The 42,663-nt window shown below is 75.5% G+C and carries 36 protein-coding genes and 2 pseudogenes; 18 read left to right on the plus strand and 20 right to left on the minus strand.

All coding sequences use genetic code 11. The features are described from left to right. Positions 1-203 precede the first annotated feature (203 nt). The 3 genes from AB0L29_RS33155 to mmuM all read right to left on the minus strand — a co-directional run bounded on the left by AB0L29_RS33155 (position 204) and on the right by mmuM (position 2,535). Positions 204-611: a Rid family hydrolase gene (locus AB0L29_RS33155; protein ID WP_365832654.1), complete on the minus strand. Its 408-nt coding sequence runs from the start codon at positions 609-611 to the stop codon at positions 204-206. A 332-nt stretch (positions 612-943) separates the two neighbouring features. After that, positions 944-1,537 carry a DinB family protein gene (locus AB0L29_RS33160; protein ID WP_365832656.1) on the minus strand — a complete coding sequence of 198 codons (594 nt, stop codon included), beginning with the start codon at positions 1,535-1,537 and terminating at the stop codon, positions 944-946. Between the two features lie 89 nt (positions 1,538-1,626). After that, on the minus strand, positions 1,627-2,535 hold the full coding sequence (mmuM, locus tag AB0L29_RS33165; RefSeq protein ID WP_365832658.1) for a homocysteine S-methyltransferase: 909 nt from the start codon (positions 2,533-2,535) through the stop codon (positions 1,627-1,629). A gap of 222 nt (positions 2,536-2,757) precedes the next feature. Here mmuM and AB0L29_RS33170 point away from each other — a divergent pair, with 222 nt between their 5' ends. Beyond that, the gene (locus AB0L29_RS33170) at positions 2,758-3,579 is read left to right on the plus strand and encodes an isocitrate lyase/phosphoenolpyruvate mutase family protein (RefSeq protein ID WP_365832660.1); all 822 of its coding nucleotides are present in this window, start codon (positions 2,758-2,760) and stop codon (positions 3,577-3,579) included. Here the strand turns inward: AB0L29_RS33170 and AB0L29_RS33175 are convergent. The 7 genes and pseudogenes from AB0L29_RS33175 to AB0L29_RS33205 form a co-directional block, all read right to left on the minus strand. Further along, complete coding sequence (locus AB0L29_RS33175; RefSeq protein WP_365832661.1) at positions 3,539-4,177, minus strand: glycosyltransferase; 639 nt, start codon at positions 4,175-4,177, stop codon at positions 3,539-3,541. The two genes, AB0L29_RS33170 and AB0L29_RS33175, sit on opposite strands and share 41 nt — an antisense overlap. Positions 4,178-4,298: 121 nt before the next feature. After that, positions 4,299-5,066, minus strand: a complete 768-nt coding sequence (locus AB0L29_RS33180) for an alpha/beta hydrolase (protein ID WP_365832663.1) — start codon at positions 5,064-5,066, stop codon at positions 4,299-4,301. A gap of 23 nt (positions 5,067-5,089) precedes the next feature. Beyond that, a pseudogene (locus AB0L29_RS33185) lies at positions 5,090-5,200 on the minus strand (IS5/IS1182 family transposase); the annotation flags it as partial. Between the two features lie 163 nt (positions 5,201-5,363). Then, positions 5,364-6,083 carry an IS6 family transposase gene (locus AB0L29_RS33190; protein WP_365832665.1) on the minus strand — a complete coding sequence of 240 codons (720 nt, stop codon included), beginning with the start codon at positions 6,081-6,083 and terminating at the stop codon, positions 5,364-5,366. A 79-nt stretch (positions 6,084-6,162) separates the two neighbouring features. Then, positions 6,163-6,402: a hypothetical protein gene (locus AB0L29_RS33195; protein ID WP_365832667.1), complete on the minus strand. Its 240-nt coding sequence runs from the start codon at positions 6,400-6,402 to the stop codon at positions 6,163-6,165. Between the two features lie 9 nt (positions 6,403-6,411). After that, a complete protein-coding gene (locus AB0L29_RS33200; RefSeq protein WP_365832669.1) occupies positions 6,412-6,933 on the minus strand; it encodes an RHS repeat-associated core domain-containing protein in 522 nt (173 codons plus the stop codon). A gap of 342 nt (positions 6,934-7,275) precedes the next feature. Then, on the minus strand, positions 7,276-7,845 hold the full coding sequence (locus AB0L29_RS33205) for a TetR-like C-terminal domain-containing protein (protein ID WP_365832671.1): 570 nt from the start codon (positions 7,843-7,845) through the stop codon (positions 7,276-7,278). A 66-nt stretch (positions 7,846-7,911) separates the two neighbouring features. Between AB0L29_RS33205 and AB0L29_RS33210 the strand changes: the two genes are divergently transcribed. The 3 genes from AB0L29_RS33210 to AB0L29_RS33220 all read left to right on the plus strand — a co-directional run bounded on the left by AB0L29_RS33210 (position 7,912) and on the right by AB0L29_RS33220 (position 11,047). Further along, positions 7,912-8,445, plus strand: a complete 534-nt coding sequence (locus AB0L29_RS33210; RefSeq protein ID WP_365832673.1) for a kinase — start codon at positions 7,912-7,914, stop codon at positions 8,443-8,445. 404 nt (positions 8,446-8,849) lie between these two features. Beyond that, positions 8,850-10,538, plus strand: a complete 1,689-nt coding sequence (locus AB0L29_RS33215; protein WP_365832675.1) for a PHP domain-containing protein — start codon at positions 8,850-8,852, stop codon at positions 10,536-10,538. Continuing rightward, on the plus strand, positions 10,535-11,047 hold the full coding sequence (locus tag AB0L29_RS33220; protein ID WP_365832677.1) for a hypothetical protein: 513 nt from the start codon (positions 10,535-10,537) through the stop codon (positions 11,045-11,047). The genes AB0L29_RS33215 and AB0L29_RS33220 overlap by 4 nt, the downstream gene beginning before the upstream one ends. A gap of 208 nt (positions 11,048-11,255) precedes the next feature. Here AB0L29_RS33220 and AB0L29_RS33225 read toward each other — a convergent pair whose 3' ends face one another. Together AB0L29_RS33225 and AB0L29_RS33230 are read right to left on the minus strand one after the other, a co-directional pair. After that, a complete protein-coding gene (locus AB0L29_RS33225) occupies positions 11,256-14,138 on the minus strand; it encodes a glycoside hydrolase family 2 TIM barrel-domain containing protein (protein WP_365832679.1) in 2,883 nt (960 codons plus the stop codon). Between the two features lie 547 nt (positions 14,139-14,685). Next, positions 14,686-15,936 carry an FAD-binding protein gene (locus AB0L29_RS33230; RefSeq protein WP_365832681.1) on the minus strand — a complete coding sequence of 417 codons (1,251 nt, stop codon included), beginning with the start codon at positions 15,934-15,936 and terminating at the stop codon, positions 14,686-14,688. Positions 15,937-16,109: 173 nt separating this feature from the next. Here AB0L29_RS33230 and AB0L29_RS33235 point away from each other — a divergent pair, with 173 nt between their 5' ends. From AB0L29_RS33235 to AB0L29_RS33260, 6 genes are all read left to right on the plus strand, one after another. Further along, complete coding sequence (locus tag AB0L29_RS33235) at positions 16,110-17,117, plus strand: hydroxyacid dehydrogenase (protein WP_365832683.1); 1,008 nt, start codon at positions 16,110-16,112, stop codon at positions 17,115-17,117. 144 nt (positions 17,118-17,261) lie between these two features. Then, complete coding sequence (locus tag AB0L29_RS33240; protein WP_365832685.1) at positions 17,262-18,581, plus strand: radical SAM protein; 1,320 nt, start codon at positions 17,262-17,264, stop codon at positions 18,579-18,581. A gap of 174 nt (positions 18,582-18,755) precedes the next feature. Next, complete coding sequence (locus AB0L29_RS33245; RefSeq protein WP_365832687.1) at positions 18,756-20,264, plus strand: cellulose-binding domain-containing protein; 1,509 nt, start codon at positions 18,756-18,758, stop codon at positions 20,262-20,264. A gap of 262 nt (positions 20,265-20,526) precedes the next feature. After that, on the plus strand, positions 20,527-21,618 hold the full coding sequence (gene rsgA / locus AB0L29_RS33250) for a ribosome small subunit-dependent GTPase A (RefSeq protein WP_365832689.1): 1,092 nt from the start codon (positions 20,527-20,529) through the stop codon (positions 21,616-21,618). 90 nt (positions 21,619-21,708) lie between these two features. Further along, positions 21,709-23,109 (plus strand): AlkA N-terminal domain-containing protein, encoded by a 1,401-nt coding sequence (locus tag AB0L29_RS33255; RefSeq protein ID WP_365832718.1) that lies wholly within the window; start codon positions 21,709-21,711, stop codon positions 23,107-23,109. Further along, complete coding sequence (locus tag AB0L29_RS33260) at positions 23,109-23,609, plus strand: methylated-DNA--[protein]-cysteine S-methyltransferase (protein WP_365832691.1); 501 nt, start codon at positions 23,109-23,111, stop codon at positions 23,607-23,609. Before AB0L29_RS33255 ends, AB0L29_RS33260 begins: the two co-directional genes overlap by 1 nt. 88 nt (positions 23,610-23,697) lie before the next feature. On the opposite strand, the gene AB0L29_RS33265 is transcribed toward AB0L29_RS33260, so the two are convergent. Beyond that, positions 23,698-24,657 carry a MerR family transcriptional regulator gene (locus AB0L29_RS33265; RefSeq protein WP_365832720.1) on the minus strand — a complete coding sequence of 320 codons (960 nt, stop codon included), beginning with the start codon at positions 24,655-24,657 and terminating at the stop codon, positions 23,698-23,700. A 95-nt stretch (positions 24,658-24,752) separates the two neighbouring features. Here AB0L29_RS33265 and AB0L29_RS33270 point away from each other — a divergent pair, with 95 nt between their 5' ends. Continuing rightward, complete coding sequence (locus tag AB0L29_RS33270; protein ID WP_365832692.1) at positions 24,753-26,279, plus strand: alpha/beta fold hydrolase; 1,527 nt, start codon at positions 24,753-24,755, stop codon at positions 26,277-26,279. 34 nt (positions 26,280-26,313) lie between these two features. On the opposite strand, the gene AB0L29_RS33275 is transcribed toward AB0L29_RS33270, so the two are convergent. Further along, the gene (locus AB0L29_RS33275) at positions 26,314-26,796 is read right to left on the minus strand and encodes a DUF456 domain-containing protein (RefSeq protein WP_365832694.1); all 483 of its coding nucleotides are present in this window, start codon (positions 26,794-26,796) and stop codon (positions 26,314-26,316) included. Between the two features lie 649 nt (positions 26,797-27,445). Here AB0L29_RS33275 and AB0L29_RS33280 point away from each other — a divergent pair. Together AB0L29_RS33280 and AB0L29_RS33285 are read left to right on the plus strand one after the other, a co-directional pair. Continuing rightward, positions 27,446-29,122 (plus strand): protein phosphatase 2C domain-containing protein, encoded by a 1,677-nt coding sequence (locus AB0L29_RS33280; RefSeq protein ID WP_365832696.1) that lies wholly within the window; start codon positions 27,446-27,448, stop codon positions 29,120-29,122. Positions 29,123-29,585: 463 nt separating this feature from the next. Beyond that, the gene (locus tag AB0L29_RS33285; protein ID WP_365832698.1) at positions 29,586-30,038 is read left to right on the plus strand and encodes an ATP-binding protein; all 453 of its coding nucleotides are present in this window, start codon (positions 29,586-29,588) and stop codon (positions 30,036-30,038) included. Positions 30,039-30,114: 76 nt separating this feature from the next. On the opposite strand, the gene AB0L29_RS33290 is transcribed toward AB0L29_RS33285, so the two are convergent. Both AB0L29_RS33290 and AB0L29_RS33295 read right to left on the minus strand, forming a co-directional pair. Continuing rightward, complete coding sequence (locus tag AB0L29_RS33290; RefSeq protein WP_365832700.1) at positions 30,115-31,158, minus strand: DUF2637 domain-containing protein; 1,044 nt, start codon at positions 31,156-31,158, stop codon at positions 30,115-30,117. Positions 31,159-31,556: 398 nt separating this feature from the next. Then, positions 31,557-32,411 (minus strand): (2Fe-2S)-binding protein, encoded by an 855-nt coding sequence (locus AB0L29_RS33295; protein WP_365832702.1) that lies wholly within the window; start codon positions 32,409-32,411, stop codon positions 31,557-31,559. 204 nt (positions 32,412-32,615) lie between these two features. Between AB0L29_RS33295 and AB0L29_RS33300 the strand changes: the two genes are divergently transcribed. Then, positions 32,616-33,434, plus strand: a complete 819-nt coding sequence (locus tag AB0L29_RS33300; RefSeq protein ID WP_365832722.1) for a GntR family transcriptional regulator — start codon at positions 32,616-32,618, stop codon at positions 33,432-33,434. 213 nt (positions 33,435-33,647) lie between these two features. On the opposite strand, the gene AB0L29_RS33305 is transcribed toward AB0L29_RS33300, so the two are convergent. Beyond that, positions 33,648-34,406, minus strand: coding sequence for a hypothetical protein (locus AB0L29_RS33305; protein WP_365832704.1), 759 nt, complete (start codon positions 34,404-34,406; stop codon positions 33,648-33,650). A 144-nt stretch (positions 34,407-34,550) separates the two neighbouring features. Beyond that, on the minus strand, positions 34,551-36,266 hold the full coding sequence (locus AB0L29_RS33310) for a PucR family transcriptional regulator ligand-binding domain-containing protein (RefSeq protein WP_365832706.1): 1,716 nt from the start codon (positions 36,264-36,266) through the stop codon (positions 34,551-34,553). Positions 36,267-36,639: 373 nt separating this feature from the next. On the opposite strand from AB0L29_RS33310, the gene AB0L29_RS33315 reads away from it, so the two are divergent. From AB0L29_RS33315 to AB0L29_RS33330, 4 genes are all read left to right on the plus strand, one after another. Beyond that, entirely contained in the window at positions 36,640-37,530 is an 891-nt protein-coding gene (locus AB0L29_RS33315) for an FAD binding domain-containing protein (protein WP_365832708.1), read from the plus strand. After that, entirely contained in the window at positions 37,530-38,105 is a 576-nt protein-coding gene (locus AB0L29_RS33320; protein ID WP_365832710.1) for a (2Fe-2S)-binding protein, read from the plus strand. The genes AB0L29_RS33315 and AB0L29_RS33320 overlap by 1 nt, the downstream gene beginning before the upstream one ends. Positions 38,106-38,107: 2 nt before the next feature. Next, positions 38,108-40,495 carry a molybdopterin cofactor-binding domain-containing protein gene (locus tag AB0L29_RS33325; protein WP_365832712.1) on the plus strand — a complete coding sequence of 796 codons (2,388 nt, stop codon included), beginning with the start codon at positions 38,108-38,110 and terminating at the stop codon, positions 40,493-40,495. 133 nt (positions 40,496-40,628) lie between these two features. After that, positions 40,629-41,780, plus strand: a complete 1,152-nt coding sequence (locus tag AB0L29_RS33330) for an XdhC/CoxI family protein (RefSeq protein ID WP_365832714.1) — start codon at positions 40,629-40,631, stop codon at positions 41,778-41,780. A gap of 340 nt (positions 41,781-42,120) precedes the next feature. On the opposite strand, the gene AB0L29_RS33335 is transcribed toward AB0L29_RS33330, so the two are convergent. Together AB0L29_RS33335 and AB0L29_RS33340 are read right to left on the minus strand one after the other, a co-directional pair. Continuing rightward, positions 42,121-42,495 (minus strand): hypothetical protein, encoded by a 375-nt coding sequence (locus tag AB0L29_RS33335; protein WP_365832716.1) that lies wholly within the window; start codon positions 42,493-42,495, stop codon positions 42,121-42,123. Next, positions 42,492-42,663, minus strand: a pseudogene (locus AB0L29_RS33340) (cytochrome ubiquinol oxidase subunit I); the annotation flags it as partial. The gene AB0L29_RS33335 and the pseudogene AB0L29_RS33340, both read right to left, overlap by 4 nt.

A 42,663-nucleotide genomic window follows, 5' to 3' on the forward strand; every position in this document is an offset into this window, starting at 1 on the left:
GGACGCCGGCCGGGCGCGGCGCGGACCAGCTCGTCCGGGGCGGCGTCCGCGGAGCGGCGACGGTGCGGCAGGGGGCCCGGCCGGCCGGGACCGCGGCGGGCGGGACCCCGGCGCCGGCGGCCGGCCGGTGGCGGGGTCCGGCCGGTGGCGGAGGCCGTCCCCGCCCCTGCCCGGGGGATCCGCCGGCCGCGGGGCCGTCGGGCCTAGGCGGGCCGCACGGCCACCGCGTCCACCTCGAACAGCATCCCCGGCAGCGCGAGGGAGGCGACGCCGCTCAGCGTCTGGGCCGGCAGCCGGTCCCCGAAGCGGGCGTGCAGCGCCTTGCCGAGGACCTCCAGCTTGCCCGGGTCGTGGTCGACGACGAACGTGCCGAGACGGACGACGTGCTCGTAGCCGAGCCCGACCCCCTCCAGCGCCGACCGCAGCCGGTCGAAGGCCAGGTCCACCTGGGCGGCGAAGTCGCCGGGCACCGGGGCGCCGGTGTCGTCGGAGGCGTACTGGCCGGCGATGAAGACGAGTTCGCCGGGGGCCGAGACGGCGTGGCTGTAGCCGAACGGCGTGGGGTCGTGGAGGGTGGCCGGATTGGTGATCGTGCGCGGGTCGCGCGTCATGACCGGTGGCTCCTTTCGCGAGGTACGGCCGCGCCGGGGCGGCACTTCCTGCAACACCCCGCGCCCACCGCCCCATTCCGCGGGACCGCCCCGCCGCCCCCTTCCCCCGCCCTCACCTCACGGGGCGGTGCGCCTGGTCGCAGGTGACGCGAGGGGCGGGACCGTCATCACCCGCTGCCCCTGTCCGGCCACGTCCGCCGAGGCGCTCCTGCGTGACTGCCGTGACTGCCGTGACCGTGTCGTGGTGCTCGTGCCGGTGCGGCTCCCCGCCCGCGCGTACGTTCACCGGCGCGCACCCGTGGGGGAGCCGGCTCCGCAGCGGCCGGACCGGGTCACGTTCTGCGGCCGGCCTCCAGGGCCGCGCGTTCCAGCCGGGCGCGGTGGTTCTCCCACCACGTCGGGTCGCCCGGCGCCATGCTCGTGTTGTCCTTCCTCATCCCCACGGAACCGTCCAGGAGTTCCCGGAGGATGTCGGCGTGCCCGGCGTGCCGCTGGGTGTCGGCGACGACGCGCACCACGGCATGGTGCAGGGTCACCTCGTCCCTGCCGTCGGGCCACCAGGGCACCCTGCCGACCGTGTCCAGGGCCAGCGCGTCGATCGTCGCGTCCGCGTGCGCCCACGCCCGGCGGTACAGCTCCACGATCCGCTCGCGCGGCTCGTCGGCGGTGGCCCACATGTCCGCGTTGGCCTCGGCGCCCTCCGCCAGCCAGGGCAGCGGCTCACCGGACGGCCGTCCGAAGGTGTCGCCGAGATAGCCCAGCTCCACGCCGGCCGCGTGCTTCACCAGGCCCAGGAGATTGGTGCCGGTGGGCGTCGGCGGGCGGCGGACGTCGTACTCCGAGAGCCCTTCGAGCTTCCACAGCAGGGCGTCACGGGCGGACTGGAGGTAGAAGTGAAGGTCGGCCTTGGGACCTGGTGCGGTCATAGGGCCAGTCTGCCGCCCGCACGATCTTTGTCCACCGCTTTTCCGGGCACCCTCTCGGCCGCTCTCCCGTCCCCTTCCGCACCGCCCCGTCATCCCTTCAGCGTCCGGGCGATCGCCGCGATCGTGTCCGGCCCGACCCGGCAGCACCCTCCGATCAGCCGCGCCCCGGCCTCCCGCCACCCCTCGGCCCGCTCGGCGCCGAAGGCGGCACGGCCGTCCCACGCGCGGGCCCGCGCGTCCCAGGACTCGCCGCTGTTGGGGTAGACGACGACGGGCTTTCCGGTGACGCGGGCCGCGATCGCGATCGCGTCGTCCACGTCCCGCGGGGCGCAGCAGTTGACGCCCACGGCGATCACCTCGTCCGCGTCGGCGGCCAGGGCGAAGGCGTCCTCCAGCGGCTGACCGGCGCGCGTCCGGCGGCCGTCGACGGTGTACGACAGCCAGGCCGGGACGCCGAGCCCGCGCACCGCCCGCAGCAGCGCCGCGGCCTCGTCGGCGTCGGGCACGGTCTCCAGGGCGAGGACGTCGGGCCGGGCCGCGGCCAGGACCTCCACACGGGGCCGGTGGAAGCGCTCCAGCGCGTCGACGGTGAGCCCGTAGCGGCCCCGGTACTCGGAACCGTCCGCGAGCATGGCCCCGTACGGGCCGACCGAGGCCGCCACCCACAGCGGACGCGGGGCCCGTGCCCGCCGGGCCGCCTCACGCGCCGCCTCCACACTCAGCGCGAGCAGTTGCGCGGAGCGCTCACGGCTGATGCCGTGCCGTGCGAAACCCTCGAAGGTGGCCTGGTAGCTGGCGGTGATCGCCACGTCCGCGCCCGCCTCGAAGTAGGCGAGGTGCGCCTCGGTGACCGCCTCGGGCCGCTCGGCGAGCAGCCGCGCCGACCACAGCGCGTCGCCCAGGTCGTACCCGGCCGACTCGAGCTGGTTGGACATGCCGCCGTCGAGGACGACCGTCCCGGTGGCGAGGGCCGCGGAGAGGGTGGTGGTGCCGGTCATACCGCCGACGGTAGTCCAGCCCCGCCCCCGTCCGGAGCGGACGCCGGCCGGGACGGTGCCGTGGGGCGGGCCGGCGTCCGCGTCCACCACGCCCGCCCGTACGAGGAGATCACCGGCGACGCGGGCGCGGCCGGGGACGGCGCCGTGGAGGCGGGCGGCCGGGCGTGACCGCCGGCCACACTTCGGCCCGCGCCGAAACGAGGCGCCCCTACCGTGTCCGCCATGGACTCCTTCACCGGCCTGCACCGCGCGGGCGACCCGCTGCTGCTGCCCAACGCCTGGGACCACGCCTGCGCGCGGGCCCTCGCCGCCCGGGGATTCCGGGCGGTCGGCACGACCAGCCTGGGGGTGGCGGCGGCCGCCGGCCTGCCCGACGGGGCGGCCGCGACCCGCGAGCAGACCCTCCGGCTCGCCCTCGTGCTCGGCTCGGAGCCCTTCTGGCTGTCCGTCGACGCGGAGGACGGTTTCAGCGACGACCCGCAGGAGGTGGCCCGGTTCGCGCAGGAGCTGTACGCCGTGGGCGCCGTCGGCATCAACCTGGAGGACGGGCTCGGACCCGCCGGCCGGCACGCCGCGAAGATCGCCGCCGTGAAGGCGGCGGTACCGGGGCTCTTCGTGAACGCGCGCACCGACACGCACTGGCTCGGCGACGGCGACCTCCCCGAGACCCTGCGCCGCCTCGACGCCTACCAGCAGGCGGGCGCCGACGGGGTGTTCGTGCCCGGGCTCACCGACCCGGACCGGATCTCCGCCCTGGTCGGCGCGCTCGACGTCCCCCTCAACGTCCTGTACTCGCCCACCGGCCCGGCCCTCGACCGGCTCACCGACCTCGGCGTGCGCCGCGTCAGCCTCGGCTCGCTGCTGTACCGGCGGGCGCTGGGCGCGGCCCTGGACGCGGTGGCCGACATCCGGTCGGGCCGGCCACCGCGGGGCACGACACCCTCGTACGGCGAGGTACGGGCGCTGAGCGGCGCGGACGGCCCCGGCGCCCCGGGCGGGAAGGTCAGGCCACCGGCGCCATGTCCTCCCGCGCGGCCCTGGTGACCAGGGGCGTCGGGGCCGGAGCCGTGGTGCCCACGACCTTGCGGTAGACCGCCTCGTAGCCGGCGGCCATGGTGTCGGGCTGGAAGCGCTCGATGACGTGGTTGCGGCAGTCGCGGGAGTCCAGGGCGCCCACCGCCTCGATGGCGTCGGGCAGTTCGGCGACGTCGTCGCGGATCAGGCCGGTCACGCCGTCGGCGACGACCTCCGGGGCCGAGCCGCGCCGCAGCGTGACGACGGGCGTGCCGCACACCATCGCCTCGATCATCACCATGCCGAACGGCTCCTCCCACTGCAGCGGGAAGAGCAGGCAGCGGGCCCGGGCCAGCAGCTGCTTCTTGCGCTCGCCGGTCACCCGGCCGAGGAACAGGGCCTCGTACGGCTCCTGCGCGATGACGGAGAGCGGGTCGACCTCCTCCTCGTCCAGCCGCAGCTGCCAGGCGGACAGGATGCGGGTGTCGCGGTGGAAAAGCCCTTGGGGCGTGCCGGGTACGAGGTCACCACCCCGCTCGGACAGGCAGAACGACGATCCCTCGATCAGCGTCACCGAGTCGCCGCCGCCCTGCGTCGCCTCCCCGGCGAACGTCCAGCCCTCGCCCATCGACCACCTTCCCGCCACGACAGCCCAGGAGCACGAACACGGGCACGGCGTCACGAGGCGCGCACGTGAGCACGGAACCCGTGAGAAGACGGTTGATCGGTCATGTTTTATACGACGCAGCTCAACTTTCCTGCAAGTGGCCCCGTGGTCCGGCCACTTGCCCGCCGCCGGGGCCGTCGAGCACCTCGGCGACCCGCCGCGCGAACTCCTGCGGATGCTCCAGGACACCGAGGTGTCCGCCCGGGAACCCGGCGAAGCCGCCGCCGGTGCGCTCGGCCAGGAACACGGCCGTCCGGTGCGGGAGTTCACCGCGCGAGTCGCGCCCGGCGGCCAGGGTCAGACGGCCGGCATGGGCGCGCAGGGCCTCAAGGTCCGGCGTGTAGGCGGTGAACGGGCCCACCACACGGGCCCGGAAGATGTCCAGGGGACTGGCCGGCTCCCCGTCCCCGGGGGCGGGGTGACCCACCTGCCGGAGCAGGAGCCGGCGTTGCCGCTCCCCGTCGGGCAGCACGGCCACGCTCGGCGGCTCGTGCGCGATCACCCGCCCCACCCGGCCCGGGTGCCGCGCGAGCAGGTCCAGGGCCGCGATGCCGCCCGAGCTCATGCCGAGGACGTGGGCCGGCGCGCCGTCGTCGACCACCGCGTCCAGCACCCGCCGCGCGCCCTCGCTCCAGTCGGCCACCCGCTGGTCGGCGACGGGCAGGCCGAGCCGGCCGTGGGCGAGGCCGAGGGGGTCGTACGTCACGACGGTGAACCTCCCGGAGAGGACGTCCGTCATCGGCTCCAGGCCCATGGGATGGCCCGCGCCGCCGGGGACGACCAGCAGGACGGGGCCGCTGCCGGTGACGTCGTAGTGGTCCTCGCGAGGGGCGGGGGACGGGTCGGTCACGGTCCTTCTCCTTGCTGATCGTTTCAGAATGACGTTCGAAGTCGTCGCAAGCAGATGATGCTGCAAGCGAGTTGGAGCAGGCCGAGGTGGAGATCGGCACGTATCTCCTCGTAGCGGGTCCGTAGCCGTTTGAACGGCACTGTCACGCTGGCTGGTGGGGTGGGGTGATCTTCGGATCGGTCGTGCTGGAGGGAAGCCGTCCGTGGAGAACGCGTTGCTGGGTGTTGTCACGTTGTTGGGTGCGTGACTGTCCGATGGTGCACCAAGGCGTGGTGGGCCCGCGGTCAGGGCCGGTGTTCAGGCCGTGGTGGGAGGGTTGGTGGCGCCGGTGACCTGGTCCCAGACGGCGAAGCGGACGGTCATCTCGGCTCGGTGATCGAGGGCGGTCATCATGTGCCGGTGGGGCCAAAGGGGCGGGGAGATGCCGCTGGACGCGGACAGGAACCGCTGGGCTGCGCCGGTACTGCGAAAGCCCTTCATCGCGCGTTCCCGCTGCCGCGTGGGCTGGTGGGAGTTTTCCGCCCGGTTGTTCAGGCCCTTGTGCGAGCGGTGTTCAGCGGAGGGCATGACCTCGCGGTGGGCGGCACCGCAGGAGCGGAGCTTGTCGGTGACCACCACCCGCGGGACCGCACGGGTCTTCTTCGTCAGGCGGCGGAAGAAGCGCCGGGCCGCAGCCCTGTCCCGGCGGCTCTGCGCCAGGATGTCGAGCACGTCGCCGTCGGCGTCCACGGCCCGCCACAGGTACTTCAGCTCTCCGCTGACCTTGATGAACACCTCGTCCAAGTGCCATTCGTCCCCAGGGCGGGGCCGGCGGCGGCACGGTCCGTCGGCGTAGACCTGTCCGAACTTCAGACACCACCGGCGGACCGTCTCATGGGAGACGATGACGCCGCGCTGGAGCATCAGCTCCTCCACCTCGCGGGAGCTGAGCGGGAAGCGGAAGTACCACCACACGCAGCGGGAGATGACCTCGACCGGGTACCGGTGCCCTCCGTACGACGGCGACGCGTTCCCCACGGACGGCTTCCCCCCCAGCACGACCAACCCGAAGATCATCCCACCCCACCGGCCAACGTGACAGCGCCGCCGGAAGTGGTTACCGCGTCCGGTACTTCAAAGCAGCCCCGAAGGCAACGGTCAGGATGACAGCGACACCGCCTACCCAGAGTCCGACGGCAACCCTGTCATTTGCTGCGGCATAAATCGCGATAACGATGGCGAAGACGCTCGCACATAGGCCGACCCGAAGTGCCGCAGCCGCTATAGAACTCCCCAGCTCAGAGTCTGCGTGCGGATCCAGCATCTCGCCGCCGTCCGGAGACATGTTCATGCCCATTGCCTTTCCTTACTTGAGCGTGTCTTCCATCGCCCCCGCAGTCACATTGCTGACAGTGCCAGCAGCGATACCACAGCCAGCCGTGGCGAGAGGGATGAGGTAGGGCATTCCTGCGGCCGTTGCCATGGTCGAAGTACCCGCGACGCAGGCAGCTCCGAAGACTGCGCCAGCCACCATGCCGACCGACTGCGCAATCAAAGCGTCAGGGTCGTTCCGGTTCTGCCATGTCTCATGCAGATCTTTGCCACCGAACACCCCGTCAACGAAATTACCGAATCCCAGGCCGGGCGGGTCAGTGTTGTTGATGGGGTCGCCGCCCGCGTACAGACAGGCGTTCGTCTCCTGCCCTGACGGGTCGGGCTGGGTGAAGCGGCCGGGGTGGGGGTCGTAGGAGCGGTGACCCATCTTGTACAGGCCGGTGGGGCCGTAGGCGTAGGTGTGTGGGTGCGCTTGCCCGCGTCGTCGACCAGGCCGAGGACGTTGCCCGTGGCGTCGGTGAGGTAGTAGGGGGACTTCCCCCCCAGTCGTCATGGAGTTCAAGGTGCCCGCCGGTTCGCGGATGAATCCGGTGTCGACGCCGTTGGCCGTCGTGGAGGCCAGACCGAGTGCGGTGTGGTGGAACCAGGTCGAACCGAGTCTGGTGCGCTCGGAGTTGTCCGTGCCCGCGTGGACCAGGTCGTAGGACTCGCCGCCCGCGGTGATGGCGGCGAGCTGGCTGTGGTCCGTTCAGGTTTCGTTCGTGCGGGCGGTGGTGCTCACGCCTGCCGTCTCGTTGCCGAGCTTGTCGTAGCACCAGCCGGTGGTGGAGCCGTTCTTGCCGGTCAGTTCGCTCGCGTCGTGCTTGCGACGACTTCGAACGTCATTCTGAAATGATCAGTCAGGGGGCCAGTTCTCCAGGGCGACGTGCAGGGCGTCGATCGCCCTGTCCCAGGACGCCTGGACGTCGCGGGAGGCGCCGAAGCCGCCGGCCGCCTCCAGGACGCAGTAGCCGTGGAAGGTGCTGCGCAGCAGGCGTACGGCGTCCGTGAGGTCCGGCTCGGTCAGGCCGTAGGCGCGGAGCATGCCGTAGGTGATCTCGGCGGTGCGGCGCAGGGCGGGGGAGCGGGCGACGACGTACTGGTCGATGCGGATCTGGGTGGCCGCGTACCGCCCCGGCCGCGTCAGCGCGTACTCCCGGTAGGCGCCGGCGAAGGCGGCCAGCGCGTCCTTCCCGGCGCGTCCGGCCACCGCCGCGGCGATCCGGTCGATCAGCTCCCCGCCCGCCAGCAGGGCCAGCCGGGTGCGCAGGTCCTGGAGGTTCCTGACGTGCGCGTACAGGCTCGCGTCCTTCACGCCGAAGCGGCGGGCCAGCGCGGACAGGGTGACGTTCTCGAAGCCGGCCTCGTCGGCGAGGTCGGCGGCGGCCGCGACCAGGCGGTCGGCGGTGAGCCCGGCGCGGGGCATGGCGGACCTCCAGAACCTAGGGCATCTAGGAAGAAGCCTAGTGGAAGAAGGGACTATCGTGCCCGCGTGACGGTGGGCGACGAAGGGACCCGGCTGGTGGTCCTGCGCGGCAACAGCGCCTCGGGGAAGTCCTCGGTCGCGGCCGGGATCCGCGACCGGTTCGGGCGGGGCCTGGCCCTGGTCGGCCAGGACAACCTCCGCCGGATCGTCCTGCGCGAGCGCGACCGGCCCGGGGCGGCGAACATCGGCCTGATCGACACGGTCGCCCGCTACGCCCTGGACGCCGGCTACCACGTCGTCGTCGAGGGCATCCTCCACGCCGGCCACTACGGCGACATGCTCGCCCGGCTGCGCCAGGACCACCGCGGCGGGACGTACGGCTACTACCTGGACGTGCCGTTCGAGGAGACCCTGGCCCGGCACGCCACCAAGCCCGCCATGCCCGGCGTCGGCGAGGCGGAGCTGCGCTCCTGGTACCGGCCGCTGGACCTGCTGCCCGGCGGTGCCGAGACCGTGATCGGGCCCGGCAGCTCCCTCGCCGAGACGGTCGACCGCATCCTGCGGGACACCGGCCTGGCCCGTCCGCCCGGGCGGGACTGACCCCGGCCGGGCGGTGCGGCGGAGGCCCTCGCGCCCGCGGTAGCCCCGCCGGCCGGCGGGGCGCGGCCCCGGTCCGTCGCGGACACCGCCGGGAACGGCCGGGTGCGCCCGTCCTTCTGACCCCGCGTCGGCTCCGGTCGTCCTGGCCCCGCGTCGGGCCCGGTCGTCCTGACTCCGCGTCGGGTCCGGCCGTCCCGTGCCGTTCACGGCCGGGACCGGCCGCCCTGCCCGGAGCGGCCGTCGGGGGAGGGGCGGGAGGCGGGACGAGCGGCCGTGTCCGGGACGCCTGCCGCTCATCCCCGAGGTGTTCGACGTTCATCTTCTGCGTCGATCCTCCTCACGCGCGCCGCACCGGCGCAGCGGAAGGCAGCCGCACGAAGGCAGCGGCGATCAGGAGGCGCACCATGGGACACGGCCACGGGCATCACCACGGGCACGACCACGACCACGACCACGAGGCACCGGCGCTGCCCGCCGCCTTCGACACCTCCGTGCCCGACGAGGCCCTGACCCCCGCCCAGCGCTCACGCCGGTCGCTGCTGCGCCGCGCGGGCCTGCTCGGCGCGGGCCTGGCCGCCGGAAGCGTCCTCGGCCAGGCGGCGCCCGCCGCCGCCACCACCACCGGCGGCCGCCGCGGCGGCTTCCTGTGGCTGGCCGGCGACCACCACATCCACACCCAGTACAGCAGCGACGGCAAGTACCGCGTCGTCGACCAGGTCCGCCAGGGCGCCAGGCACGGCATGGACTGGCTCGTCATCACCGACCACGGCAGCACCACCCACGCCAGGATCGGCGTGGAGAAGGTCAACCCGGACATCCGGCAGGCCCGCTCCGCCCACCGGGACACCCTCGTCTTCCAGGGCCTGGAGTGGAACATCCCGGGCGCCGAACACGGCACCGTCTTCGTGCACCCCGGCAGGAACGAGGTCTCCGTCCTCAAGCAGTTCGAGACCGACTACGACGGCAGCGTCAAGAACGCCTCCGACTCCACCCCCGCCAACGAGGCCCTGGCCGTCGCCGGTCTGGTCTTCCTCCACGACCAGGTCAGGCGGCGCAAGGTCGAGGACGCGCTGATGCTGGCCAACCACCCGGCGCGGCGCGGCGTCGACTCCCCGCACGAGATCCGCGCCTGGCGCGACGCGACGCCCGCGAGCCGGCGGATCGCCGTCGGCTTCGAGGGCGCCCCCGGCCACCAGGCCGCCGGCCTGCCCGCGCCCCTCGGCCCCGGCCGGGCGCGCGGCATCTACGACAACAGCCCCGGCGCCAACTCCTTCCCCGGCTACCCCCTGGAGTCCTACCGCACCTGGGGCGGCTTCGACTGGATGACGGCCACCGTCGGCGGCCTGTGGGACAGCCTCCTCGCCGAGGGCAAGCCCTGGTGGATCACCGCCAACTCCGACTCCCACCAGGTCTACGCCGACACCGCCGTACGCGGCCCCGGCGGCGACTTCACCGCCGACGGCCGCTACGCGGACCCCGTCCACGGCGGGCAGATCGACATCACCCAGGGCGACTACTGGCCCGGCCAGTACAGCCGCACCCACGTCGGCGCCGACGGCTTCTCCTACGCCGCCGTCATGGACGGCATCCGCGCCGGCCGCATCTGGGTCGACCACGGGCAGCTCATCAGCGCCCTCGACGCCCGGGTCACCGGCGGCGGCCGGTGGGCCACGCTCGGCGGCGCGCTGCACGTGAGGAAGGGCACGCACGTCACCCTGACCGTCGACGTGGCGCTCGCCGGCGGCCCCAACTGGGCCGGATTCGTGCCGAAGCTGGCCCGCGTCGACGTCGTCCAGGGCGACGTGACGGGCGAGGCGAGGGACAAGGACACCTTCACCGCCCCCACCGCCAGGGTCGTCGAGTCCTACGAGGTGGACAAGTCGGCCGGCACGGTCCGCCTCACCTACGACCTCGGCCGCGTCGACCGGCCCGTGTACGTCCGGCTGCGCGGCACCGACGGCAACCGCACCGCCGTCGGCGCGATGGGCGCCGCCGTCGACCCGGCCGGCCCGGCCCTCGACGTCGCCGGCGACGCCGACCCGTGGCGCGACCTGTGGTTCTACTCCAACCCCGTGTGGGTCCTGCCGTCGTGACCCCGTACGCCCTCACCGTGCGCGCAAAAGCCCGCGACCTGCGCGCGGCCGACCACCTGCTCCACACGCTGGCCGCCGGACTCGCCCTGCCGCGGGGCGCGTTCGGCTGCACGCACCTGGTGCGCACCGGCCGCCCGCACATCGCCCTCTCCCTCGCCCTGCCGGACGAGCCGCTCGCGCGCGCCGCCCGGGAGCGGCTCACAGGCCTGGGGTACGAGGTGACGCCCGGCGTGCCGGACCGTGCGGGCCGCGCGGTGATCTACCCGGGCGTCACCGCGCTCACCGGCACGCTGACCGTCGCGGACCTGCTGGCACGCTCCGCGATCGACGGCGTGACGGTCCTCGGCTCCCCGCGGGAGCCCGCGCCGCACACCCCGCTGACCACCCGGGACCACGTGCGCCCGCAGTGGCGGGACGGGCGGCTCCTGCTGGCCGCCGTGCCGGCGGCCGGCGGCACCCTCGTCCCCTTCGAGGTCCCCGACCCGACGCCGTGCTGCGCGGACCACTGACGACGGCGCCCCCGGCGGCCCCGGCCCGCGGCCGCGGGATCGGGGCCGCGGGATCGGGCCGCCGGACCGGACGACGGGGCAGGGGCCGCGTGACGGGGCGCGGGACGGCACCGGCCGGATGACGCACCGGCCGGATGACGCACCGGGCGCGGCGCGTGGACGGCTCCGGCCGCCGCGCGGGGGCCCCGCGCGACGGCCGGGCGCAGGCTCACCCGCCCGTGGCGGAGAAGACGAACGAGAACACGGCGGGTTCGGCCCTCAGGAAGTACTTCGGCAGCGGGCCCGGGCCGCAGGACTGCGAGCCGATGCCGTGCTGGCCGTGGTCGAGGTGGACCCACACCGTGTCACCGGGCACCAGGTCGCTTTGGTGCCGGGCCGCGTCCAGCTGCTCGCTCGTCCAGCGCCGGGCGCTGAACCAGAACACCGGGTCGCCCTCGATCCTGAGACCGCCGATCTCCGCCCAGCGCACGTCGGCCCGGGCGCCGTTCTCCTGCGGACGGACGTACGGGGTCTGCAGGGCGTCCACGGTGGACCGCCAGCGGCCGGTCATCGACGCCGCCCTGGTGTCCGGGTAGGCCTCGCCGGGGCCGCCGCCGAACCACCGCACACGGTCGGCGGCCGGCAGCCCGAAGCGGACCCCGAGCCGGGGCAGCGGCACCCTCCAGTCGCCCTGGGGCACCACGGACACCGTCAGCCGCAGCCGCTCGCCGTCGGACGCCCAGCGGTACTCCGTCGCCAGGCCCACCTCGGCGCCGGCGGGCGCCACCCGGGTCCGCACCGTCAGCGCGCCGCCGTCCGGCTCGATCCCGTCGAGGCGGTGGCGCATCCGGTGCAGGCCCAGCCTGCGCCACAGCGGGCCGTAGCGGGTGTCCGGCTGCCAGGCGGCGCCGTCGTCGTTGTCGGTCGGCGCCCGCCACACGTCGAGCCGCAGCCCGCTCACCCCGACACCGCCGATCGCCGTGGGCGCGCCGGTCCGGGCGTCGAAGACGGCCGGGCCGAGCCTGATCCGCCCGCCCCCGGCCACGGGCCGGACCGGCGCGCCCAGGGACGGCACCGGACGGGCGGCCGCACTGACCTGCCCCCACGCCACCGGGTGCCCCTTCGGCGCCCAGGCGGTGTCGGCGGCCAGCACGGCCCGCACGGTCCACTGCGCCTCACCGCCCGGCGCGTGCGCCGGCGGCGGGGGCAGCCTCACGTCGGCCGACTCGCCCGGCGCGAGCGGCGGCACCGCCAGGGCGCCCGACGCGACCGTCTCGCCGTCGGCCTGGTACGCCCACTCGAAGGCCAGCGCGGACAGTCCGGCGAAGTCGTGCTTGTTGGTCACCCGCACGGTCCCGGGGGTGCCGCCGGCGGGACCGGCCCCGATCCGCACCGGCTCGATCACCTTCTTGTACTCGACGAGCCCCGGCGACGGCTGCCGGTCCGGGAAGAGCAGCCCGTCGCAGACGAAGTTGCCGTCGTGCAGTTCCTCGCCGAAGTCGCCGCCGTAGGCGTAGCCGAACCGCGGGTGCCGGACGCCGTGGTCGATCCACTCCCAGACGAACCCGCCCTGGAGCCGCCCGTACTTCTCGAACAGCTCCTGGTAGTCGGCGAGTCCGCCGGGGCCGTTGCCCATGGCGTGCCCGTACTCGCACAGGACGAGGGGCAGTCCGCGCCGCTTGCGGGGGCCGCCGTCCAGGCTCCGGCCGATCCTGTCGACCTCGTCGTGGAAGGCGTACATCCGCGCGTACACGTCCGTGTCGCGGCAGGTGGCGTCGCCTTCGTAGTGGACGAGCCGGGAGGGGTCCCGGTCGTGGATCCACCGGGCCATCGCGGTCAGGCCGCGGCCGGTGCCGGCCTCGTTGCCCAGGGACCAGAACACGACCGACGGGTGGTTCTTGTCGCGCTCGACCATGCGGGCGGCGCGGTCCAGCAGGGCCGGGGTCCAGCGGTCGTCGTCGGCCGGGTTGTCGCGCCAGTCCTGCTCGGTGAAGCCGTGGGTCTCCAGGTCGCACTCGTCGATCACCCACAGGCCGTACTCGTCGCACAGGTCGAGGAAGGCCGGGTGCGGCGGATAGTGGGAGGTGCGCACCGCGTTGACGTTGTGCCGCTTCATCAGCAGCACGTCCGCGCGCATGGTCTCCGGGTCGAGCGCGCGGCCCCGCTCCGGGTGCCACTCGTGCCGGTTGACGCCCTTGAAGAGGACCGCCCTGCCGTTGACCTTGACCAGGCCGTCCTCCAGGACGACCGTGCGGAAGCCGATGCGCAGGGGGACCCGCTCGCCCTCCGTCGCGAGGACACCCTCGTACAGGCGGGGCGTCTCCGCCGTCCACGGCTCGACGGCGACCGTGACCGGCTCGCCGGCGGCGACCTCGACGCCCAGCTCCGGGACGGTCACCCGGCCCCCGGCCCCGGAGTCGACGCGCAGGGTGCCCTCCCCGGTGACGTGGTCGTAGGAGGCATGCACGAAGAAGTCGCCGGCGCAGCCCGCCGGGCGGTGCAGCAGCGTCACGTCGCGGAAGATGCCCGGCAGCCACCACTGGTCCTGGTCCTCCAAGTACGACCCGGCCGACCACTGGTGGACCCGGACCGCGAGCACGTTGCCCGAGGGCTTCAGCAGGTGCCCGACCGCGAACTCGTGCGGCAGCCGCGAGCCCTTGAACTCGCCGAGCTCCGTGCCGTTCAGCCAGACGCGGGCGCAGGACTCGACGCCGTCGAAGCGCAGGACCGCGCCGCCCTCGCCGGGCCAGTCCTCCGGCAGGTCGAAGGCGCGCAGATGGTCGCCGGTCGGGTTCTCCGTCGGCACCCGCGGCGGGTCGACGGGGAAGGGGTAGAGGTGGTTGGTGTAGACCGGGGCTCCGAACGCCCCGTCGCCCTGCAGGACCCAGTGCCCGGGGACCGTGACCTCGGCCCAGTCCCCGGCGTCGAATCCCGGCTCGGCGAACGTGTCGTCCTCGGCGTCGGCGGTCGCCGACAGGCGCAGGCGCCAGCTGCCGTTCAGGGACAGGGACTCGGCGTCCGAGGACGCGTACCAGGCGCGGGGCGGCAGGGTCCCGCTGCCCGGCGAGACGTCCTCGACGTAGTCGGCGGCCGTGCTGTGGCGAAAGGACATCGCTCTCCTAGCTCAGCTGGTTCGGCCCTTGATGCCGGTCCGCGCGATCCCCCGGACCGGCCGGCGCCGGAGGAGGGCGGCGGACACGGAGACGGACACCAGGGGCGGGACGGAAACGGCCCCGGCCGATGACCGGCGGCCACGGGGAGGAGTCCCGGCCGCTGACGGAGGTGGTGGTGGCCGCCGCCGCGAAGAAGTCCGGCGGGCGGGGGACGACGACACGTCCGGTACGCGTCCCGGTGGCCGAGCCCGTCCACGCGCCCCGCCTCCTCCAGGTCTCGGGGAACCCCAGGAAGTACTGCCGGAACGGGAGGCGGGTGAAACCACCGGACGGCCCCGGAACGACCGGACCGCGGCAGGTGCCCACCCGGCCCGGCGGCCACACCGGCGCGAAGCCCGGCACGAAGGTGACGGCGGGCGGGGCCACCGGCGTCGCCAGGACGGCGTGGAAGACCGTGCCGACGTGCCGACGTGCCGGCGCGGCGCAAGGCAAGGCCCCGGCCGGAAAGAGCTTTCGGTGAAGGGCTCGGAAAGGGGCGTGGGGAAGTCAGCCGGCGAGCACGGCCCGCACGAAGGCGTTGGCGAACTTCCCCTCCGCGTCCAGCTCCCGCGCCAGCGCCCGGAAGTCGTCCAGCCGCGGGTACCGGCCCCGCAGCACCTCGGCCGGCACGGCGAACACCTTCCCCCAGTGCGGCCGCGCGTCGAAGGGGTCCAGCGCCGCCTCCAGCCGGCGCACCACCGGCAGCACGGCCCCGGTGTCCTGGACCCAGGTGAAGTGCAGCGCCACGCTGTCCCGCCCGTGGGCCGGGCTCAGCCACTGCTCGTCGGCGGCGACGGTCCGCACCTCGCAGGTCTGCAGCACGGGGGCGACCGCCTCCCGGATCCCGCCGACCGCCTCCAGCGCGGCCACGGCGTGCCGCCGCGGCAGCAGGTACTCCGACTGCAGCTCCGCGCCGCTGCTCGGGGTGAACTCGGCCCGGAAGTGCGGCAGCCGCTCGTGCCACGGCCCCGCGACGCCGAACTGCTCCGTGCAGTTGACCGCGGGCATGCCCGGCACGGGGTGCATCTTCTCGGTGGCGGGGGAGGCCCACGGAAAGTCCGGCAGCGGCTGGTCGGTGCGCCGCTTGAGCCACACCTGCCGGAACCCCGGCTCCCGCCAGTCGGTGAACAGGCTCACGCTGTACGCGGCCGACATCACCGTGTCGAAGGCGCGCGCGGTCAGCCCGGCGGGCGGCAGCTCGGTGAACACGTGCTGCTCGACCTCGAAGGCCGGCTCCAGGTCCAGGGTGAGCGCGGTGACCACCCCGAGCGCGCCGAGGGAGGTCACGGCCCCGCCGAAGCGCTCCTCGTGGCGCCCGACGGTGACCGTGGAACCGTCCGCCGTCACCAGCTCCACCTCACGGACGGCCGACGCCAGCGGGCGGTTGCCGACCCCCGAGCCGTGGGTGCCGGTCGCGACCGAGCCGGCCACCGAGATGTGCGGCAGCGAGGCCATGTTGGGCAGCGCCAGACCGTGCGCGTGCACGCGGCGGGCCAGCTCCGCGTACCGGACCCCGCCGCCCACCCGGACCGTGCGGGCCGCCGTGTCGACCTCCACCTCGCCCGGGAGGGCGGCCAGCGACAGCAGGACGCCCCCGGCGCCCGGCTCGGCTATCCCGTTGAAGGAGTGCCCGCTGCCCAGCACCCGCACCCGCGCGCTGCCCGCCACCAGCTTCCGCAGCGCCTCCGGCGAGCGCGGGCGGTGCAGCCCGGCGGTGTAGGTGATGTTGCCCGCCCAGTTCGTCACGGTCTCGGCCATCCGTCGTCCTTCTCCGAGGTGCCGGGAACCGGCAGGTCCCCGGGGGACCGGGAAGTCCCCGCCGGAACCTACCTCGACGCGCCCGTGGTGTGTCCATTGCTCCGGCCGCCCGGCGGCACCTACCGTGGACAGCGCTTTCCCTCCCTTAGCCGCCGAGCCGGAAGGCCGCCTCCTTGACCGAGCGCCCCCGGGCACTGTTCGCCATGACCGCCCAGAACGTGCCCCTGGTCTTCCCGCCGGAGGTCCTGGCGCGCCTGCGGGAGTCGGTCCGCGTCGACCCCGCCCTGGTCGCGCAGGACCTCACCGATCCCCGGATCCGCCCGACGCTCGGCCGAACCGAGATCCTGATCACGGGCTGGGGCTGCCCCCGCCTGGACGCGGCGGTCCTCGACGCGGCCCCGCGCCTGCGCGCGGTGCTGCACTCGGCGGGCTCGGTCAAGGGCTTCGCCACGCCCGAGCTGGGGCGGCGCGGCATCGCCGTCTCCTCGGCGGCCGACGCCAACGCCCTGCCGGTCGCCGAGTACACCCTCGCCATGATCCTCCTCGCCGGGAAGGACGTCCTGGCCGCCCGCGACCGGCTGCGCGCCGAACGCACCGCCGCCGGCCCGGGCCTCGTCCCCGGCATCGGCAACCACGGCCGCCGCGTCGGCGTCGTCGGCGCCTCCCGCGTCGGCCGCCGCGTCCTCGCCCTCCTGCGCCCCTTCGACCTGCGCCCGGCCCTCACCGACCCCTACGCCGACGAGCGGCAGGCCGCCGCCCTCGGCGTCCCCCTGCTGCCGCTGGACGAGCTGCTGCGCACCTCCTCCGTCGTCACCCTGCACGCTCCCGGGACGCCCGGGACCCGCGGGCTGATCGGCCGCCGCGAGCTGGCCCTGATGCCCGACGGGGCGGTACTGATCAACACCGCGCGCGGTTCCCTGGTGGACACCGCCGCCCTCACCGCCGAACTGCGCACCGGCCGCCTGGCCGCGATCCTCGACGTCACCGACCCCGAGCCGCTCCCCGCCGACTCCCCCCTGTACGACCTGCCGAACGCGTTCGTCACCCCGCACCTCGCCGGCTCCCAGGGCAACGAACTGGCCCGCCTCGGCCGCACGGTCGCCGAGGAGGCCGCCCGGCTCGTGGCCGGGGACGGGCTGGCGCACGCGGTGGACCTCTCGGCGCTGGAGCACATGGCCTGACCCGGCGCGGCCGGTGCCGCCCGGCAGCCCGGCGGACGATGACGTACGTCTCACCGGTCCGGCCTGGGGGGACCCGGTACCGAGTCCGAGCGCGCGGGGGCATACCGTGAGGAGTCGTACGTCCGAACCGGGAGGAGACACGGGATGGGCAGCCGCACCGCGCTGGTCGAGGATCTGATGGAGCGCTTCCCGCACGTGCCGCGGGAGGCCGTCCTCAAGGAGGACCTGCTCCGCGGCGGCGTGGCCTTCGACCCGTCCGCGCTGAGCGACAACGAGGGCGGCGAGGTCAAGCCGAAGTCCTACTTCATCTTCTCCTTCGACCACGGCACCCTGCCCGAGCTGGGCGAGGCGGCCCTCAGGCGCCCGCCCGAGGAGATCGTCCTCACGGGCGGCCCGTACGGCCTGCGCCGGACCGTCGTCTCCGTGCGCGTGAACCCGTCCTCGCCCTACCGCGTCGCCGCCGGCGAGGACGGCGTGCTCGGCCTCTACCTCGACGGCGCGCGCATCGCCGACGTCGGCGTCCCGCCGATGCCCGAGTACTACCGGCACACCCTGTCCAACGGGAAGTCCGTCATGGAGGTCGCCCCGACCATCCAGTGGGGCTACCTGATCTACCTGACCGTCTTCCGGGTCTGCCAGTACTTCGGCGCCAAGGAGGAGTGCCAGTACTGCGACATCAACCACAACTGGCGCCAGCACAAGGCGGCCGGGCGGCCGTACACGGGTGTGAAGGACGTCGAGGAGGTCCTGGAGGCGCTGGAGATCATCGACCGGTACGACACCCAGAAGGCGTCCACCGCCTACACGCTCACCGGCGGCGCGATCACCAAGACGGTCGCGGGCCGCGACGAGGCCGACTTCTACGGCCACTACGCCAAGGCCATCGAGGAGCGCTTCCCCGGCCGCTGGATCGGCAAGGTCGTCGCCCAGGCGCTGCCCAAGGCCGACGTGCAGCGCTTCAAGGACTACGGCGTGCAGATCTACCACCCCAACTTCGAGGTGTGGGACCGCCGCCTGTTCGAGCTGTACTGCCCCGGCAAGGAACGCTACGTCGGACGCGACGAGTGGCACCGCCGCATCCTGGACTCGGCGGACGTCTTCGGCGCCCGCAACGTCATCCCCAACTTCGTCGCGGGCGTGGAGATGGCCGAGCCGTTCGGCTTCACCACCGTCGACGAGGCCATCGCCTCCACCACCGAGGGCCTGCGCTTCTTCATGTCGCACGGCATCACGCCCCGCTTCACCACCTGGTGCCCGGAGCCCACCACCCCGCTCGGCAAGGCCAACCCGCAGGGCGCGCCGCTGGAGTACCACATCCGCCTGCTGGAGGCCTACCGCGCCACCATGGACGACTTCGGCCTGTCCTCGCCGCCCGGCTACGGCCCGCCCGGCCCCGGCCGCGCCGTGTTCTCCGTCAGCTCCTTCATGGACAGCCTCCCGGCGGAGGAGCCCGTCGAGGTGTGACCCCGGCCGGCCCGGGGCCCGGCCGAGGGGAGCGCTCCGCCCCCCGGCCGGGATGTGAATACGGCGCTTGTCAGTCGTGCCGAAGGCGTGAAAAGCTCTTTTCCTGCCGCGAGGTTCCCCCCAACTCCACTGCCACTATGGTGAGTTGACCTCGCTCGTGGATGCAGGAGACCCATGCCCGACCTGCCGACCCCCCAGGACGCCGCCGAGGCCGCGCTGTTCTCCGAGTGCTGGGACGCGGTCCTCTCCTACGCCGACCTGTGCACGTCCGGTTCCACCGCCGCCGCGCAGCTGGCCCGGGAGGCGTTCGCACACGGCGTCCGCGAGGCCCGCGAGGCCGAGGCCGGCACGGCCCGCGGCGCCCGCTCGCCCCGCCTGCCCCGCATCCCCCGGCTGCTGACCGCCGTCCGCACCACCGCGGCGGCCTGGGAGGAACAGGGGCGGGGCCACCGGCTCGACCCCGACCTGCGCCTGTGGCTCGGCTCGGACAGGGCCGCCCGCTACACCGGACCGCCCCTGCAGCGCCCGCTCGCCCTGCGCGCGCTGCGCGACCTGCGGCAGGCCGACGCCGAACTGCTGTGGCTGGCCGAGGTGGAGGCCCTGCCGCTGTCGCTCGCGGCCCGCCGGATCGGCCTGGACCCGGCCACCGCGGCCGACGAACTCGCCCAGGTGCGCGGCCTGTTCCGGGACCGCTGCCACCGCAACCACCTCGACACCCCGATGGACGCCCCGTGCCGCAGCTACGCCAGGCTGCTGGACGCCGTCACCCGCTCACCCGCCGCCGACGCCCCCGACGACCTCTCCCGGCACCTCGCCACCTGCGTGCCGTGCGCCGAGGCCGCCGCCTGCCTCGGGCCGCACGGCGGCGCGCTGCCCGGCGCACTGGCCGGCGGGGTGCTCGGCTGGGGCGGCTTGGCCTACCTGGAGCGCCGCCGCCGCGCCGCCGAGGCGCGCCTGGGCGCAGGCCGCCCGGACACACCGGACGCGGAGGTACCGGACCCGGCGGAGCACAAGGCGCGCGTCGCCCGCAACGGCCTGCTCGTCGCCGCCGTCCTGGTCTCCCTGCTGGCGCTGGCCGTCTCGATGATGCCGTTCGACGGCACCGCCGACGACCCCGGCCTCCGCGCCGACGCCGGCCGCCAGCCGGTGGCCGACCCCGCCGTGCCCCCACCGCCCGCCGGGGCCCCCTCGCCCTCCCGCTCCCCGGACGACCCCCCGGAGCCGTCCGGCCGGGTCCCGAAGAGCACACGGGAGCGGAAGAAACCCGAGCCGGAACCCCAGAACACCACCACCACCGCCGCCTCCGCCTCCGCTACCGCCACCGCCTCCGCCGCTCCCGCCGGGCAGGAGCCCACCGCGGGCGGCGAGCCGTCCTGCCGGGTCGCGTACGACCTCGTCAACCAGTGGCCCGACGGCTTCCAGGCCACCGTCACCGTCACCACCGGCGAACCCCTCGACTCCTGGCGCGTGGCCTGGTCCTTCCCGGACGGCCAGCGGATCGGACAGATGTGGGACGCCACCGCCGCCCAGAACGGCGCCCGCGTCACCGCCGTCGCCGCCGGCTACAACAGGACCGTCCCCGCCGGCGGCCGCCTCGCCTTCGGCTTCCTCGCCTCCTGGCACGGCAGGAACTCCCCGCCCCACGACTTCACCCTCAACGGCCGCCCCTGCGCCAGGGCCTGACCGGCACGGTCCGGAAAAAGAGTTGACGGGCCCGCACGGGAGCGGACTACTGTTGCGGAACATCACGCGGTGGCCGGTGGGCCGCCGCACCGAGCACGAGCGGACGAGGAGGTGTCGACCGATGGCTGTCGCCGCGACGAGCGCTGCCCGCGCACAGGAATCCATCAAGTCCACCTCCGTGGCCGCCGGCTGACCTTCCTTCCTCTTTCCGCGCACGCGGTGCGTGCGCGGCGCCGGGGCCACCCTCGTGAAGGGTCACCCCTTGACTTCCACCCCTGCTTTCCCCGCGCTGGCTCCCTACGGCTGGGACGAGGCCTGGGCCGACGCGTTCACCCCGTACGCCGCCGAGGGGCTGCTGCCCGGACGCGTTGTCCGGGTCGACCGCGGGCAGTGCGACGTCGTCACCGCCGGCGGGACCGTGCGGGCCGACACCGCGTTCGTCACCCCCCACGACCCCCTGCGGGTCGTGTGCACCGGCGACTGGGCCGCCGTCGAACCCGGCGGGAACCCGCGCTACGTCCGCGCGTACCTGCCGCGCCGGACCGCCTTCGTGCGCTCCACCTCCTCCAAGCGGTCCGAGGGGCAGATCCTCGCCGCCAACGTCGACCACGCCGTCGTCGCCGTGTCCCTGGCCGTCGAACTCGACCTCGCCCGCATCGAGCGGTTCCTCGCGCTCGCCTGGGAGTCCGGGGCACAGCCGGTCGTGGTGCTCACCAAGGCCGACCTCGTGCCGGACGCGGTGACCCGCTCGCACCTCGTCCAGGACGTCGAGACCAGCGCGCCGGGCGTGCCGGTGCTGACCGCCAGCGCCGTGGACGGGGAAGGGCTCGACGTGCTCGCCGCGCTCGTCTCCGGCGGAACGGCGGTCCTCCTCGGGCAGTCCGGCGCGGGCAAGTCCACCCTCGCCAACGCGCTCCTCGGCCAGGACGTGATGGACGTCCGGGCCACCCGGGACGCCGACGGCAAGGGCCGTCACACCACGACCACCCGCAACCTCCTCGCCCTGCCCGGCGGGGGCGTGCTCATCGACACCCCCGGACTGCGGGGCGTGGGCCTGTGGGACGCCGGCGGCGGCGTCGGCCAGGTGTTCGCCGAGATCGAGGAGCTGGCCGAGCGGTGCCGCTTCCACGACTGCGCGCACGAGAGCGAACCGGGGTGCGCGGTGCGGGAGGCCGTCGAGAGCGGTGAACTGCCCGAACGGCGGCTGGAGAGCTACCGCAAGCTGCTGCGGGAGAACCAGCGGATCGTCGCCAAGACGGACGCCAGGCTCCGCGCCGAGATCCGCAAGGACTGGAAGCGGAAGGGGGCGATGGGGAAGGCGGCGATGGAGGCCAAGCGGGGCCGCCTGAGGTAGGCGGGCCCCGGGCCGCCCGGCCGCCGGGGCCGCCTCCCTGTCCGATTTCCGCCAGCCCCGTCCCCGGGCACGGCGCAGACTGGACCCGTGATGGACGAGGACCCCAGGTACGAGGCCGTACGCAGCAGGGACGCGCGTTTCGACGGCGAGTTCTTCTTCGCCGTCGAGACGACCGGCATCTACTGCCGTCCCAGCTGCCCGGCGGTCACCCCGAAGCGCCGCAACGTGCGGTTCTTCCCCACGGCCGCCGCCGCGCAGGCGCACGGCTTCCGCGCCTGCCGGCGGTGCCGCCCGGACGCCGTGCCCGGCTCCGCCGCCTGGAACGTCCGCGCCGACGTGGTGGGCCGCGCCATGCGCCTCATCGCCGACGGGGTCGTCGACCGCGAGGGCGTCGCCGGGCTCGCCGCACGGCTCGGCTACAGCCCCCGGCAGGTCCAGCGGCAGCTCACCGCCGAGCTCGGCGCCGGTCCCGTCGCGCTCGCCCGGGCCCAGCGGGCGCACACCGCGCGCGTCCTGCTGCAGACCACCGCGCTGCCCGTCACGGAGATCGCCTTCGCGTCGGGGTTCGCCAGCGTACGGCAGTTCAACGACACGATCCGCGCCGTCTACGCGGCGACCCCGAGCGAGCTGCGCGCGGCCGCCCCCCGCGGCGGCCGGGCGGCCCGACGCGCGGCCGCCCCGACCGCCGGGATCCCGCTGCGGCTCGCCCACCGCGGCCCCTACCAGGCCGAATACGTCTTCGACCTGCTGGAGAGCGAGGCGGTACCCGGCATCGAGGAGGTGAGCGGCCCACCGGGCGCCCGCACCTACCGGCGCACCCTGCGCCTGCCGTACGGCACCGGCATCGCCGCCGTCGGCGAGCGGCCCGGCGCCCCGGGCTCCGGCTCCGGCGCCCACCCGGGCGGCTGGCTCGACGCCCGGCTGCACCTGACCGACCTCCGCGACCTGACCACCGCCGTCCAGCGGCTGCGGCGGCTGTTCGACCTCGACGCCGACCCGTACGCCGTCGACGAGCGCCTCGGCACCGACCCCCGGCTCGCCCCGCTGGTCGCCGCCCGGCCCGGACTGCGCTCGCCGGGCGCCGCCGACCCGGAGGAACGGGCGGTGCGCGCGCTGGTGGGCCGCACGCGGGCCGGACAGCTCGTCCGGCGCTACGGCAAGGTCCTCGACGCCCCCTGCGGCGGTCTCACCCACCTGTTCCCCGAATCCGCCGTCCTCGCCGAGGCCGAGCCCGGCGGCACCCTGGGCGCGCTCGCCGCCGCCCTCGCCGACGGCGCCGTACGCCTGGACCCGGGCGCCGACCGGGACGACGCGCGGGACGCCCTGCTCGCCGTACCCGGCCTGGACGCCCGTACGGTCGCCGAGATCCGCGCCCGCGCCCTCGGCGACCCCGACGTGGCCCCGCCCGGCGCCGACGTCCCCGACAGCTGGCGCCCCTGGCGCTCGTACGCCCTGCACCACCTGCGCGCGGCAGGGGAAGAGGAGTGGTGATGACCCTCTGGACCACCGTCGACAGCCCGCTGGGCCCCCTCCTGCTGACCGCCGACCCGGCCGGTGCGCTCACCTCCGTCTCCGTGCCCGGGCAGAAGGGCGGCCGCACGGTGCGGGAGGACTGGCGGCGCGACCCCGGACCCTTCCGCGAGGCCGCGGAGCAGCTCGCCGCCTACTTCGCCGGGGAGCTGAAGGAGTTCCGGCTGGCGTGGCGCACCGACGGCACCGCCTTCCGCGAGAAGGTGTGGGCCGCCCTGGACTCCGTCCCCTACGGCGCGACGGTGACCTACGGGGAGCTCGCCGCCCGCGTCGGAGCGCCCAGGGCCGCCGTACGGGCCGTCGGCGGCGCCCTCGGCGCCAACCCGCTGCTGATCGTCCGCCCCTGCCACCGGGTGATCGGCGCCGACGGCTCGCTGACCGGGTACGCGGGCGGGCTGGAGCGCAAGGTGCGGCTGCTGCGGCTCGAAGGCGTGCTCCCGGGCATCCCTCCCGAGCGCTGACCGGGCGCTGACCGGGCGCTGCCGGGCGCGCCCGTCCGTTCCCGGCCGCCGCCCGCTCAGACCGCCGCCCGCTCAGACCGCCGCCCGCTCAGGCCGCCGCGGCGGCCTGAGCGGCCAGGGCCGCCAGCAGCCAGTCGTGCGCCGAACCGGGGGTCGGCTCCGGCCGGCCGCCCGGCGGGGTGACCAGCTCGGCCACGAGTTCCCAGTACCGGTCGAGCCGCGGGTCGGCCGCGAGCTGCCCGGCCAGCACACGGCGGAAGTCCGGGGTGTCCCGCGTGCCGTACGCGCTCGCGTACGCGGCCACGAAGCCGTCCAGCGCCTCACCGGGACGCGGCTCGCGGTCCCGGCGCAGCTGGACGCCCGCCAGCTCGTAGGCCTCGGCCAGACCCGTGTACAGCACGGCCGCCCCGCGGGCCCCCGCGCGCCGGTGCGCCTCGGGCTGGGGCCGGACGGCACCCGGGCACGGGCGGGTCGTCAGCGCGTGCAGCCGGGCGAAGGCGAGCACCTGCGCCGGGTCCGGGTCGCCGGGCGGCTGTGGGACCGCCACCTCCAGGAACGCGGCGACCGACCGGGCCGGCATCCTCGGCGGCAGCCAGGCGCGCCAGAAACGCGCCAGCGGGTCCGTGCTCGGCGGGGCCGGCACCGCGCCGACCAGGAGCAGCCGGTCGGCCCGCTCCGCGGGCGGGCAGTCCCGCACCAGCCGCAGCGCCGCCTCGCGCCAGCGCAGCGCCCCGAGCTCGGAGCCGAGTGCGCGCAGCCGCCCGGCGACGGCGTCCTCCAGCGCGCTCCCCGCGTCCGCCCCGCCCCCGCGGTCCTCCTCGTCGAGGATGCGGCGCACCTCGGAAACCGGCAGGTCCAGGGCGCGCAGGGATCGGATCAGACGCAGCCGGTCCAGCGCGCCGGGACCGTAGCGGCGGTGCCCGCCGGCGCTGCGGGAGGCCTCCGGCAGCAGACCGCGGTCGGAGTAGAAGCGGACGGTCTTGACGGTGACGCCCGCGTGCTCGGCGAGCTCGCCGATGCCCCACAGGCCGTCGTGCGACACGGACAGTTGAACCTCCCTCAGGGGGAGTTCCTACGGTACCGGCGAGCGCGGGCCGGGCGCAGGGCCGGCCCGCGGACGACGGCGCGCTCGAGGAGAGGGTCATGACCGCATTCATCCTGGTGTCCGGCGTGTTCACCGGTGCCCACGTCTGGCAGGAGACGGCCGCGCGACTGGCCGCGGCGGGCGCCGAGGCGCACACGGCCGCCCTCACCGGACTCGACGCGTCCCGCCCCGCCACGGGGTCCCGCGTCGACCTGGAGACCCACATCGCGGACGTGGTGGGGACGATCGACGCGGTGGCCGCGGCGGCGCCCGGCCGGGACGTGGTGCTGGTCGGCCACGACTACGGCATCCACCCGGTGCTGGGCGCCGCCGACCGCCGGGCGGAGCGCGTCGCGCGCGTCGTCCACCTCGACGCGGGGATGCCGCGGGACGGCGTCCCGGCCCTGGCCGCGATACCCGACCAGGAACTGCGCGCGCGGCTGGCCGGGTGCGCCGCCCCCGGGAGGACCGACGGGGAGCTGGCGCCGCCCGCGGACCGTGACGCCTGGCAGCGCTGGGGCAGCACCGCCGAGGTGTCCGACGCGGCGCTGGACCGGCTCACCGCCCTCGCCGCGCCGCAGCCGCTGGGCACCCTGCTGCAGCCGCTGCGGCTGACCGGCGCGGCGGCCGCGGTGCCCACCACCGGCGTGCTGTGCACCGGCAACGGAGTGAGCATCGAGATGGTCCAGAAGCTGGTGGACTTCGGCGACCCCGCCCTGCAGGCCCTGGCCGGCCCCTCGGTGACCTTCTTCGAACTGCCCACCGGGCACTGGCCGATGCTGTCCCGCCCCGCCGACCTGGCCGGCGTGCTGCTGCGGGCCGCGGCCGGCGAGGGGCACCGGCTGACACCGGCCGGGCAGGCGGGACCGCCCGCGCACCTGCGGCCGTTCCTGCTGGAGGTTCCCGAGTGCCCGCGCGAACGGCGCGACCACGTCGACCTCCACCTGCCCGGGACCGGGGACCCCCGGCCGGCGGTGGTGTTCGTGCACGGCGGCCCGGTGCCCGCCGGGACCCGGCCCACCCCGCGGGACTGGCCGACCCTGGTGGGATACGCCCGGTACGCGGCCGGGCAGGGGGTGGTGGGCGTGACCCTCGACCACCGTCTGCACGACGTGACCCACTACGGGCGGGCAGCCGCCGACGTGGCCGCCGCGGTGGAGCTGGTGCGGGACCATCCGCGGGTGGACCCCGACCGGGTCGCGCTGTGGTTCTTCTCGGGCGGCGGGCTGCTCGCGGCGGACTGGCTGGCGGCGCCCCCGGCGTGGCTGCGCTGCCTGGCCGCCACCTACCCGATCCTGGCGCCCCTGCCGAACTGGGGGCTGACCGGCCACCGCTTCCGCCCGGCGGACGCGGTGGCCGGGGCGGGCGCCCTGCCCGTCGTGCTCACCCGGGCCGGCCTGGAGACCCCCGAGATCGCCGCCACGGTCGAGGAGTTCCTGGCCGCGGCCGGGCGCTGCGCGGCGGACGTCGAGGTGGTCGACGTGCCGCACGGCCGCCACGGCTTCGAGACCCTCGACCCGACCGACGAGTCGCGCGAGGCCGTGCGCCGCGCGATGCGCTCGGTGCTGGCGCGTCTGACGGCCTGACCCGGCCGCACCCCGGACCGGGGGCGCGGCCGGGTCAGGCGAGGAGCACCGCCCCCAGCCACGCCCCCGCGATCAGCAGGCAGGCGAACAGCTCCACCAGCACGCTCCAGCCGCCCGCGCGCAGCACCGTGCGCACGGCCGCTGCCGCCGCGCCGTGGCGGCCCAGGCGCAGGCGTTCGCAGACGTAGAGGCCGGCCACGAAACCGGGTACCGCACCGGCCACGGGGATCAGGAAGAAACCGAGGACCGCGCCCGTGCCCGCGTACGCCAGCATGCGGCGGGTGGTGCCGGTCGCCCGCAGCCGCCGCGGCGGCAGGGCCCAGCGCGCGGCCTGGGAGAGCAGCAGCGCGGCCGTGGCGCCCACGAGCACCCACCAGGCGGCGGGCCGCGGGTCCCGCAGCGCCCACCACAGGACCGCGGCCCACACCAGCGGTGACCCGGGCACCCTGGGCAGCAGCACTCCGACCAGGCCGAGCAGGATCACCAGACCGACCGGCAGGAGGTCCCACGCTCCCATCTGTCCAGGGTGCCGGAGCGCGGCCCGGCCCGCGAAGCAGCGAACGGCCCCGCGCCCGCGCGGGGCCGGTTCCGCGGCACCCGGCCCCGCGCGTACGCCCGCCGCCCCGCCGGGGCCGTGCCGTCACCCCGTCCGGCTCCTGCCTGGCTCCCGCCCGGTGACGCCGCAGCGGCAGCGCGTCCCGCCGCCCCGGCCCGGACGGCCCGGGACGGGCCGACGCAGGCTCCGGCGGACCGGACACGGGCACCCTCCGGCTCGGGCGGCGCTGAGGGGCTGGGGGAGCGCCTCACCGGGCGGCCCGCTGCGCGGTGGGCAGGCGGCGGCACCGGGACGGCCGGACGGCACCCCCGGCGCCGGGCGCCGCCCCTCCCCGCGGGCCGGACCCGCGGGTGAACGCCCGTGGCGGGACGGGAGACGGCCGCGGCGCGAACCCGCCCCGGCACGCCGTCGCCGTACCGCCCGCCGCCCCGCCGGGGCGGGGGCCGGCCGGGCTCACGACGTGCCCGGCCGGAAGGGGGAGCGGGCCCGGCGGCACCCGTCGCGCGACCGTTTCACGGCTCACCCGGCACGCCGCCCCCGCGCGCGGGGGCGCGGCGGTTTTTCCCGATGCACCGTGTCCATCGGGCCCGCGCGGTGGACAATTGGCGGCATGAGCCAGCAGGGGGGAAGGCCCACCGGTCACGAGGACGACTGGTGGGGGCAGTTGTACGACGACTCCACCGGCGACACGGGCCCGGCGCCCGCGGCCGATTCCCTGGACGACCGTTTCGCGTCGGCCTCCGGGGCACTGGACGACCGCGACCGGCCGGCTCCGGGAGCCGCCCCGGGAGCCGTGGCCGACCGGCCCGCCGCCGGCCCCCACGGCCAGGTTCCGGCACAGCGCGCCGGCACCGACGCCCCGCGCCCGGCCGGTCCCCCGCCGCGCGCCCCCTGGGAGCCACCGCCCCCCGGTCCCGCCGGTCCGGTGACCTTCCCGGCGGACCGGGGCCCGGCGGGGCAGGAGCCGCCAGGGCGAAGTCCGTCGGAGCGCAGCCCAGTTGAGCGCAGCCCAGGTGAGCGGAGGTCACCGATCCGGCGTCCGGCGGGGCAGGCGCCGCCGCGGTACGAGCCCTCGGGGCAGGAGCCGCCCGGGCACGGCGAACCGCCGCCCCGGGACCGTACGGCCGCGGCGACCGGGAGTCCCACGGCCCCGCCGCCCCCCGTCCCGGCGGAACCCCCCGCTCCCACCGTCCCCGCCTCCTGGCTGCCGCCCGGCACCCCGCCGTCGCCCCCGTCGCCCCCCGCGGCCCCGCCCGCCCGCGGCGACGGCCGGGACCGCCCCGTGCCGCCGGCCGGCGCCGTGCCCGCCCGCCCCGCCGCCCCGCCCCGCTCCTACGTCGGCTCCCGCCCGCCCACCTACGACGCCGAACCCACCGCGCTTCCGCCCGCCGACCCCGACCACCTGGACGACCTGGTCGCGGACACCGTGCTCGACGGCGCCCGGTACGGGGCCTGCGCCCTGCGCGCCGCCTCCGTGCGCGGGGACTCGGCGCGCTACCGCGGGGAACCGCGTCGCGACGCGCTGCTCACCGCCCGGTTCGGCACGGGCGAACAGGCGCTGGTGCTGGTCGCGATGGCGACCGGGGCCAGGGCCGCGCCGGGGGCGCACCGCGCGGCCGCCGAGGCCTGCCGGTGGATCGGCCGGGCGGTGGGCCGCAGCCACCCGAGGCTCGTCGAGGACATCAGGGCCGCCCGGCGCGGCGACCTCAAGTCCGGCCTGCACCGCCTCACCGGCCGCACCCTCGGCAGGCTCCGCGCGGGCGCCGTCGAACAGGGCCTGCGGCCGCAGGAGTACCCGGTCACCCTGCGCTGCCTCCTCCTGCCCGCCGACCCCGAGTGCCGTACGCGTGTCTTCTTCGGCGTCGGCGCGGGCGGCCTGTTCCGGCTGCGCGACGACCGGTGGCAGGACATCGAGCCGCAGGTCACCGAGGTCACCGGCGAGCCCGTCGTGGGCTTCGGCTCACCGCCCGCCGAAACCCCCGGGGGCGACCGGCTCACCATGGACCTGGGCATCCCCACGCCGCCCAGCCCGTACGAACCCGCCCCGCAGCCGCCCCCCGAACCCTTCCGCTTCCGCGCCTCCGTCGCCCGCCCCGGCGACGTACTCCTGATGTGCAGCGCGGGCCTCGCCGAGCCGCTGCACGGCGAACCGGAGCTGTGCGCGTACCTGGCGCAGCGGTGGTCCGGGTCCGAACCGCCCGGGCTCGCCGCGTTCCTCGCCGACACCCAGGTGCGGGTCAAGGGGTACGCGGACGACCGTACGGCGGCCGCCGTGTGGGAGGCCTGACCCCGCGGGCGTTCCGGGAAGGGCGTGCGCGACCGTCGAAGTTCGGCCAACTTGACCGCCCGTCACGGACGGTACCCGGCAGCTGCGGTCCTTCTCCGAGCCCGCCGGGACCGGCGGACCGGCCCCGGCGGGCGGGCCGGTTCCCGGCGGACGGGATCCGGCCCCGCACGCAGGGGTCCGCAGGAGCGCGGCCCTCCGGAGCCGTCCGCCGTCCCGTGGACCACCGCCGCCTCCGGCACCAGGAGTACCCGCTCGCCCCGGCCGGTGGCGCCACCCCCCGCCGTACCCCCGCCCGGGCCGCGAGCGCCGTACGGGTGGCCGAACACCCGGTCGTCGGGGATCCGACATGACTGCCGGATGCCCGATCGGGCAAGGATCCCCGTGAACGTGTTCGAGCAGGAGGGGAACCGACATCGGCACGCAGGCGGGGGTCATGAAGAGGCAGGCACGAGGAGGCGGTCCCATGACGATCAGGGCCTCCTCGGCGGAAACGGTGGAGGACAGGACCGACAGCGGCACCGATCCGGTGCCGGCGTCCCAGTTGAGGCGCCGGCTCGGGCGGGCGGACCTGCGGGCGGTGCCCGAGGCCCGCAGGGCGTTGCGGGAACTGCTCGGGCACTGGGGGAAGCCGGGGCGATCGGAGATAGCGGAACTGCTCACCAGCGAACTCGTCACCAACGCGCTCGTCCACACCGATGACGACGCGGTGCTCACGGCCACCGTCGGACCCCGCGGACTGCGTGTGGAGGTGCGGGACTTCGTGGCCCGCAGGCCCAGGGTCCGCTTACCGGACGCCGGCGACGGTACGCACGGCCGGGGCCTGGTCCTGGTGCAGTCCCTCGCGGACGCCTGGGGGATCCGGGCGCACGGGGTGGGGAAGGCGGTCTGGTTCGAACTCGACGCGAACGCCGCGTGAAACGGCGACGGGACGGGGCGCGGCTCGCTTCGAGCCGCGCCCCGTCCCGTGCGCCCGGGTCCCGTCGCGCCGGTCCCTAACCGAACTGCTGCTCCAGGTCCTTGAGCTTGCGCTCCAGGGAGTCCAGGCGCGGCAGGGCCATGGTGTCGTCCTCCGCGGTGAGGTCGACGGTGACCGGGTCAGAACCGCTGCGCACGGGCTGCAGGGAGGGACGCGTGCGGGCGGGCAGCTGCTCCGGCCCGGATATGGCAGGCTCCGCGGGGACCAGTTCGGAGCCGCGCTCCACGGGCTGCACCTCGACCTGGCGTCCGCCGCCGCGGCCGACGAAGCCGCGGTGGCCACGGCTGATCGCCTTCAGCTGGGCCCGCTCCACGCGCTCCTGCTCACGGCGCCGGCGCCGGGCCTCCTCCTTCTGGCGCTTGTCCTCGCGCACCTCCTCGACCGCCTCGTCGAGGCTGCGGACGCCCTCCAGGAGCATCAGCGACCAGGCCCGGTACGTCTCGCGGGGCGCCCGCAGCCAGCGCACGACGCGGATCTGCGGCAGCGGCCTGGGCACCAGGCCCTGTTCGCGCAGGGCGGCCCGGCGGGTCTGCTTCAGCGCGCGGTCGAAGAGCACCGCCGCGGACAGCGACATGCCGGCGAAGAAGTGCGGAGCGCCGTCGTGGCCCACGCCCCTGGGCGCGTGCACCCAGTTGAACCAGGCCGCGGCGAAAGCGAAGGTCCACACGAGTATCCGGGAGCCGAGCGCCGCGTCGCCGTGGCTCGCCTCGCGCACCGCCAGCACGGAGCAGAACATCGCCGCGCCGTCCAGGCCGAACGGCACCAGGTACTGCCAGCCGCCGGACAGGCCGAGGTTCTGCTCGCCGAAGCCGACCAGGCCGTGGAAGGAGAGCGCGGCGGCGACGGCCGCGCAGCAGAAGAGGAGGACGTAGGAGACGGTGCCGTATATGGCCTCCTTGCGCCTGCGGCGCTCTTCGGCGCGCTCCCACGAATCGTCGGCGCTCGTGTCCTTGACCGAGGAGCGCTTGCCGCGCGCGAGCACCGCCACCGCCGCCAGCATGCCCAGGAGCAGCACGGCGCCCGGAAGCAGCCAGTTCAGCGATATGTCGGTCAGTCTCATCTGGGGGTCCCTTGCATTGGGATAGGGCGTAACGCCCGCCATGGTGGCCCAATCCCGCCGGACCTCAGGGGGTTTCGGGGCAAGAGGCCGCCAAGGAGGTGCAAGGGGATGCCCAGGACGGCGTTCTGCTCGAACTGCCGCTTGAGGGGCGGGAGTTGAGTTCGAATAAGACTACCCGGACGGGCGGTTCCACGGAAACTTCCGGTGGTGCGTGAGGAAGTTGTGAATCACCTGCGGCCGCGCGGGAGTCCTTCTCGCGGTGATCTTAGGGGACGGTCCGGGGGCGGGCGCACCGGGGGTCGCCGAGGCTGTGCCCGCCGTCGTCGCGGGACGGTCCGGGGGCGGGCGCACCCGGGCGGTTCCCGGGGCCGCCCGGACGGGCGGGGCGCCCGGGGGCCTCAGCCGGCGGCCGCGACCGCCACTTCGGCGCCCCGGCCGGCGGCGCAGGTGCGCGGGCAGGTGGCGCAGGTGTCCTCGGGACGCAGCGTGTAGAACATGCAGCAGCTCACCCGGTCCCTGGTCCGCACCGGGGCCTCGTCCGGCCCGGTCAGCTCGCGGAAGGCCACCGCGCCGACGTAGGGCTTGGCCGTGCCCGGCAGCAGCAGCTCCAGTTCGTGTGCCGCGCGCCGCTCCTCGCCGCCGCCGAGCAGCCGGGCGACGTACCACAGCCCTTCGACGACCTCGTCGGTCGCCATGCCCCACAGGGCCCGGCCGCGGCGCCGCATGCGCGGCCCGAAACCGGCGAGGACGGGTTCGAGGTGCTCGGCGACCGCGGCGCGCACCTCCGCCCGCAGCGCCTCCTCGTCCGGGACCACGCGCGCGCCGGGCAGCGCGGCGGCCGGGTCGCCGGGCAGGCAGGCGAAGCCGGCCGGGCGGACGGCCATGCGGCCGACGGCCAGGCCGGGGGCCGTGCGGTCGTACGAGACGTGCGTCACGGGGTAGCGCGGCACGCGGCGGTGCAGGAACCACGGCACGGTGATCAGCAGGCAGGCGGGCCAGGCGTACCGGTGCAGCCCGAAACTCGCAATCACGTCCGGGCGGGCCCGCTGCCCGTAGTCCCGCAGCACCTGCGCGTCGTCCCAGTCCAGGAACGCGTCCAAGGCGGCCCCGCCTGCGGCGAGCTGGGCGGCGGAGATCCAGCCGCCGCCCCTGGGGAGCTCCTCGCCCGCGCCCAGCTCGGTGACGGCCAGCCCCGGGAAGGCCTCGTTGAGGCGGGCGTACGCCGCCGTGACGGCCGAACGGAGCGCAGGCATGCGGACCACCCCTCCACGTCTGGTCGAACCCGGCTGCTTGAGGCAAGCCTTACCTTACCCAAGATCGTCGGGATTTGAACTGACGGCCCGGGCGCTTAGGGTGCTTGACGGCTGAACGACAACCCGCCGTAATGACCCCAAGTACCGACACGTCCGGAGGAGGACCCCGTGAAGCAGGACACCCAGGGCTCCGCCGGGGCGGCGATTCCCGGGGGCCGGGGTGCGCGGGGTCTGCCGGGAGGCGGGCGCGGCAGCCGGGCGCGGGTGCCGGCGCAGCCCGGCGCGGTGGACGCGGGCCGGGACGCGGACGCGGGCCGGGAGAGGGGGGCCCGCGCGGCCGGTGCCGCGCGGGGCGAGCACACGCACGGTGAGCCGGCCCCGCCGCGCCCCGCCGTGCAGCGGTCCTCCGTGCGGGGGCAGATCCTCGACGCGCTGCGGACCGCACTGGTGACGGGCGAGCTGCGGCCCGGTGAGGTGTACTCGGCGCCGGTGCTAGCCGAGCGGTTCGGGGTGTCCGCGACGCCGGTGCGGGAGGCCATGCAGCAGCTGACGCTGGAAGGGGCCGTCGAGGTCGTGCCGAACCGCGGGTTCCGCGTGGTCGAGCGCGGGGCGCGGGAGCTGGCGGAGCTGGCGGAGGTGCGGGCGCTGATCGAGGTGCCGGTGATGCTGCGGCTCGCCCGTACGGTGCCGGCGGAGCGGTGGGCCGAGCTGCGGCCGCTCGCCGAGGCGACGGTGCGCGCGGCGTCGTCCGGGTGCCGGGCGACGTACGCCGAGTGCGACCGCGCCTTCCACCGGGCGGTGCTGTCGCTCTCCGGCAACGCGCAGCTCGTCCGGATCGCCGAGGACCTGCACCGGCGCGCGCAGTGGCCGCTGGTGGGCGGTGGGCCCGGGGCGGCGCGCGCCCGGGCGGCGGAACTGGTGGCCGACGCGCACGAGCACACGGCGTTGCTGGACGCGCTGATCGCGGGGGACCTGGACGTGGTGCGGGCGCTGGTGGGGGAGCACTTCGCGGGCGCGTGCTGACGTGCCGACGTGTTGCCGGGGGCGCCTGCCCGCGGCCGTCCGTGCGGAGCCGGCGGGCGGGCGCGCAAGCCCTGCGGTTGGTCGCGTCCGTTCCGCCCCGGCGGGTACGCACGCCCCGGCCCGGGCCGCGGTGCGGCGGGGCGGGCCGTTCGGCTCGGTGGCGCGGGCGCCCTCAGCCGCGGCGCCGGGACCCCGGCCGTCCGGCGCGGAGCCTCACGCCGTCGCCGCCGGCGGGGCCAGCCGGCGGGAGAGCCAGGTGGGCACACCGCCCAGCAGGCGGAACAGCCGCCGTGCCTCCTCCCGCAGACGGGACGCCTCCGGCTCCACCTCCGCGTCCGCCAGGGACACCAGCGCCGGGGCCGTGCCCACCAGGTAGCCCAGCTCCTCGCGGATCCGCAGGGACTCGGTGAAACCGTGCCGGGCCTCCGCCAACTCGCCGTCCCGCAGGGCCAGTCCGGCCAGGTGCCGCCAGGTGAAGGACATCAGCAGGGCGTCGGACTGGGCGGTGGCGCCCGCGTGGGCGCGGCGGTACGCGGCACGGGCGGCCTGGGGGGAGCGGGCCAGGTTCTCGGCGAGCAGGCCCCGGCGGAAGTCCAGCAGGGCCCGGCCGGGGGAGCCCGGCGGGATCAGGGCCGCGGCGCGGCCGAGCGCGGCGCGCGCCTCGTCGGCGCGGTCGCGCACCGTCAGGAGCGTCGCGGCGTACGCCAGGTACCCGCGTTCACAGGCGGCCGCGCCCCGTTCGTCGTCGCTGTGGGCCAGCGCCTCCGCGGTGCGCAGCGCGTCCTCGGCCTCCTCCCAGCCCTGCTCGGTGTACAGGCACCGCTCCACCAGCAGGGCGGCACGCTGCAGCGCGGCCGCCGGGCTGGCCGGCACCAGCAGGGCCGCCGCGTCGGCCCAGCAGGCGCGCGAGCGCAGCCGCCATACCGCGGTCTGGAGGGGATCGTCACCGGCGGTCGTTCCGTTACCAGACATGGCGGTATGCGCCACGTTGCCCTCCCCGAGCACGCCGTCGAGCTGTTGAGTGGTGGCCGCATCTCAGCACGAATCGCCCGGCCCGGCCAAGAGGGTGGGTGAAGGATTTCACAAAGTCGTGGGACTCCGCGGTCCCACGGAGCCTCAGCCCATCCGCAGCGCCAGGAAGAAGTCGAGCTTGTCCTCGAGGCGGGACAGGTCACGGCCCGTCAGCTGCTCGATCCGGCCGACCCGGTAGCGCAGCGTGTTGACGTGCAGGTGGAGGCGGGCCGCGCAGCGCGTCCAGGAGCCGTCGCAGTCGAGGAAGGCCTCCAGGGTCGGGATGAGCTCGGCGCGGTGGCGGCGGTCGTAGTCGCGCAGCGGGTCCAGGAGGCGGGCGGTGAAGGCGCGGCGCACGTCGTCCGGGACGAAGGGCAGCAGCAGGACGTGCGAGGCCAGTTCCTGGTGGCCGGCCGCGCACACCGGGCCGGGGCGGGCCGCCGCCACCCGGCGGGCGTGGCGGGCCTCCTCCAGGGCGCCGCGCAGGCCCTCCGCCGAGTGCACGGCCGCGCTGACGCCCAGGGTGACCCGCCCCTCGTCGCCCAGGCCGGCCGTGAGCGGGCCGCGGACCGTCTCCAGGAGCGCGTCGGCGAGGACGCCGGCCTCGGAGCCGTCGTGCTCGGCGGAGACCGCGGGGAGCGGGACGAGCGCGACGGCCTCGCCCCCGGTGTGGGCCACGGCGATGCGGTCGGAGGACTCGGGGCCGGCGGAGTGGGGGTGGCCCCCGCCGCCCGCGGCGGCCGGGGAAGGGGCGACCAGGATCTCCTCCAGCAGTGCCTGGGCGACCGGGCCGCCCTCGACGCCGTCGCCGTCCCAGTCGACGCGGGCCACGACCACCTGCCAGTGCGGGGCGGCGCCCAGCCCGGGCAGGAGGACCGGGGCGGCCACCCGCAGGCGGGCGGCGATCTCGGCGGGGGCCGCGCCCGCCTGGACCAGTTCCAGGACCTCCTGGGCGAGGCGGCGGCGGACCGTGCGGGCGGCGTCCCGGCGGTCGCGTTCGACCGCGATCAGCTGGGTGACGCCGTGCAGCAGGTCGAGCCGTTCCTCGGCCCAGTCCCCGGCGTCCGCCTCGACGGCCAGCAGCCAGTCGGACAGCATCGTCTCGCGCACGTCCCGCGCGGACTGCGAGGACTGCGGGGAGCGGCCGCCGGAGCGGACGGGGAAGAGGGAGTAGGTGGTGGTGCCCACGATCACCCGGTGCGGGCCGCGGCGGCCCGTGCGGGTGGCCGCCAGGTGTTCGGCCGCCAGCTTCGCGCACAGGTCGGCGGGGAGGGCGGCGCCCGTGGCCTTCGGGCCCGCGACGAGCCGTCCGGTCGGGGACAGGACCCAGGCCCGCAGGTCCAGGTCGGAGCCGAGCAGGTCCAGGACCACGTCCGGGCCGCCGCCCGCCGGACCCGACGTCATCATCCGCCGGTGCCGGTCCACGACGGCCGCCAGGTCCCCGGCGCGCTCACCGGAGACCTGCCGCACGACGTGCTCGGTGATGGTCGCGAACGCCACCGACTCGTGCACGGCGAACAGCGGCAGGCGGTGGCGGGCACAGGCCGCGACCAGGTCGTCCGGGATGTCGCCCAGCTCGGCCTCGCCGACCGCCAGGGCGGCCACGCCGGCCTGCGTCAGGATCCGCACGAAGGGCTCGGAGTCGGCGGCGTCCCGGCGCCAGGCCAGCCCCGTGAGCACCAGCTCCCCGCCCGACAGATAGCGGCTGGGGTCCCGGAGGTCGGTGGTCATGACGCCCCGGACGGTGCGGTCCAGTTCGTCCCCACCGCCGAGGAGCCTGAGGCCCAGCGCGTCGGTGTCCAGCAGTGCGCGCAGCCGCATCTCGTCGCCGCCGTTCTTCGTCTCGAAAACTACGATGGATCTGGAGGGGCCGTGGGTGAGGGCCCGTTCGGCGGGCCGGCGAGCGGTGCTCGCCGTCTCCCGGGCTGTGCCCCGGCTGTGTTCCCGGGCACGCGGCCGTGTCGCGCGTTTCCACAGGAAAACGAGGAGGCTGCTGAGAACCTCCGTTCATACGAATCTACAAGATGTCCTTCGTGGCCAGCCAATTCCTTCATGGCTTCGGTGACTGACCCCGGTGGAGCACATCCCTGTGTACTGGCTCCCCTCCGCGTCAACAGCACAGGGAAGAGCCGGACCCGCCGCATACGGATCGGCTCGATCCGTACGACCCACGAGACGAAGAAGAGAGCCGGTCATGGACTTCCTTCGCCCCGCCAGCTGGGAGGAGGCGCTCGCCGCGAAGGCCGAGCACCCCGACGCTGTGCCGATTGCGGGTGGCACCGACGTGATGGTCGAGATCAACTTCGATCACCGCCGGCCCGAGCACCTCATGGACCTGAACCGCGTCGAGGACCTCTACGAGTGGGAGGCCGGCGAGGAGAGCGTACGGCTGGGCGCCTCCGTGCCGTACGCCAGGATCATGGCGGACCTGCGCGCCGAGCTGCCGGGACTGGCCCTCGCCTCGCACACGGTCGCCTCCCCGCAGATCCGCAACCGCGGCGGCGTCGGCGGCAACCTCGGCACCGCCTCCCCGGCCGGCGACGCCCACCCGGCCCTGCTCGCCGCGGGCGCCGAGGTGGAGGCCGAGTCGGTGCGCGGCAAGCGCCTGATCCCGATCGACGAGTTCTACCTGGGGGTGAAGCGCAACGCCCTCGCGCCCGACGAGCTGATCCGGGCCGTGCACGTGAGGAAGGCCGACGGCCCGCAGCAGTTCTCCAAGGTCGGCACGCGCAACGCCATGGTCATCGCCGTGTGCGCCTTCGGGCTGGCGCTGCACCCGCGCACCCGGACCGTCCGCACCGGCATCGGCTCGGCCGCCCCGACCCCCGTCCGGGCCGGGGCCGCCGAGGAATTCCTGAACGCCGCACTGGAGGAGGGCGGCTTCTGGGACAACGGGAAGACCATCACCCCGTCGGTCGCCGAGCGGTTCGCGGACCTGTGCTCCGCCTCCTGCGACCCGATCGACGACGTCCGGGGCACCGCCGGCTACCGGCGCCACGCGGTGGGCGTCATGGCCCGCCGCACGCTGACCTGGGCCTGGGAGTCGTACCGCGGCGCCCGCCGCGCCTCGAAGGGAGCCGCGTGATGCGCGTCAACTTCACCGTCAACGGACGTCCGCAGGAAGCCGACGACGTGTGGGAGGGCGAGTCCCTGCTGTACGTGCTCAGGGAGCGGCTCGGCCTGCCGGGGTCGAAGAACGCCTGCGAGCAGGGCGAGTGCGGATCGTGCACGGTCCGGCTGGACGGCGTGCCCGTGTGCGCCTGCCTGGTCGCCGCCGGCCAGGCGCAGGGCCGCGAGGTCATCACTGTCGAGGGCCTGGCGGAGTACGCCCGGCGGCGGTCGCGCGACAGGGGGGCCGGCGGCGGCACCCCGCCCGAGGAGGCCGGGCACGGGGCGGCCGGGCCGCAGGACTCCCACGCCGGCGGGGGCGGCGGGCTCTCCCCGGTCCAGCAGGCCTTCATCGACGCCGGCGCCGTCCAGTGCGGCTTCTGCACGCCCGGCCTGCTGGTCGCCGTCGACGAGATGCTGGAGCGCAACCCGAGCCCGAGCGACGCGGACGTCCGCGAGGCGCTGTCGGGGAACCTGTGCCGCTGCACCGGCTACGAGAAGATCATGGACGCGGTCCGCCTGGCGGCCGCCCGGCAGGGAGAGGCGGTCTGACCGTGTCCTCCCCCGACGGAACCCCCACCAGGATCACCCAGGGCTCGCCGACCAAGGGCGGCATCGGCGAGTCCACGCTCCGCCCGGACGGCATCCTCAAGGTCACCGGCGAGTTCGCGTACTCGTCCGACCTGTGGCACGAGGACATGCTCTGGGGCCAGATCCTGCGCTCCCCCGTCGCCCACGCCGAGATCGTCTCCCTCGACACGGGCGAGGCCCTCGCCACGCCGGGCGTGTACGCCGTCATGACGTACGACGACCTGCCGGCCGAGGTGAAGAACTACGGCCTGGAGATCCGGGACACCCCCGCCCTCGCGCACGGCAAGGTACGCCACCACGGCGAACCCGTCGCCATCGTCGCCGCCGACCACCCGGAGACCGCCCGCCGCGCCGCCGCCAGGATCAAGGTGGAGTACCGGGAGCTGCCCGTCGTCACCGACGAGGCCTCCGCCACCGCGCCGGACGCGATCCTCGTCCACGACGACCGCGACGACCACCACGCCGGCCACGTCCCGCACCCGAACATCGTGCACCGCCAGCCCATCGTCCGCGGCGACGTGGCCGAGGCCAGGAAGCGGGCCGACGTGATCGTCGAGGGCGAGTACACCTTCGGCATGCAGGACCAGGCCTTCCTCGGCCCCGAGTCCGGCCTCGCCGTTCCCGAGGAGGACGGCGGCGTCCACCTCTACATCGCCACCCAGTGGCTCCACTCCGACCTGCGCCAGATCGCGCCCGTGCTCGGCCTGCCCGAGGACAAGGTGCGCATGACGCTGGCCGGCGTCGGCGGCGCGTTCGGGGGGCGCGAGGACCTGTCGATGCAGATCCACGCCTGCCTGCTGGCACTGCGCACCGGCAAGCCCGTCAAGATCGTCTACAACCGCTTCGAGTCCTTCTTCGGGCACGTCCACCGCCACCCCGCGAAGCTGTCCTACGAGCACGGCGCGACCAGGGACGGCAGGCTCACCCACCTGACGTGCCGGATCGTCCTGGACGGCGGCGCCTACGCCTCCGCCTCCCCGGCCGTCGTCGGCAACGCCGCCTCCCTGTCCGTCGGCCCGTACGCCGTCGACAACGTCGACATCGAGGCCCTCGCCCTCTACACCAACAACCCGCCCTGCGGCGCCATGCGCGGCTTCGGCGCGGTCCAGGCGTGCTTCGCCTACGAGGCGCAGATGGACAAGCTGGCCAAGCGGCTCGGCATGGACCCGGTGGAGTTCCGGCAGCTCAACGCGATGGAACAGGGCACGATCATGCCGACCGGGCAGCCGGTCGACTCCCCGGCCCCGGTCGCCGAACTGCTGCGCCGCGTCAAGGCCATGCCGATGCCGCCGGAGCGGCAGTGGGAGTCCAGCGAGGGCGCCGACGTGCGGCAGTTGCCGGGCGGTCTGTCCAACACCACGCACGGCGAGGGCGTCGTCCGCGGGGTCGGCTACGCGGTCGGCATCAAGAACGTCGGTTTTTCCGAGGGTTTCGACGACTACTCCACGGCCAGGGTGCGCATGGAGGTCGTGGGCGGCGAGCCCGTCGCCACCGTGCACACGGCCATGGCGGAGGTCGGCCAGGGCGGTGTCACCGTCCACGCGCAGATCGCCCGCACCGAGCTGGGCGTCGCCCGGGTCACCATCCACCCGGCGGACACCCGGGTGGGGTCGGCGGGTTCGACCTCCGCCTCCCGGCAGACGTACGTCACCGGTGGCGCCGTGAAGAACGCCTGCGAGATCGTGCGGGAGAGGGTGCTGGAGATCGGGCGCCGCAGGTTCGGCTCCCACCACCCCGCCTGGGCGACGGCCGAGCTGCTGCTGGAGGGCGGCAAGGTCGTCACCGCCGGCGGCGAGGTCCTCGCCCGCCTGGCCGACGTGCTCGGCGACGAGGCGGTGGAGGCCGAGGAGGAGTGGCGGCACCGGCCGACCGAGGCCTTCGACCTGCGCACCGGGCAGGGCAACGGCCACGTCCAGTACTCCTTCGCCGCGCACCGCGCCGTCGTCGAGGTCGACACCGAGCTCGGCCTGGTGAAGGTCGTCGAGCTGGCCTGCGCGCAGGACGTCGGCAAGGCGCTCAACCCGCTGTCGGTCGTCGGCCAGATCCAGGGCGGCACGGTCCAGGGCCTGGGTGTGGCGGTCATGGAGGAGATCGTCGTCGACCCGGAGACCGCGAAGGTGCGGAACCCCTCCTTCACGGACTACCTCATCCCCACCATCCTCGACACGCCCACCATCCCGGTCGACGTGCTCGAACTCGCCGACCACCACGCCCCCTACGGGCTGCGCGGCGTCGGCGAGGCCCCCACCCTGTCGTCGACCCCGGCCGTCCTCGCGGCGATCCGGGACGCGACGGGCCTGGAGCTGAACAGGACGCCGGTCCGGCCGGAGCATCTGACCGGGACCGCGTGACAGCCCTTGCGGGCGGCGCACGGAACGTCACGCACTCCGCGCCGCCCGAAGTGCTCGCGTCGTCCGTCCCGGGCCGTCCCCCCGGGGCGTGCGGCCGCGGCACCCCGACCGCTGCCCGAGGAGGCCGAGACAGATGCTGGACATCGCCGAGGAGCTGAACCGGTGGGTCGGGCAGGGCCGTGACTTCGCCGTGGCCACCGTGGTGGCCGTCGACGGCAGCGCGCCCCGCCGGCCCGGCGCCGCGCTCGCGGTGGACGCCGACGGCACGGCGGTCGGCTCGGTCTCCGGCGGCTGCGTGGAGGGCGCGGTGTACGAGCTGTGCCGGCAGGCGCTGCAGGACGGCGAAACCGTCCTGCAGCGCTTCGGCCACAGCGACGAGGACGCCTTCGCCGCCGGCCTGACCTGCGGCGGCGCCATCGACGTCCTGGTCACCCCGGTGCGGGCGGCGGACGCCGTCCGCCCGGTCCTCGCCACCGCGCTGGCCGCCGCCGCGCGCGGCGGGGCCGTGGCGGTGGCACGGATCGCGAAGGGACCTGCGGACCTGGTGGGCCGGGCGCTCGCGGTGCGCCCCGACGGCTCCCACGACGGCGGCTTCGGCGCCCGTCCCGAACTGGACCTCACCGTCGCGGCGCAGGCGCACGCCTTCCTGGACGCGGGCCGCACCGGCACCCTGGAGATCGGCGAGCGGGGCTCGCGCTGCGGAGCGCCGCTCACGCTCCTGGTCGAGTCCTCGGTCCCGCCGCCCCGCATGATCGTCTTCGGGGCGGTCGACTTCGCGTCGGCGCTGGTGCGCGTCGGCAAGTTCCTCGGCCACCACGTCACGGTCTGCGACGCGCGCCCCGTCTTCGCGACCAGGGCCCGCTTCCCCGAGGCCGACGAGATCGTCGTCGAGTGGCCGCACCGGTACCTGGAGCGGACCGAGGTGGACGCCCGCACGGTCCTGTGCGTCCTGACCCACGACGCCAAGTTCGACGTCCCCCTGCTCGAGCTGGCGCTGCGCCTCCCGGTCGCGTACGTCGGCGCGATGGGCTCCCGCCGCACCCATCTGGACCGCGACGAGCGGCTGCGGGAGGCCGGCGTCACCGGCCGGGAACTGGCGCGCCTGCGCTCCCCGATCGGCCTCGACCTCGGCGCCCGGACGCCCGAGGAGACGGCCCTGTCCATCGCCGCCCAGATCGTCGCCGACCGGCGCGGCGGCAGCGGGATGCCACTGACCGGCGCGCACCTGCCGATCCACCACGACACGGCGTCCGCGCCGGCCGGGCGGACCGGCCCGGTGGCCTGAGCGACGGTCGCCGGGGACCGCCCGGCCCCCCGGGCCCGTCTTTTCCGGGTCGCCCCGGTCCCGGACCCCGGCGCACGGCCGGATCGTTCCGGGGGCGCGGCCTCGGCGCGCCCCGCCCCGCCGCCGTCGGAGCCCGGCCCGGCAGGGCGACATGTGCAGATGTCCAGGGCCTGTCGTCGAATTCTCGTCGTCCGCCCGGAGGGTGGGCCCCGCGGCGTCGGGTGCGTGCTCCCGGCGTGCCGGGCGCGGGCCCTCGTACGGGATGTACTCGGGTCCGCGCCCGGTGCGGCGAGGGGGCGTGCAGGGCGTCGCGGGGCAGGCGGGAGTTCGACGACAGGCCCTAACGCGCCACCACGGACACCGCGGCGCCGGCGGCCGTGGCGCAGGCCAGGAACGCCGCGGCGCCGGCGGCGTGGCGCCGGAGCAGGGCGCGCCGCAGCAGGCGGTAGCGGGCCTCGTACTCCTGGCGCAGTTCGTCGGCGCGCCGGACCGTCGCGCGCAGGGTCTGCCGGGCCAGCTCGATCCGCTGCTCGACGTAGCACCGGGTGACCTCCTCGGCCTGGGCGGTGGTCAGCCAGGGCAGCTTCGCGCACAGGGCCCGGGCCTCGCGGTACGCGGCGTCGTGGTGGGCACGGGCCAGGAGGTATCCCTCTGCCTCGGCCGCCAGGGCCGAGGCGTCGCCGGCCCACGCCCGGCCACCCCGGCCGCGGGTCACGAGCGGTCGCTCTCGTGGCCCGCGGCGTCGATGACGTCGCGCTTGCCGACGTTCTCCTTCTCGTCCCACTGGGCCACGTCGGGGTGGTGGAGGTCGAAGGCGGGGGATTCGGAGCGGATCTTGGGCAGGGTGGTGAAGTTGTGGCGTGGGGGCGGGCAGCTGGTGGCC

This window comes from Streptomyces sp. NPDC052701 (assembly GCF_040678355.1).
Lineage (GTDB): Bacteria > Actinomycetota > Actinomycetes > Streptomycetales > Streptomycetaceae > Streptomyces.

Bases quoted from the DNA above. Each gene is read 5' to 3' on its own strand.
- AB0L29_RS33155 (WP_365832654.1), bottom strand. From the start codon at position 611: ATGACGCGCGACCCGCGCACGATCACCAATCCGGCCACCCTCCACGAC.
- AB0L29_RS33160 (WP_365832656.1), bottom strand. From the start codon at position 1,537: ATGACCGCACCAGGTCCCAAGGCCGACCTTCACTTCTACCTCCAGTCC.
- mmuM (WP_365832658.1), bottom strand. From the start codon at position 2,535: ATGACCGGCACCACCACCCTCTCCGCGGCCCTCGCCACCGGGACGGTC.
- AB0L29_RS33170 (WP_365832660.1), top strand. From the start codon at position 2,758: ATGGACTCCTTCACCGGCCTGCACCGCGCGGGCGACCCGCTGCTGCTG.
- AB0L29_RS33175 (WP_365832661.1), bottom strand. From the start codon at position 4,177: ATGGGCGAGGGCTGGACGTTCGCCGGGGAGGCGACGCAGGGCGGCGGC.
- AB0L29_RS33195 (WP_365832667.1), bottom strand. From the start codon at position 6,402: ATGGGCATGAACATGTCTCCGGACGGCGGCGAGATGCTGGATCCGCAC.
- AB0L29_RS33200 (WP_365832669.1), bottom strand. From the start codon at position 6,933: ATGACGACTGGGGGGGAAGTCCCCCTACTACCTCACCGACGCCACGGG.
- AB0L29_RS33205 (WP_365832671.1), bottom strand. From the start codon at position 7,845: ATGCCCCGCGCCGGGCTCACCGCCGACCGCCTGGTCGCGGCCGCCGCC.
- AB0L29_RS33215 (WP_365832675.1), top strand. From the start codon at position 8,850: ATGGGACACGGCCACGGGCATCACCACGGGCACGACCACGACCACGAC.
- AB0L29_RS33225 (WP_365832679.1), bottom strand. From the start codon at position 14,138: ATGTCCTTTCGCCACAGCACGGCCGCCGACTACGTCGAGGACGTCTCG.
- AB0L29_RS33230 (WP_365832681.1), bottom strand. From the start codon at position 15,936: ATGGCCGAGACCGTGACGAACTGGGCGGGCAACATCACCTACACCGCC.
- AB0L29_RS33240 (WP_365832685.1), top strand. From the start codon at position 17,262: ATGGGCAGCCGCACCGCGCTGGTCGAGGATCTGATGGAGCGCTTCCCG.
- AB0L29_RS33245 (WP_365832687.1), top strand. From the start codon at position 18,756: ATGCCCGACCTGCCGACCCCCCAGGACGCCGCCGAGGCCGCGCTGTTC.
- AB0L29_RS33255 (WP_365832718.1), top strand. From the start codon at position 21,709: ATGGACGAGGACCCCAGGTACGAGGCCGTACGCAGCAGGGACGCGCGT.
- AB0L29_RS33260 (WP_365832691.1), top strand. From the start codon at position 23,109: ATGACCCTCTGGACCACCGTCGACAGCCCGCTGGGCCCCCTCCTGCTG.
- AB0L29_RS33270 (WP_365832692.1), top strand. From the start codon at position 24,753: ATGACCGCATTCATCCTGGTGTCCGGCGTGTTCACCGGTGCCCACGTC.
- AB0L29_RS33275 (WP_365832694.1), bottom strand. From the start codon at position 26,796: ATGGGAGCGTGGGACCTCCTGCCGGTCGGTCTGGTGATCCTGCTCGGC.
- AB0L29_RS33280 (WP_365832696.1), top strand. From the start codon at position 27,446: ATGAGCCAGCAGGGGGGAAGGCCCACCGGTCACGAGGACGACTGGTGG.
- AB0L29_RS33285 (WP_365832698.1), top strand. From the start codon at position 29,586: ATGACGATCAGGGCCTCCTCGGCGGAAACGGTGGAGGACAGGACCGAC.
- AB0L29_RS33290 (WP_365832700.1), bottom strand. From the start codon at position 31,158: ATGAGACTGACCGACATATCGCTGAACTGGCTGCTTCCGGGCGCCGTG.
- AB0L29_RS33295 (WP_365832702.1), bottom strand. From the start codon at position 32,411: ATGCCTGCGCTCCGTTCGGCCGTCACGGCGGCGTACGCCCGCCTCAAC.
- AB0L29_RS33305 (WP_365832704.1), bottom strand. From the start codon at position 34,406: ATGTCTGGTAACGGAACGACCGCCGGTGACGATCCCCTCCAGACCGCG.
- AB0L29_RS33310 (WP_365832706.1), bottom strand. From the start codon at position 36,266: ATGCGGCTGCGCGCACTGCTGGACACCGACGCGCTGGGCCTCAGGCTC.
- AB0L29_RS33315 (WP_365832708.1), top strand. From the start codon at position 36,640: ATGGACTTCCTTCGCCCCGCCAGCTGGGAGGAGGCGCTCGCCGCGAAG.
- AB0L29_RS33320 (WP_365832710.1), top strand. From the start codon at position 37,530: ATGCGCGTCAACTTCACCGTCAACGGACGTCCGCAGGAAGCCGACGAC.
- AB0L29_RS33330 (WP_365832714.1), top strand. From the start codon at position 40,629: ATGCTGGACATCGCCGAGGAGCTGAACCGGTGGGTCGGGCAGGGCCGT.